The organism is Pseudomonas sp. YY-1 (assembly GCF_002843095.1).
GTDB lineage: Bacteria > Pseudomonadota > Gammaproteobacteria > Pseudomonadales > Pseudomonadaceae > Aquipseudomonas > Aquipseudomonas sediminis_A.
Map to the genome: position 1 here is coordinate 57672 of NZ_PJLX01000009.1, position 57671 is coordinate 115342.

49 protein-coding genes (2 of these 49 cut by a window edge) are annotated in these 57671 nt (G+C 60.5%); 41 read left to right on the top strand and 8 right to left on the bottom strand.

Going from position 1 to position 57671, the window contains the following annotated elements; translation table 11 throughout:
- Positions 1-420 carry the 3' end of a TonB-dependent siderophore receptor gene (locus CXP40_RS14095; RefSeq protein WP_106734261.1) on the top strand. Its footprint begins 1767 nt before the window's first position, so 420 of the gene's 2187 nt are visible here — the last part of the coding sequence; its start codon lies beyond the left edge, outside the window; it ends in the stop codon at positions 418-420.
- Between the two features lie 38 nt (positions 421-458).
- Here the strand turns inward: CXP40_RS14095 and CXP40_RS14100 are convergent, their stop codons facing one another.
- The 4 genes from CXP40_RS14100 to sstT all read right to left on the bottom strand — a co-directional run bounded on the left by CXP40_RS14100 (position 459) and on the right by sstT (position 5517).
- Positions 459-1325 (bottom strand): ABC transporter substrate-binding protein, encoded by an 867-nt coding sequence (locus CXP40_RS14100; RefSeq protein WP_256579446.1) that lies wholly within the window; start codon positions 1323-1325, stop codon positions 459-461.
- Positions 1322-3316, bottom strand: a complete 1995-nt coding sequence (gene fhuB, locus CXP40_RS14105; protein ID WP_074681329.1) for a Fe(3+)-hydroxamate ABC transporter permease FhuB — start codon at positions 3314-3316, stop codon at positions 1322-1324. Before fhuB ends, CXP40_RS14100 begins: the two co-directional genes overlap by 4 nt.
- 63 nt (positions 3317-3379) lie before the next feature.
- Positions 3380-4129, bottom strand: a complete 750-nt coding sequence (locus CXP40_RS14110; RefSeq protein ID WP_106734262.1) for a siderophore ferric iron reductase — start codon at positions 4127-4129, stop codon at positions 3380-3382.
- A 164-nt stretch (positions 4130-4293) separates the two neighbouring features.
- Positions 4294-5517 (bottom strand): serine/threonine transporter SstT, encoded by a 1224-nt coding sequence (sstT, locus tag CXP40_RS14115; protein WP_106734263.1) that lies wholly within the window; start codon positions 5515-5517, stop codon positions 4294-4296.
- Positions 5518-5898: 381 nt separating this feature from the next.
- Here sstT and CXP40_RS14125 point away from each other — a divergent pair, with 381 nt between their 5' ends.
- Entirely contained in the window at positions 5899-7140 is a 1242-nt protein-coding gene (locus tag CXP40_RS14125; RefSeq protein ID WP_177429676.1) for a glutamine synthetase family protein, read from the top strand.
- Between the two features lie 39 nt (positions 7141-7179).
- Positions 7180-8499 carry an MFS transporter gene (locus CXP40_RS14130; RefSeq protein WP_106734266.1) on the top strand — a complete coding sequence of 440 codons (1320 nt, stop codon included), beginning with the start codon at positions 7180-7182 and terminating at the stop codon, positions 8497-8499.
- A 13-nt stretch (positions 8500-8512) separates the two neighbouring features.
- On the opposite strand, the gene CXP40_RS14135 is transcribed toward CXP40_RS14130, so the two are convergent.
- The 4 genes from CXP40_RS14135 to flgA form a co-directional block, all read right to left on the bottom strand.
- The gene (locus tag CXP40_RS14135; RefSeq protein ID WP_106734267.1) at positions 8513-9262 is read right to left on the bottom strand and encodes a flagellar brake protein; all 750 of its coding nucleotides are present in this window, start codon (positions 9260-9262) and stop codon (positions 8513-8515) included.
- Positions 9263-9352: 90 nt separating this feature from the next.
- The gene (locus tag CXP40_RS14140; protein WP_106734268.1) at positions 9353-9820 is read right to left on the bottom strand and encodes a flagella synthesis protein FlgN; all 468 of its coding nucleotides are present in this window, start codon (positions 9818-9820) and stop codon (positions 9353-9355) included.
- Between the two features lie 50 nt (positions 9821-9870).
- Complete coding sequence (flgM, locus tag CXP40_RS14145) at positions 9871-10206, bottom strand: flagellar biosynthesis anti-sigma factor FlgM (RefSeq protein WP_003460690.1); 336 nt, start codon at positions 10204-10206, stop codon at positions 9871-9873.
- 135 nt (positions 10207-10341) lie between these two features.
- Positions 10342-11100 carry a flagellar basal body P-ring formation chaperone FlgA gene (flgA, locus tag CXP40_RS14150; protein ID WP_106734269.1) on the bottom strand — a complete coding sequence of 253 codons (759 nt, stop codon included), beginning with the start codon at positions 11098-11100 and terminating at the stop codon, positions 10342-10344.
- A 77-nt stretch (positions 11101-11177) separates the two neighbouring features.
- On the opposite strand from flgA, the gene CXP40_RS14155 reads away from it, so the two are divergent.
- The 38 genes from CXP40_RS14155 to fliG form a co-directional block, all read left to right on the top strand.
- Positions 11178-12110, top strand: coding sequence for a chemotaxis protein CheV (locus CXP40_RS14155; protein WP_106734270.1), 933 nt, complete (start codon positions 11178-11180; stop codon positions 12108-12110).
- Positions 12111-12153: 43 nt separating this feature from the next.
- The gene (cheR, locus tag CXP40_RS14160; RefSeq protein ID WP_106734271.1) at positions 12154-12981 is read left to right on the top strand and encodes a protein-glutamate O-methyltransferase CheR; all 828 of its coding nucleotides are present in this window, start codon (positions 12154-12156) and stop codon (positions 12979-12981) included.
- A 363-nt stretch (positions 12982-13344) separates the two neighbouring features.
- Positions 13345-13752 carry a flagellar basal body rod protein FlgB gene (gene flgB / locus CXP40_RS14165; protein WP_106734272.1) on the top strand — a complete coding sequence of 136 codons (408 nt, stop codon included), beginning with the start codon at positions 13345-13347 and terminating at the stop codon, positions 13750-13752.
- An 11-nt stretch (positions 13753-13763) separates the two neighbouring features.
- Positions 13764-14207, top strand: coding sequence for a flagellar basal body rod protein FlgC (gene flgC, locus CXP40_RS14170; RefSeq protein ID WP_074856816.1), 444 nt, complete (start codon positions 13764-13766; stop codon positions 14205-14207).
- 21 nt (positions 14208-14228) lie between these two features.
- Positions 14229-14894: a flagellar hook assembly protein FlgD gene (flgD, locus tag CXP40_RS14175; RefSeq protein WP_106734273.1), complete on the top strand. Its 666-nt coding sequence runs from the start codon at positions 14229-14231 to the stop codon at positions 14892-14894.
- A 36-nt stretch (positions 14895-14930) separates the two neighbouring features.
- Positions 14931-16301 carry a flagellar hook protein FlgE gene (gene flgE, locus CXP40_RS14180; RefSeq protein ID WP_106734274.1) on the top strand — a complete coding sequence of 457 codons (1371 nt, stop codon included), beginning with the start codon at positions 14931-14933 and terminating at the stop codon, positions 16299-16301.
- Positions 16302-16511: 210 nt separating this feature from the next.
- Positions 16512-17252: a flagellar basal body rod protein FlgF gene (locus tag CXP40_RS14185; protein WP_106734275.1), complete on the top strand. Its 741-nt coding sequence runs from the start codon at positions 16512-16514 to the stop codon at positions 17250-17252.
- A gap of 46 nt (positions 17253-17298) precedes the next feature.
- Positions 17299-18084: a flagellar basal-body rod protein FlgG gene (gene flgG, locus CXP40_RS14190; RefSeq protein ID WP_072425711.1), complete on the top strand. Its 786-nt coding sequence runs from the start codon at positions 17299-17301 to the stop codon at positions 18082-18084.
- Positions 18085-18122: 38 nt separating this feature from the next.
- Positions 18123-18845 carry a flagellar basal body L-ring protein FlgH gene (flgH, locus tag CXP40_RS14195; RefSeq protein ID WP_074916121.1) on the top strand — a complete coding sequence of 241 codons (723 nt, stop codon included), beginning with the start codon at positions 18123-18125 and terminating at the stop codon, positions 18843-18845.
- Positions 18846-19101: 256 nt separating this feature from the next.
- Positions 19102-20181 carry a flagellar basal body P-ring protein FlgI gene (locus CXP40_RS14200; protein WP_037002928.1) on the top strand — a complete coding sequence of 360 codons (1080 nt, stop codon included), beginning with the start codon at positions 19102-19104 and terminating at the stop codon, positions 20179-20181.
- 14 nt (positions 20182-20195) lie between these two features.
- On the top strand, positions 20196-21380 hold the full coding sequence (gene flgJ, locus CXP40_RS14205) for a flagellar assembly peptidoglycan hydrolase FlgJ (RefSeq protein WP_106734276.1): 1185 nt from the start codon (positions 20196-20198) through the stop codon (positions 21378-21380).
- Positions 21381-21389: 9 nt separating this feature from the next.
- Positions 21390-23435 (top strand): flagellar hook-associated protein FlgK, encoded by a 2046-nt coding sequence (flgK, locus tag CXP40_RS14210; RefSeq protein WP_106734277.1) that lies wholly within the window; start codon positions 21390-21392, stop codon positions 23433-23435.
- Positions 23436-23503: 68 nt separating this feature from the next.
- Positions 23504-25192, top strand: coding sequence for a flagellar hook-associated protein 3 (locus tag CXP40_RS14215; protein ID WP_106734278.1), 1689 nt, complete (start codon positions 23504-23506; stop codon positions 25190-25192).
- 194 nt (positions 25193-25386) lie between these two features.
- Complete coding sequence (rfbF, locus tag CXP40_RS14220; protein WP_106734279.1) at positions 25387-26157, top strand: glucose-1-phosphate cytidylyltransferase; 771 nt, start codon at positions 25387-25389, stop codon at positions 26155-26157.
- A complete protein-coding gene (gene rfbG / locus CXP40_RS14225) occupies positions 26148-27215 on the top strand; it encodes a CDP-glucose 4,6-dehydratase (protein WP_106734280.1) in 1068 nt (355 codons plus the stop codon). The genes rfbF and rfbG overlap by 10 nt, the downstream gene beginning before the upstream one ends.
- Positions 27208-28530 (top strand): lipopolysaccharide biosynthesis protein RfbH, encoded by a 1323-nt coding sequence (gene rfbH / locus CXP40_RS14230; protein ID WP_106734281.1) that lies wholly within the window; start codon positions 27208-27210, stop codon positions 28528-28530. Before rfbG ends, rfbH begins: the two co-directional genes overlap by 8 nt.
- The gene (locus tag CXP40_RS14235; RefSeq protein ID WP_106734282.1) at positions 28530-29222 is read left to right on the top strand and encodes a sugar phosphate nucleotidyltransferase; all 693 of its coding nucleotides are present in this window, start codon (positions 28530-28532) and stop codon (positions 29220-29222) included. The genes rfbH and CXP40_RS14235 overlap by 1 nt, the downstream gene beginning before the upstream one ends.
- Positions 29219-30583 carry a CBS domain-containing protein gene (locus CXP40_RS14240; protein WP_106734283.1) on the top strand — a complete coding sequence of 455 codons (1365 nt, stop codon included), beginning with the start codon at positions 29219-29221 and terminating at the stop codon, positions 30581-30583. Before CXP40_RS14235 ends, CXP40_RS14240 begins: the two co-directional genes overlap by 4 nt.
- Complete coding sequence (locus CXP40_RS14245; RefSeq protein ID WP_106734284.1) at positions 30580-32478, top strand: N-acetylneuraminate synthase family protein; 1899 nt, start codon at positions 30580-30582, stop codon at positions 32476-32478. The genes CXP40_RS14240 and CXP40_RS14245 overlap by 4 nt, the downstream gene beginning before the upstream one ends.
- A 25-nt stretch (positions 32479-32503) precedes the next feature.
- Entirely contained in the window at positions 32504-34309 is a 1806-nt protein-coding gene (locus CXP40_RS14250) for a thiamine pyrophosphate-binding protein (RefSeq protein WP_256579447.1), read from the top strand.
- Complete coding sequence (locus CXP40_RS14255; protein WP_106734285.1) at positions 34306-35613, top strand: FkbM family methyltransferase; 1308 nt, start codon at positions 34306-34308, stop codon at positions 35611-35613. The genes CXP40_RS14250 and CXP40_RS14255 overlap by 4 nt, the downstream gene beginning before the upstream one ends.
- Before the next feature lie 26 nt (positions 35614-35639).
- Positions 35640-36725 (top strand): FkbM family methyltransferase, encoded by a 1086-nt coding sequence (locus tag CXP40_RS14260; protein WP_256579448.1) that lies wholly within the window; start codon positions 35640-35642, stop codon positions 36723-36725.
- A 65-nt stretch (positions 36726-36790) separates the two neighbouring features.
- Positions 36791-38053 (top strand): polysaccharide pyruvyl transferase family protein, encoded by a 1263-nt coding sequence (locus tag CXP40_RS14265; RefSeq protein WP_157831689.1) that lies wholly within the window; start codon positions 36791-36793, stop codon positions 38051-38053.
- A 69-nt stretch (positions 38054-38122) separates the two neighbouring features.
- Positions 38123-39178, top strand: coding sequence for an NAD(P)-dependent oxidoreductase (locus CXP40_RS14270; protein ID WP_256579450.1), 1056 nt, complete (start codon positions 38123-38125; stop codon positions 39176-39178).
- Between the two features lie 49 nt (positions 39179-39227).
- Entirely contained in the window at positions 39228-44318 is a 5091-nt protein-coding gene (locus tag CXP40_RS14275) for a glycosyltransferase (RefSeq protein WP_106734287.1), read from the top strand.
- Between the two features lie 249 nt (positions 44319-44567).
- Positions 44568-46049 (top strand): flagellin, encoded by a 1482-nt coding sequence (locus tag CXP40_RS14280; protein ID WP_106734288.1) that lies wholly within the window; start codon positions 44568-44570, stop codon positions 46047-46049.
- A gap of 72 nt (positions 46050-46121) precedes the next feature.
- Entirely contained in the window at positions 46122-46514 is a 393-nt protein-coding gene (locus CXP40_RS14285) for a flagellar protein FlaG (protein WP_106734289.1), read from the top strand.
- Between the two features lie 79 nt (positions 46515-46593).
- Entirely contained in the window at positions 46594-48066 is a 1473-nt protein-coding gene (gene fliD, locus CXP40_RS14290) for a flagellar filament capping protein FliD (RefSeq protein ID WP_106734290.1), read from the top strand.
- Between the two features lie 3 nt (positions 48067-48069).
- Positions 48070-48462, top strand: a complete 393-nt coding sequence (fliS, locus tag CXP40_RS14295; RefSeq protein ID WP_106734291.1) for a flagellar export chaperone FliS — start codon at positions 48070-48072, stop codon at positions 48460-48462.
- A 102-nt stretch (positions 48463-48564) separates the two neighbouring features.
- A complete protein-coding gene (fliS, locus tag CXP40_RS14300) occupies positions 48565-48945 on the top strand; it encodes a flagellar export chaperone FliS (protein WP_017361938.1) in 381 nt (126 codons plus the stop codon).
- Positions 48946-48966: 21 nt separating this feature from the next.
- Positions 48967-49260 carry a flagellar protein FliT gene (gene fliT / locus CXP40_RS14305; protein ID WP_106734292.1) on the top strand — a complete coding sequence of 98 codons (294 nt, stop codon included), beginning with the start codon at positions 48967-48969 and terminating at the stop codon, positions 49258-49260.
- 259 nt (positions 49261-49519) lie between these two features.
- Positions 49520-50995 (top strand): sigma-54 dependent transcriptional regulator, encoded by a 1476-nt coding sequence (locus CXP40_RS14310; RefSeq protein WP_106734293.1) that lies wholly within the window; start codon positions 49520-49522, stop codon positions 50993-50995.
- 281 nt (positions 50996-51276) lie between these two features.
- Positions 51277-52491: a PAS domain-containing sensor histidine kinase gene (locus CXP40_RS14315; RefSeq protein ID WP_106734294.1), complete on the top strand. Its 1215-nt coding sequence runs from the start codon at positions 51277-51279 to the stop codon at positions 52489-52491.
- Positions 52492-52494: 3 nt separating this feature from the next.
- Positions 52495-53910 (top strand): sigma-54-dependent response regulator transcription factor FleR, encoded by a 1416-nt coding sequence (gene fleR / locus CXP40_RS14320; protein WP_106734295.1) that lies wholly within the window; start codon positions 52495-52497, stop codon positions 53908-53910.
- 232 nt (positions 53911-54142) lie between these two features.
- Complete coding sequence (locus tag CXP40_RS14325; RefSeq protein WP_106734296.1) at positions 54143-54472, top strand: GIY-YIG nuclease family protein; 330 nt, start codon at positions 54143-54145, stop codon at positions 54470-54472.
- A gap of 135 nt (positions 54473-54607) precedes the next feature.
- Entirely contained in the window at positions 54608-54937 is a 330-nt protein-coding gene (gene fliE / locus CXP40_RS14330; RefSeq protein WP_013714978.1) for a flagellar hook-basal body complex protein FliE, read from the top strand.
- A 10-nt stretch (positions 54938-54947) separates the two neighbouring features.
- Entirely contained in the window at positions 54948-56732 is a 1785-nt protein-coding gene (fliF, locus tag CXP40_RS14335; protein WP_106734297.1) for a flagellar basal-body MS-ring/collar protein FliF, read from the top strand.
- Positions 56725-57671, top strand: the 5' portion of a protein-coding gene (gene fliG, locus CXP40_RS14340) for a flagellar motor switch protein FliG (protein ID WP_106734298.1). 70 nt of this gene lie beyond the right edge of the window; only the first 947 of its 1017 coding nucleotides appear in the window; its start codon is at positions 56725-56727; its stop codon lies off the right edge, out of view. The genes fliF and fliG overlap by 8 nt, the downstream gene beginning before the upstream one ends.

Genomic DNA, 57671 nt, shown 5'->3' on the forward strand with positions numbered 1-57671 from the left:
ACCCTGGTCGGGCAACTGACGCCAGGCTGGGAAGCCAGTGCCGGCCTGACTCATCTGTTCTCGATTCGCGATGGTGACGGCAGCAGCACGCGCACCTTCATTCCGCAGAACACCCTTTACCTGGCCACCACCTATCAGGTGCCGCAGGTACAGGGCTTGAAGGTGGGCGGCAGCGTCAACTGGCAGAGCGAGATCTTCCGTGAGCAGGGCACTTCGACCACCGGCGAGATCATCGTCAGTCGTCAGGGCTCCTACGCCGTGGTCAATGCGCTGGCCAGCTACGACATCGACCCGCACTTCAATGTCTCGCTCAACGTCAACAACCTGTTCGACCGCAAGTACCTGACCAGCCTGTACTGGGCGCAGTCCTACTATGCGCCGTCGCGCAATGCGATGCTGAGTCTGAGCTGGAAGTACTGATCCCGCCCCCAGCCCCGCCTGATCACAGGTGGGGCTTTCTATTGCGCCGGCAGTTTCAGCAGCGCTTCGCTGATCGCTTCGGCCAGATACTCAACGCTGAACACGCCGCCATGAGTCCAGGTCGAACGCATGCTGGTCAGGCGCTGCTGGCGCACGAACGGCATGGCCTGCCACAGGCGGGTGGTGAACAGGCGCTCCTGCTGGGCGAAGGGCTCGATATAGATCACCACGCCATCCTCGATCGTGCCGAGCTGGGTGACCGGCGCCTGGATATTGCCCCAGCGGCTGACTGGCACTGCTTGTGCCGGCTGCAGGCCGAGCAAGGACATGGCGTGCTGCGGCAGTGAATTGGGGCCGAAGATGTACACCTGGGTGGCCGATGCGAAACGGATAAGAGTGACCTTGGGCAACTCACCGCCGAAGTGTTCCAGCAGGTGTTGGCGCAACTCGTCGATGCGCTGTTCCATCTGCTGCAGGCGCTCGTGCGCCAGATCACTGCGCTGCAGGCGTGCGGCCAGGTCCAGGTAGTTGTCGCGCTGCAGTTGCAGGTTGTCCTGCTGCTGGGTGAAGTCACCGTAGCTGAGCACCGGCGCAATGCGCTCCAGCGGTTGGCGCATGTCCTCCAGCAGGGGCGTGATCAGGATCAGCTCGGGGTGCAGCTGTGCCAGCCGCTCCAGGTTCGGTTCGGTACGACTGCCGGCGTTGAGCACCTCGGCGGGTAGCGTCGGATGCACCACCCACTCGCGGTAATCCGCGGCGTCGGCCACGGTGAGCGGGGTGATGCCCAGTTGCAGCAGGTGCTCGGCAGGCTCCCAGCTCAGCGCGGCAATACGTGGTTCGGCCGGCTCGGCCATTGGCAGCCAGCAGAACAGAGGCAGGCAAAGCAGCATCGTGCAGCGCTTCATGCCAGGCGCCTGCGCAGCAACAAGAAGATGAAGTAGCTGCCGCAGAGGATCGAGGCGACGATGCCCAGCGGGATCTGCAGGGGAAAGATCAGGTTGCGGCCGATGAGGTCGGCCAGCAGCATCAGCAGGCAGCCAAGTAGCGCCGCCAGCGGCAGTTGCTGCTGGATGCGCCGAGCACCGAGGGTGACGGCCATGTGCGGAGCGAGCAGACCGAGAAAGCTCACCGGGCCGACCAGGCTGGTCACCAGGGCGCAGAGCAGCGACACCAGCAACAGCAGGACCAAGCGCGTTGCCGGTACATCCAGGCCGCGTCCATGGGCGATGCCGTCGCCTGCCGAGAGCAGATCCAGCGCGCGTTGCCAGAACAGGCTGAGGCCGATCAGCAGGCTTACCCCCGAACCCAGCGCGATGGCTTGCAGGCCGCTGACCCTATAGGTTGAACCGGCTAGCCAGCCGAGCAAGGCCAGGGAATCCGAAGAGCCCTGACTGAGGGCCAATTGCAGAGCGGTATTGAGCAGAGCCGCCAGGGCCATGCCGACCAGTACCATGAGCGCTGGCGAGTACTTCTGTTTGCGCCCTAGCAGCAATAACGTCGCCAGCACCAGCAGGCAGCCGATGAAGGCGGCAATCGGTGCCAGCAGCCAGAACAGCGTTTGACCGAACAGCAGCAGACTGATCATCACCGCCAGTGCAGCACCGGCGCTGAGGCCGAGAATGTCGGGGCTGGCCAGCGGATTGTGCAGCAGGCGTTGCAGCAGCACACCGGCAACGGCCAGCCCAGTGCCAGCGGCTGCCGCACTGAGCAGTCGCGGCCAACGCAGCGACCACAGGACGTCCGCTGGCCAGGCCAGTTGCCAACCCTGTGGCGCGTATTGCAGGCACAGGCCAAACAGCGCGGTGAGCACCGTGGCCAACGTCAGCAACCACCATGTACGAACCTTGCAGCTGTCGCTGCCTCGGGGCAGGGCCAGCGCTTGCCGATCTTGCGCAGCACCCTGGCGACGGGCAAGCCAGAGCAGGGCTGGCGCGCCGATCAGGGCGGCGACGGCGCCCGTTGGTATCTGCTCACTCAACCAGTGGCTGAGTAGCAGCGCCACGGCATCGCTGGCCAACAGCACCAACATGCCCAGCAGTACGCTGTAGACCAGCTCGTCACGGGCCGTGCGGGCGCCACACAGACGCGCCAGGTTGGGCGCCACCAGGCCGATGAAGCCGATCAGACCCACGGCGGTAATGGCTGCAGCGGTCATCCACAACGAGGCAAGAAACAGCATCAGCAGCGCCGGCCACAGGTTCAGCCCGCGCCCTCGAGCGGCGGTGCCGCCCAGCTTGAGCAAGGTCAGCACGCGCGGGGCGAGCCACAGGAGCAGCAGCCCCGGCAACAACTTGGGCCAGAGCCAATGAACCCAGGACCAGTCGATCTGACCCATGTCGCCTGCGCCCCAGATGAACAGGCCGCGTGTCTGTTGCTGGTTGAGTATCAGCACAGCGATGGCCAGTGCGCCCAGTAGCAGGTTCATCGCCATGCCGGCGAGTATCACTGGCAAGCCGGCGATACCGTCGCGTCCGGCAATCAGCAACACCAGCCCGACGCTCAGCAGTGCGCCGGCCAGCGCCGCCCAATGTCCATATTCGGCAGCAAAAATAGGGAGGACCAGGCTGGCGGCCAGCAAGCCGAGCCAGGCGCCGGAGGCAGCGCCGAGGGTCATGGGTGATACCAGGCGGTTCTGCGTCAGTTGTTGCAACAGGCTGCCGGATAGCCCCAGTGCCGCGCCCACCAGTAGCGTCATCACCAGGCGCGGCAGGCTGGCCAGGTGAAATTGCAGAGCGGCGAAGCTGTCGCCTTCGGGGACAGTCAGCGTCCAGTGGTCCAGGCTGATATTGAGGTGCAGCAAGGCGATGATCAGCAGACCGAGCAACGCCAGTCCGTAGCGGCAAGCGCCTGCTTTCAGTGGGCGCCAACTGTCGACCAGGCTCGGTGCGCTATGCATCTCAGCCAAACCCGGGCGACCCGTTGATTCGAAGTGGATTGTGCGTTGCGTAGCACGCGCACATCAGCAGACCAGCTCCTCGCGAAAGCGCTGCAAGCGTTCGGCAGGCTTCAATCTCGGGCAGCCGGCACAGGGCTCGCCTTCGGCGCGGCGAAAATGCTGGCAGCAGGCGTTGCGTCCCAGCGCCAGGCACTGGCTGCCATCTTCGAGACTTACCTCGATCAGTGGACTCTTGCCAGGGAAGCCCAGCGCCTGCAGCCAGCGGTCTTCCAGCTCGCGCAGCTGGCCATTGCTCATGCCCTGGTGGCGTTGCAGCAAAAGCAATGCAGCACGGGCGCAGTCGGCAATCAGCAGGCGCGCCAGCTTGGGGTAGATGTTGGAGACACCGTTGAACTCCTCCAGCTGACGTTCCAGCAGGTTCATCAGTCGCTCAGCGGCGTTCTCGACAAGATTTCTGTCACCGCTACGCAGTGGGCAATCGGGCGGCAGGTTGAAGCCTCCGACGAAGCCCTGTCGGATCGATTGCCCCATGCGTTTCAGGCAGGGTACGCGGTGTTCCAGGTGAGCGGCCAACAGGCTGAGGTAAATGGGTTGCCAGATCAACAAGGTCCAGCAACGGGTGGACCAGTAGTGTCGCCCGGCCTCGGGGTGGGCTTGCTGCCAATACTCGTGCAGCGCGGCGATGCGCTCCTGATTGCCTTGGCCGCCACACAGCAACTGGTCGCTGCGTACTGGCGCCACGTTGCCATTCAGGCCTGGCAGGCAGAGGGAGACGGACTTGAGCAGGGCGTCGAGGTCGGTAGCAGGATGCATGGCGATTGAACCCGGAAGCTTCGCGAATAGAACGCGTCGGCAGAAGCGACCGGGGCAATCTAGCAATCAAACGCTAATAATACAAATTATCATTTGCGTGTCTGGGTGTTTCAGCCACAAAAAAGGCCCCCGCGAAGTGGGCCTTGCTATCAAAGCGCCGAGCTTCAGCTGTCCTGACGCTCTTGTGCCATGCATGCGGCGGCGGTGAACAGCACGTCGGTGGAGGAGTTCAGCGCGGTTTCTGCCGAGTCCTGAACGATGCCGATGATGAAACCGATGGCAACGATCTGCATGGCCACCTCGTTGGGGATGCCGAACAAGCTGCAGGCCAGCGGGATCAGCAGCAGCGAGCCGCCCGCCACGCCCGAGGCGCCGCAGGCACTGATCGAGGCCAGCACGCTGAGCAGCAGGGCGGTGGGCAGGTCGACGGGGATTTCCAGCGTGTGCACGGCGGCCAGGGTCAGTACGGTGATGGTGATGGCTGCACCGGCCATGTTGATGGTGGCACCGAGTGGAATGGAGACGGAGTAGGTTTCTTCGTGCAGGTTCAGGTCCTTGCACAGTTGCAGGTTGACCGGGATGTTGGCGGCCGAACTGCGGGTGAAGAAAGCGGTGATCGCACTGCCACGCAGGCAGGTCAGCACCAGCGGGTAGGGATTGCGGCGGATCTTCCAATACACCAGTACCGGGTTCATGACCAGAGCCACCAGCAGCATGCAGCCGACCAGCACTACCAGCAGATGCAGGTAGCCCAGCAGGGCGTCAAAGCCGGATTCGGCCAGGGTTGCGGCGACCAGGCCGAAGATGCCCAGCGGCGCCAGGCGGATCACCAGCTTGACGATGGCAGTAACGCCGTTGGACAGGTCGCCGAGTAGTTGCTTGCTGCTGGCACTGGCATGGCGGAAGGCAAAGCCGAGTCCGATGGCCCAGGCCAGAATGCCGATGAAGTTACCCTTCAACAGAGCATTGACGGGGTTGTCGACCACGTTCATCAGCAGGGTCTTGAGCACCTCGCCAATGCCGCCGGGGGGTGTCAATTCTGCGGCCTGGCTGCTCAGCACCAGCGAAGAGGGGAAGGCGAAGCTGGCCACCACCGCGACCAGTGCGGCGCTGAAGGTGCCGATCAGGTACATCATCAGGATCGGGCGAATATGGGTCTGCTGGCCTTGCTGATGGTTGGCGATGGACGACATCACCAGGATGAGTACCAGCACCGGAGCCACCGCTTTCAGCGCCGAGACGAACACGTTGCCGATGAAGCCAACCGACAGAGCGGTCTGCGGAGCGATGACGGCAAGGGCGATACCTGCGAGCAGGCCGATGATGATCTGCGTCACCAGGCTGGTGCGGTTGAGGAGCTGCAAGACAGGGTGGATGGCTTGGGACATCGCGTGATTCTCTGGTTGCTGAGCACGGTGCAGGTGGCGCCGAGCCTGGATCGAGAGGGCTTCCAGCACCACCTCGGGAGGTGGGCCGAAAAAATAGCGCGCGACTCTAGCACAGCCTCGCCGGGCTTCGGCTCAGGCGCCAGGCAACTGGGCGACAGGGTGCAAGCCGGTGTCGCATCTCGGTAAGCTTCGCGTGCTTGAAATATCGAACGACTGATGCGTATTTTGTACGCTGCGCCGCCATAGAGCGGTATTTGCGTCATTCAAGGACAACAGATAATGAGCACTGCCAGCCGCTGCGACCTGGAAACCCTGCTGCAAGGTATCGACGAGATCGATTGCGTAACCCCCGACCTCAATGGCGTCCCTCGTGGCAAGGTGATGACCGCGGCCGGTTTTCTCGAGGGGCGACGTTTGCAGCTTGCTCGCGGCGTACTGTTGCAATGCATCATGGGTGGCTATCCGCCGGCACGTTTCTACGGCGGTGACGATGGCGATCTGGCGCTCAATGCGGAACGGCGCCAGATCCACCGTCTGTCCTGGAGCGAGTCGCCGCGCGCACTGGCCATCTGCGACGCGGACGAACTGGACGGGCGCAGCTCTGGCCTGTCCACGCGTGGTCTGCTCAAAGGGGTACTCGCGCGTTACGCCGAGCATGGCTGGCAGCCGGTGGTGGCGACTGAACTGGAGTTCTTCGTGTTTGCCGCCAACCCTGATCTGCAGCAGCCATTCCTGCCGCCGGTGGGCTTGGATGGCCGTCGCGAGGACGGCGGCTCGGCGTTCAGTGTCAGTTCTGGCAATGGCCTGCGGCCGTTCTTTGCAGAGGTCTATCGCTGCATGGAGGCGCTGGGGCTACCGCGCGACACCTTCATGCACGAGATGGGTGTCAGCCAGTTCGAGATCAACCTGCTGCATGGTGACGCGTTGCAGTTGGCTGATCAGACCTTCCTGTTCAAGCACCTGCTCAAGGAAGTCGGTTTCAAGCATGGTCTGTCCGTGGTGTGCATGGCCAAGCCGCTGGCGCACACACCGGGCAGTTCCATGCATATTCATCAGAGCGTGGTGGAGCAGGGTAGCGGCCGTAATATCTTCAGTGCTGACAACGGCGAGGCCACGCCAGCTTTTTATCACTTCATTGGCGGTCAACAGGCGGCGATGGCCGATTTTACCCTGCTGTTCGCGCCGCACGTGAATTCCTACCAGCGCCTGTGCCACCCCTATGCATCGCCGAACAATGCCTGCTGGTCGGCCGACAACCGCGCGGCGGGACTGCGTATCCCTGCCAGTGCCCCCGTTGCACGACGCGTGGAAAATCGCCTGCCAGGGGCTGATGCCAACCCTTATCTGGCGCTGGCTGCCAGCCTGGCCGCTGGTCTGCATGGTCTTGAGCGTGAACTGCAACCGAGCGCGCCGATCCAAGGCGAGTTCGAGGTGCCAGAAGAATTGGCGCTACCCTGTACCATGCACGCCGCTATCGAGCGTCTGAAACGCAGCGAGCTGGCCGTAGAACTGTTCGGTGCTGAATTCATCGAAGGTTACATCGCCAGCAAGACCCTGGAGCTGACCAGCTTCTACGATGAAATCACGCCCTGGGAGCGCCGTGTTCTCGCCGCACAGGCCTGACGCCAATCCCGGTTACCGAACAAGGAGCTTTACCCGCCAATGCGACTGATCTGGAAGTCATTCCGCTCGCTGTACTTTGCCACTCTGCTGATGCTGCTCGGCTCAGGTTTGCTGAGTACTTATCTGGCGCTGCGTCTGGCCGATACCGTGGATGGTCTGTGGGTCGGTGCGTTGATGGCGGCCAACTATTTCGGCCTGGTGCTGGGCGGCAAGCTGGGCCATCGGCTGATCGGTCGGGTGGGACACATCCGTGCCTACGTGGCCTGTGCCGGGGTGGTCACCGCAGCCGTGCTTGGCCACGGCCTGGTGGAGTGGCTGCCGCTCTGGCTATTCCTGCGGATGCTGGTGGGTCTGGGCATGATGTGCCAGTACATGGTCATCGAGAGTTGGCTCAACGAGCAGGCTGAAGTCAAACAGCGTGGCCTGGTGTTCAGTGGCTACATGGCGGCCTCCTATCTGGGCCTGATTCTTGGCCAACTGGCTCTGGTCCTGCACCCGACGTTGGGGCTGGAGCTGTTGATGCTGGTGGCTCTGTGCTTCGCACTGTGTCTGGTGCCGGTGGCGCTGACCCGGCGTCTGCACCCGGCACCTTTGCATCCGGCGCCGTTGGAGCTGCGTTTCTTCCTCAAGCGTGTGCCGCTGTCGCTGACCACTATCTCGGTAGCCGGTCTGCTGATCGGCTCGTTCTACGGTCTGGCGCCGCTGTACGCCACGCGGATGGGCTTGTCGACCGAGCAGGTGGGTCTGTTCATGGGTAGCTGCATTCTTGCCGGCTTGTTGGTGCAATGGCCGCTGGGTTGGCTATCCGATCGGCATGATCGCGTGCGCCTGATTCGTGGCTGCTCGGTCTTGCTGCTGCTAGCTGCCTTGCCGCTGGCGGCAATGCCGGAGGTCTTCCTCGGCTTGCTGTTCGGCGTCGGCTTTCTGGTCAGCCTGATGCAATTCAGTCTTTACCCACTGGCAGTGGCCTTGGCCAATGACCATGTCGAGCCCGAGCGCCGCGTGTCCTTGACGGCCATGCTGCTGGTCACCTTCGGTGTGGGGGCGTGTATTGGCCCGCTGCTGGCTGGCGTGCTGATGCGTTTTTACGGCGCCAACATGCTCTATGTGTTCGTCAGCGTTTGCGCGTTGATTCTGGTCTGGCGCATTCGTCCTGAAGTGGTAACCCACTTGCATCAGGTCGACGATGCGCCGCTGCACCATATGGCCATGCCGGGTAACGTCACCAGTTCACCGCTGGTCGCTGCGCTCGACCCGAGGGTCGATGAGCAGACGGTGCAGGAGCAGATGCAGGAGCCTGCCGCCGCTGCGGCAGCGGCGGCTGAAGAGGATCAGCAGAAAACGCAGGCGGACCAGTAGCGGCTGTAGGGCGTCAGAAGGCCCCGTCGCTCTCGGTGCGGCGGGCCTCGCGTTGCAGTTGATAGACGAAGCGCTCGACCTGGCGTTGCTCCAGGCCGGTCATGCGATGAAAACGAGTGCCGACGAAGGTCATGTCGACCTTGTCCTCGTATTGCACGTGACGTAACTCCACAGCGCAGGTCATGTTGCCAAAGGGCAGGTAAGCGGTGAGTCGCTCGTGCACCTGGCCATTGCTCAGTTGCTGGCTGAGATTGCCGGCGAAACGCAGTTTGCAGCCGGTGGCCGAGATGTCCAGCAGATGGCCCGGCAGCGGCTCGCGTAGCTTGTCGCCATTGAGTACAACCTTGACCAGATCGCTTTGCTTCAGTTGTGCGCGAAAGGCGCTGCGGCGCTGGTGATAGATCACCTCAGTGGGCAGCGGCGCCCAGTAGCAGGGTGCTCCCTCGAGCTCGCCGAGCTGCACGTCATGATCACAGGTCCAGGCGACGCGTACTCCGTCGCGAAACGCTTCTATGTTGAAGGTTTCACCCTGCTTGAGAAAACGCTCGCCATCGTTGGGGATGATTTCGTCCAGTGCCACGCGAGCACGGTCTTTATCGATTTCAACAAGGTAGCTTTGGAAGCGCAGGCTGCGCCCCTTGAACTGAATGATCAGGGGATCATGGTTCTGTTGCAGTTGACGCAGGGTGGCAATGATCTCGACGGATGTCTTGAGCACCTTGGGCGGCTGAGGACCGCTCTCGTCGTTGAACGCGCTGGACACAGGACGGAACTCTCCGGTTCATGAGCTATAACGGCACTAGCATACTGGCAGAGTGCCTGCATGTCCCTGTGCTTTTTGTTGGGGGATGGCTCAGGCCTGGCTGAGCGGTCTTTGCTGCGCGATTCTAGCTGCACTACCACGGCTGTCATAGAGGCCGGGTGTCTCTGCGCCGCGCAGAATACCAAGGACGCTGCCGACCGAGGCCTGGTTGGCGCGAATCAAACGCCCATTGCGCAGATTGGCCTCCTGGCAGCGCTGCAGGAGAGCGGACAGTTCTTCACTGCGCCCCAGCAGCTGATTACCTACGGAGGACTTGCTCGCCAGCGCGGTGAGCCCTTCGCGATCTGCACTCAGACCGGCGTTTTGCAGCAGACGGCTGCGCTCGTTGCCGTGCTGTTGAAGCAGGGCAAGCAGAGGTTGTTTTTCGCTGAGCAGGCTGTCGAGGCGCGGTAGGTCGCGTTCGGTGAGGGCCTGGAATTCGCTATCGATCAGCTCAAGCAATTGCTCGGCGGTGCCGATATCGTGGGTGAAGAGGTCAAGCAAGGCTGTGTCGTTCATGGCGGGCTCTTGGGGGTCGGGCGTCCAACACCCCCAGCGCAGCCCTGAGACTAGCGCTGGGATTCGAAGTCGAGCAGTTTCTGGGCGACGCGTTTGCTGTCGACCTGATAGCTGCCATCAGCGATGGCCTGTTTCAACTGGGCCACACGCTCCTTGTTGACGATGGGCTGATCGCGCAGCTTCTCGCCGATTGTTTGCAACTGCTGTGCCTCACGGCTCAGTTGCACCGATTCACCGCTTTTGGTGTTGGTCTGTTCATCAGTACCGGTGACAGGCGCTTTGTTCGGCTGTGCCGACTCATTGCGATTGCCAGCCTGAGTCGCGCCGGTACGCCCCGCATTGGCGGGCGTATTGGCATTGTTCAGCCGGTTGAAGTCGATGACCATGATGCAGAACCTCAGACGATATGGTGGACGCTTGCCATGCTTCTCGGCTGCTGCCAGGAAAACTTTAGGATTAATTTCATCGCGTCGTTGAACAGTGTAGGGAATCGCCAGACCTTTGCGCTACAAGAAACATGCCTACATGGATACTTCTACCTGGCCTGGCCCGACTACACGAGCGCGAACCACTCGCTGCGAGCGTAGGTTACGCACGTTGATCTGCTCGCCCGGAGCCCCATCGGTCAGGGCTTCGCCGGGCATGCGTACGTTGACCGTGGCGCCACGAGCGCTGATCACCACCTGATCGCCTCGACGAATGACCTCGGCTACTTGAAGGTGGGTAGACAGAAGAACCTGGTCACTGCCGAGCTGGCGCGTCAATTTCTTGCCGATCGCCTGCGTCGGGTCGGTCAGGAAGTTCTGACCCAGTTGCCCGATATCGCGTTCCACCAGGCTCAAATCTGCGGCCTTGACTACGCTCATGCGCTTGAGCGGGCGGGTCAGTACGACGACTGGTCGATACAACCGCACTTCAGCCGGCACGAATACGGTCCAGGGGGCGCTGCCGTCGCAACGCACGCGCGTGGTGACGCGGCCCAGTGGTTGCGCCGGGCTTTCCAGCGTGGTGGTCAGCGGCTGATCGCACAGGGGCAGGCGTAACCGCGGGTCGAGACGGTTGACGCGAATCTCATGGCGACCCTGAATTTCGCTACGCTGTAGATATTCAGTGGTCGCCTGCTCAAGAAAGGCCTCCGTGGCGCCGATAAGTTGTTCAGTGCTGGTGAAGGTCGCCGCCGCTGTAGCGCTGTAGCCGAGGATCGGCAAAGCGAGTAAAACGGGCAAGGGCGCAAGGCACTTTGCCAGTAGCTGACGGAATGATGACGTTATTTGCTTCATAGGCAATGCAAAGCAAGCCCCGTGCCGCCTGCTAGGCTCAATGGGGTAGGCGTTACTAGACAAGAAGGAGTCCGGGCATGGCCGGGTTGATGGATTCGGTTAACCAGCGCACGCAGCTGGTGGGGCAGAACCGCTTGGAGTTGTTGTTGTTTCGCCTGGAGGGCCCACAGCTTTACGGTATCAACGTATTCAAGGTGAAGGAGGTGCTGCAGTGCCCGAATCTCACCATCATGCCCAAATCAAGCCCGGTGGTGCGGGGGGTAGCCAACATTCGTGGGGGCACCATCCCGATTCTTGATCTTTCCATCGCGACTGGCCGTGCCGCGCTGGAAGATCTGAAAACCAGCTTCGTGATCATCACCGAGTACAACACCAAGGTTCAGGGTTTTCTGGTGCGCTCGGTCGAGCGTATCGTCAACATGAACTGGGAGGAGATCCATCCGCCACCCAAGGGCACTGGACGCGATCACTACCTGACAGCAGTCACGCGGCTCGACCAGCAGTTGGTCGAGATCATCGATGTTGAGAAGATTCTTGCCGAAGTTGCGCCGACCTCGGAAGTGATATCCGCTGGCGTCATCGATGATGAGGTGCAGAGTCAGGCGGTGACCAAGCATGTGTTGATCGTCGATGACTCTTCGGTGGCGCGCAAACAGGTTTCGCGCTGCCTGCAGACAGTCGGCGTTGAGGTTACCGCGTTGAACGATGGTCGTGAGGCGCTCAATTACCTCAAGAAAATGGCGGACGAGGGCCACAATCCCGACAAGGAACTGTTGATGCTCATTTCCGACATCGAGATGCCGGAGATGGACGGATATACGCTGACTACGGAGATTCGTAGCGATCCGCGCATGCAGAAGCTGCATATCCTCCTGCATACTTCGCTTTCCGGTGTGTTCAACCAGGCGATGGTGAAGAAGGTCGGCGCTGACGACTTCCTCGCCAAGTTCAAGCCAGATGATCTGGCGGCGCGCGTGGTCGATCGCATTCGTGTATCGGATGGGGGCTGAAGGGTGACCTTCGGCGAACGTTATGGTTGCAGAGGCGGCACTAGTGTCTTCAGGTAATTTGGATTTCGAGCAGTTCCGGACCTTCCTGGAAAAGGCCTGCGGTATTCTGCTTGGCAGCAACAAGCAGTACCTGGTCTCCAGTCGTCTGAACAAGCTGATGGAACAGAACGGCATCAAGACCCTGGGCGAACTGGTGCAGCGTATGCAAAGCCAGCCGCGTGGAGGCCTGCGCGAGCAGGTCGTAGATGCCATGACCACCAACGAGACTCTGTGGTTTCGTGACACCTATCCCTTCGAGGTACTCAAGAATCGCGTGCTGCCGGAGTTGATCAAGGCTTACCCGGGCCAGCGTCTGCGTATCTGGTCGGCGGCTTGTTCGTCCGGCCAGGAGCCTTACTCGCTGTCGATGTCCATCGATGAGTTCGAGCGCACCAACCTCGGTCAGCTCAAGGCAGGTGTGCAGATCGTTGCCACCGACCTTTCGCCGTCGATGCTGACCAATTGCAAATCCGGCGAGTACGACAGCCTGGCCATGGGCCGTGGCCTTTCGCAGGAGCGTCTGCAGCGCTACTTCGACCCCAAAGGGCCGGGGCGTTGGCAGGTCAAGGCGCCGATCAAGAGCCGTGTCGAGTTCCGCCCGCTGAATCTGCTGGATAGCTACGCGGCATTGGGCAAGTTCGACATCGTGTTTTGCCGCAACGTGCTGATCTACTTCTCGGCAGAAGTGAAGAAGGACATCCTGACGCGTATTCATGCCACGTTGAAGCCGGGTGGTTATCTGTTCCTCGGCGCCTCCGAGGCGCTCAATGGCCTGCCGGAGAAGTACCAGATGGTGCAGTGCAGTCCGGGGATCATCTACAAGGCCAAATAAGCGCAAGGCATGTTTGGTATCAGCAACGGGAGGCCTTTGGCCTCCCGTTTGCGTTTCCAGAGCTGGAGATGACGGTTCGGCTGCACGTGAGCGGTTGGGTAGGGTGCGCTGTGCGCACCAGCGACCTGGCGGGGCTGAAGAGCCGGTGCGCATGGCGCACCATAGGGTTCGGTGGGCGGCAATCTGTCCGGTTGGCTTTGCCGCCCGCTTGCCAATAGGCGGTAAAGCCTTGCCGCTTTGCCGTTATTTCCCTGTTCGTCACGCATTAAGCTATTGATTTTATTGATTTAAATAAGTTGGCACAGCCTTTGCTGAATATCTCGCAACAGAGACCACATGGCCCAAGCGGCAAAGGTTCGGAACATGAGCATCAACTTCGGCAAGGCACTCGGCATCCACGAACAGGCCCTTGGCTTTCGCGCCCAGCGCGCTGAGGTGCTGGCCAACAACATCGCCAACGCCGATACGCCGAATTACAAGGCTCGTGATCTGGACTTCGCCAGTGTCCTGGCTGAGCAGAGCAATCGCATGCAGCGTGGTGGCGTTTCCCTGAATCGCACCGATAGCCGCCACATTCCGGCCGAGGGCATCAATAGCGGTGAAGCTGAATTGCCGTACCGCACGCCGTTCCACGCGTCGCTGGATCAGAACAGTGTCGACCTGCAGATCGAGCAATCGAACTACGCCGAAAACGCGGTGCAGTTCCAGGCCAGCTTCACCTTTCTCAATAGCAAATTCAAAGGGCTGACCACAGCCCTGCGCGGCGAATAAGGAGCGCGACCATGTCCCTTGCCAGTGTTTTCAACATCGCCGGAACCGGCATGAGCGCCCAGAGCACTCGCCTGAACACCATTTCCAGCAACATCGCCAACGCCGAAACCGTCTCCTCGAGTCTGGATCAGACCTACCGTGCTCGCCACCCGGTGTTCGCCACCGTATTTCAGAGTGCTCAAGGCGGCGACCGTGGTTCGCTGTTCGCCGAGCAGGATGAGGCCGGTCGTGGTGTCCAGGTGCTCGGCGTGATCGAGGACCAGAGCAGCCTGATGCCGCGTTACGAGCCGGATCATCCGATGGCCAATGCCGACGGTTATGTCTACTACCCGAACGTCAACGTGGTTGAGGAAATGGCCGACATGATTTCCGCCAGTCGCGCCTTCCAGACCAACGTTGAAATGATGAATACCGCCAAACAGATGCTGCAGCGCGTGCTGACCCTGGGTCAGTAAGCCAAGACGAGGAGACTAGGGATGAGCACAGTAAGCGGCACTGGCTCGGTACTGGATCAGTATCAGCACAAACCGGACGCACCGAAGAGCAACGACCTCGGCAAGAACGAGTTCCTCAACTTGCTGGTCGCGCAGCTCAACAACCAGAACCCACTGGAGCCGCAGGGCAACGGTGAGTTCATCGCCCAGTTGGCGCAATTCAGCCAGGTCGAAGGGATCGAGAAACTCAACACCAGCATGGGTTCGATGCTGTCCAGCTTCCAGTCTTCGCAGGCGTTGCAGGCGTCTTCTCTGGTCGGCCGCAAGGTGATCGTGCCGAGCGAGAAGGCTGTGGTCGACACCAGTGAGAGTTTCAAAGCCAGCACCATTTTGCCGGTCAGCAGCAGCAACGTGTATGTCAACGTCTACGACAATTCCGGCTCGCTGGTGACGCGCGTCAACTTGGGCGAGCAGGCTGCCGGCAACGTCAGTTTCATCTGGGATGGCAAGGATTCCGACGGCAACGTGGCGCCGCCGGGCACCTACAAGTTCGAGGCGCAAGCCACCTACGGCAGCGAAACCAAGGGGCTGTACACCTTGCTGCCGGCCAACGTCGACAGCGTCACCCTGGGCGGCAGCGAGCTGATGCTCAACCTCGCCGGCCTGGGCAGCGTTCCGCTTTCTCAAGTGCAGGTCATCGGCCAATAACTATTGCCGCCGGCAGTTCCGGCAAAGGAGTCTTCCATGTCGTTCAATATTGGTCTCAGTGGCCTGCGTGCCGCGACCAGTGACCTCAACGTCACCGGCAACAACATCGCCAACGCCGGTACTGCAGGTTTCAAGCAGTCGCGCGCCGAGTTCGCCGACGTCTATGCCGCTTCCGTTCTGGGTACCGGCAAGAATGCGCAGGGCAGCGGTGTACTGCTGGCAGACGTGTCGCAGTTGTTCAACCAGGGCAACGTCAACTACACGAACAACGCGCTGGATCTGGCCATCAACGGCAACGGCTTCTTCGTGACCAGCAACAACGGTGAGATTGGCTATACCCGCGCCGGTTACTTCGGCACCGATCGTGATGGCTATATCGTCAACAACTTCGGTTATCGCCTGCAGGGCTATACGGCCGATGACAGCGGCAATATCCTGCCGGTGCAGGCAGATCTGCGTATCAGCGCCGGTCAGCAGGAGCCCAAGGCGACCACCAGTGTTACCCAGCGTCTTAACCTGAACTCCAATGCTGTGCGGCCTGCCAACGCGGGAACCATGGCGGCACCGACCTTCGACCCAAGTGACTCGAAGTCTTTCAACTGGTCCACTTCGACCAATATTTATGACTCTCAGGGCAATGCCCACGTGATGACTCAGTACTTCGTCAAGAACGAAGCGCCGGCCAACAATGGTTGGGTCATGCATGTGCTGGTCGATGGGGTCAATCCGCGTGATCCGACCAGCACCCAGCCATACAGCTATGCGGTGAACTACGATGCCGCAGGTCAGCTGGCTACGCCGGCCATCACACCGCTGGCCAGCACGCCGGCCAATCCGGCGCTGGATGCGCCGGCCATTCCGGTAGGCACGCCCAATGGCATCTTTGCGTTGGCTGATACCGATTGGGTGCCGGCTGAGAAAGACCCGGTCAACCCTGGAACCATGGTGCCCAACGGCGCTGACAGTGAGGCCTTCACCTTCGACATGCGTGGTTCGACCCAGTACGCGGCATCCTTCGGAGTCAACGCTGTCAGCCAGGATGGCTACACCACAGGTCAGCTGGCGGGTATCGAGATCGACGACACCGGGGTGATCTTCGCTCGCTACACCAACGGCCAGTCCAAGGTGCAAGGGCAGGTGCTGTTGGCGAATTTTGCCAACGTTCAGGGGCTGACGCCAGTGGGCAAGACGGCCTGGGCGCAGTCGTTCGAATCCGGCGAGCCGGTGATTGGCACGCCGCGCAGCAGTACGCTGGGTGCTCTGCAGGCAGGTGCACTGGAAGATTCCAACGTCGAGCTGTCGGATCAATTGGTGAACCTGATCGTGGCCCAGCGCAACTACCAGGCCAACGCCAAGACCATCGAAACCGAAAGCGCCATCACCCAGACCATCATCAACCTGCGTTGATGATCGGAGGGGGGCAAAGCGGCAAGCCTGGCTTGCCGCTTTGCCGTTCAAGGGCCGGCAAAACCTCGCCGCCACGCTTCTATAGCGTTCATGCTAATCCTGTAAATTCCTTTTAAATCAGTGTCTTGTATTTATTTTTCGAGCCTGGCACGGCGCTTGCTGTAGTCAATGCAAAGAGCCAAGGGCACGTCGCCCACTCGGAGAATCACCATGGACAAGATGCTGTACGTCTCCATGACAGGAGCGCAGAACAATACGCTGGCTCTGCGCGCCCACGCCAACAACCTGGCGAACGTTTCCACGTCGGGTTTTCGTCGCGATTTTGAGCAGGCGCGTTCAATGCCGCTGTTCGGTGAAACCTATCCGGCGCGCGTGTTTGCCATGAGCGAGCGTCCCGGCACAGATTTCCGTCCAGGCTCGTTGCAGGAAACCGGACGCGACCTGGACGTGGCCATTGGCGGCAAGGGCTGGATCGCCGTGCAGGCACCCGATGGCAGCGAGGCCTACGTTCGTACGGCCAGTCTGAATATCGATGCCTTGGGCGTGCTGCGTACCGGCAACGGTTTGCCGGTCATGGGCAATGCCGGGCCGATTGCCGTACCGCCGGAGCAGAAGGTGGAAATCGGCCAGGACGGCACCATCAGCATTCGTGCGCTTGGTGAAAACCCCAACGTGTTGGCTGAAGTCGATCGCATCAAGCTGGTCAACCCTGATCCGAAAAGCATGGAGAAGGGCACCGATGGCCTGATCCATGTGAAGGGGCAGCCCGAGGTAGAGGCCGATGCAACCGTTCAGGTGACTTCGGGTTTCCTCGAGGCGAGCAACGTCAACGCCGTTGAAGAGATGACCGCCATCCTCTCCCTGTCCCGCCAGTTCGAGCTGTCGGTGAAGATGATGCGCACCGCCGAGGACAACTCGTCGGCCATGGCGCGGGTTTTGCAAATTAGCTAATTACCAGCACGCGGCGCCGTAAAACCGGCGCCCGAGGAGAATCGATATGCTTCCGGCACTGTGGGTCAGCAAGACCGGTTTGTCCGCTCAGGACATGAACCTGACCACCATTTCCAACAACCTGGCCAACGTGGCGACCACCGGCTTCAAGCGTGATCGCGCGGAATTCGAGGATCTGCTCTATCAGATCCGTCGTCAGCCAGGCGGCCAGTCCAGCCAGGACAGCGAGCTGCCTTCGGGTTTGCAGCTCGGCACTGGTGTGCGCGTGGTGGGTACGCAGAAGATCTTCACCGCCGGTAGCCTGCAAACAACCGAGCAACCGCTGGACATGGCGGTCAATGGCCGTGGTTTCTTCCAGATTCTGCAGCCCGATGGCACCGTTTCCTATACCCGTGATGGCAGCTTTCACCTCAACTCCGATGGGCAGATCGTCACCTCTCAGGGCTTTGCCCTGGAGCCTGCAATCGTGCTGCCCAACGAAGTGCGCACCTTCACTGTCGGCGAAGATGGCACTGTCTCGGTGACCACCACCGGCAATCCGCAGCCGCAGATCATCGGCAATATCCAGCTGGCGGACTTCGTCAACCCTGCTGGCCTGGAAGCCATCGGTAACAACCTGTTCCTGGAGACTGGTTCCAGTGGCGCTCCGCAGGTGGGCAATCCGGGCCTCAATGGCCTGGGCACCACGCTGCAGAACACCCTGGAAAACTCCAACGTCAGCGTGGTGGAGGAGTTGGTGAACATGATCACCACCCAGCGTGCTTACGAGATGAACTCCAAGGTGATTTCCACCGCTGATCAGATGCTGTCGTTCGTGACGCAGAACCTCTGATTTTTTGACACTGTTTTGAACGCCGCGAGGTAGTGGTTATGAACCGGCAAATTCTTTGTTTCCCCCTGTTGGCTGGCGTGCTGCTCTCCAGCGGCTGCATGGCGCCGACAGCCAAGCCGGATGACCCCTATTACGCGCCGGTGTTGCCGCGTACGCCACTTCCGGCTGCACAGAACAATGGTTCGATCTATCAGGCGGGTTTCGAAAATGGCCTGTATGACGATCGCAAGGCATTTCGCGTGGGTGACATCATCACCATCACGCTGAACGAGCGCACCCAGGCCAGCAAGAACGCCAACAGCAATCTGCAGAAAGACAGTAGCGGAACCCTCGGCGTGCCCAACCTGTTCGGCATGGCTGTCGCGCCGGACAACCCGCTGCGCAGCCTCAGCGCGCTGGGTATGACCAACAACAACCTGAGCCTGGATTCGAGCTGGAACTCCCAGCGTGACGCCACTGGCTCTGGTCAGGCAGGGCAGAGCAACAGCCTGTCCGGCTCGGTCACCGTGACCGTCGCTGAAGTGCTGCCCAACGGCATTCTGGCGGTGCGTGGCGAGAAGTGGATGACCCTCAATACCGGCGATGAGCTGATGCGTATTTCCGGGCTGGTGCGTGCCGACGACATCTCTACCGACAACACTGTGTCTTCCACTCGGGTTGCCGATGCGCGCATCACCTATTCCGGTACGGGCGCCTTCGCCGACGCCAGCCAGCCCGGCTGGATGAGTCGTTTCTTCATGAGCCCGCTGTGGCCGTTCTGATCGCGGGGAACTGTAGATGAAAACCTGGCTGACTCACTCTCCGTCCCTGTTACTCGAGCACCTGTCCAACTGGTACGCGCGAGTGACGGCCAGCGGCTCGGCGCGCAAGGCTTTCGCTGTGACCTCGGCTACCAAGCGAGGGGCGCGAGTTCATGGCAGTGAGTCGGCACAGGCTGGCGCATGCCGCCGGCAGTTCGCCGTCGCTCATCGTGGCTATCGTCACCGCGGCGCCAATGACTGGCTGCTGCTGGCGACCATGCTTGCCTGCATGCTGTTGAGCCTGCCGACCCAGGCCGAGCGCCTGAAGGATCTGGCGTCGATCCAGGGTGTGCGTAGCAACCAGTTGATCGGTTACGGCCTGGTGGTCGGCCTCAATGGCAGTGGCGACCAGACCACCCAGACGCCTTTCACCGTGCAGACCTTCAATAACATGCTGGCGCAGTTCGGCATCAAGGTGCCGCCAGGTGGCAACGTGCAGTTGAAGAACGTCGCTGCGGTGTCGGTGCATGCTGACCTGCCGGCGTTCGCGAAACCGGGGCAGACCATCGATATCACTATCTCGTCTATCGGTAACGCCAAGAGCCTGCGCGGCGGCAGCCTGTTGATGACGCCGCTCAAGGGCATCGATGGCAACGTCTACGCCATTGCCCAGGGCAACCTGGTGGTCGGCGGCTTCGATGCCAGTGGCGCCGATGGCTCGCGCATCACCGTCAACGTGCCGTCTGCTGGACGCATTCCTGGTGGTGCCACCGTGGAGCGTCCGGTGCCGAGCGGTTTCGATCAGGGCAATTACCTGACCCTGAACCTCAATCGACCCGATTTCACCACGGCGAAGAACATCGTCGACCAGATCAACGACCTGCTCGGCCCTGGCGTTGCCCAGGCCATCGATGGCGGTTCGATTCGCGTCAGCGCGCCGCTCGACCCGAATCAACGCGTCGACTATCTGTCGATCCTCGAGAACCTGCAGGTTGAGGCCGGCAAGGCAGTAGCCAAGGTCATCATCAATTCGCGTACCGGCACCATCGTCATCGGCCAGGACGTCAAGGTGCAGCCGGCTGCCGTGACGCACGGCAGCCTGACCGTGACCATCACCGAAGACCCGATTGTCAGTCAGCCAGAAGCCTTGTCCGGTGGGCAGACCGCAGTGGTGCCGCGTTCGCGCGTGGGCGCCGAGGAAGAGGCCAAGCCGATGTTCAAATTTGGCCCCGGTACCAGCCTGGACGAGATCGTCCGTGCCGTTAACCAGGTAGGCGCAGCACCTTCCGACCTGATGGCCATCCTGGAGGCGCTCAAGCAAGCCGGCGCCCTTCAGGCCGACCTGATCGTGATCTGAGGAGGATTGCCGCTATGGATTCTCGACTCTCAGCCGGTTTGCTCGGCAACGGCAAAAGCCCGGTCGACAGCGGTGCGTTCACCGATCTGAATCGCCTCAACCAGTTCAAGGTAGGCGGCGATACCGAGCAGAACATCCGCAAGGTCGCGCAGGAGTTCGAATCGCTGTTCATGAACGAAATGCTCAAGGCCATGCGTTCGGCCAACGCCGCGTTCGGCGAGGGCAATTTCATGAACAGCAACGAGAGCAAGACCTACCAGGACATGCACGACCAGCAGTTGGCCGTGACGCTCTCCAAGGAAGGGCGTGGTATTGGCCTGGCTGACGTGCTGGTGCGGCAGATGTCGAAGATCAAGCAGCCGTCGAGCCGTCCCAATCCCTTCGCGCAAATCGAGCAACCGGTTGCTACGTCGAGCGAAGCCAAAGCCGATAAGGTCGCCAGCAGCGAAGGCTTCCGTGATGACGTGGCGCTGCTCAATCGCCGTCGCCTCTCCGTGCCGGGCAAACTTGCAGATCGCCTGTTGGCCGGTATCGTGCCATCGGCCGCAGAAGGCGAGGGCAAGGCCCTGGCCGGCAGTGACTGGATTCCGGCGAAGACCGGCGCCGCGTCCAAGGATGCAGGCCTGAGCCTGGCCAACAGCGATGCCTTGACGGGACGCCGTATCGCCCAGCCGCCGCTGGCACCGGGCAAGGCCGCGTTCAGCTCACCGCAGGAATTCGTCGCCACCATGCTGCCGATGGCTGAAGCAGCTGCCGAGAAGATCGGCGTCGACCCGCGTTATCTGGTGGCCCAGGCCGCGCTGGAAACCGGTTGGGGCAAGTCGATTATCCGCACCCGTGATGGTGATAGCAGCCACAACCTGTTCGGCATCAAGTCCCACGGCAGCTGGGAGGGTGAGTCGGCCCGCGTGCTGACCACGGAATACAAAGGTGGCAAGGCGGTCAAGGAGGCGGCCAGCTTCCGTGCCTATGACTCCTATGCGCAGAGTTTCGACGATTACGTCAGCTTTTTGCAGAACAACGGTCGCTACGAGAAGGCGCTGAACGTCACCGAGAACCCGGAGCGTTTCGTCAAGGAGCTGCAGCAGGCCGGTTACGCCACCGACCCGAACTATGCGCGCAAGATCTCGCAGATCGCCCGCAAGATGCAGACCTATCAAGCAATCGCCGCTGCCGATAGCGCGACCACAAGGACTTGAGGTTGAATCATGGCTGACCTATTGAACATAGGCCTTTCGGGCCTGGCGGCGAACAAGACTTCGCTGGCTGTTACCGGCCATAACATCGTCAACGTCAATACGCCTGGCTTCTCCCGTCAGGAGACGATTCAGGCCACGCGTACGCCGCAGTTCAGTGGCGCGGGCTATATCGGCTCGGGTACGACCCTGACTGATGTTCGTCGCATCTACAACGAGTTCCTCAATACCCAGGTGCGCAGCAGCACGGCGCTGAACAGCGACACCAAGGCGTACCTGAGCCAGATCAACCAGCTCGACTCTCTGCTTGCAGGGAGTAACACCGGCATCACCCCAGGATTGCAGAAGCTGTTCTCGGCCCTGCAGACCGCGGCCGAAGATCCGGCCAACGTACCTGCGCGGCAACTGGCGCTGTCGGAAGCGGAAGGGCTGGCCAAGCGTTTCAATACTGTTTACGACCGTCTGAACGAGCAGAACGCGTTCATCAACAAGCAGCTGTCGGCAGTTACCGATCAGGTCAATCAGTTGGCCACCGCGATCGCCGGTTACAACGATGCGATCGCCGTGGCCGCCTCCAATGGGCAGGCGCCGAACGACCTGCTCGATGCGCGTGAAGAGGCGGTGCGCAAGCTTTCCGAGTTCGTTGGCGTGACCGTGGTGCCGCAGGACGACAGCAGCTACAACCTGTTCATCGGCTCCGGCCAGCCGCTGGTCGTCGGCAAGCAGGCCGCCCGGCTCGAAGTAGTGCCAGGGCAGGCCGATCCGCTGCGGCACGAGGTGCAGTTCGTCAGCGGCAATTCGCGGCAGAACGTCACCTCGCTGATCACCGGTGGTGAGATGGGCGGCCTGCTGCGCTACCGCGAGGACGTGCTCGACACTTCGCTCAATGCCGTGGGGCGCCTGGCACTGTCGGTCGCCGACCAGATCAACCGGCAATTGGGGCAGGGCCTGGATCTCAATGGCCAGTTCGGCAACGAGCTGTTCCGTTCGATCAATGACCCTGCGCTGCTCAGTCAGCGCAGCTTGGCGCGGGTCGGCAACAGCGATCCGAACGCCAACCTCAACGTCACGCTCACCGACACCTCGCGCTTGACCACCAGCGATTACGAGGTGCAGTTCACCAGTGCCACCGAGTACGTGATTCGGCGGACGTCCGATGGCACGCTGTTTCCGCCGACCCCGGCGACCTTCGACATCACCACGGTGCCTGCACCCGAAGTGGACGGCTTCTCCCTCGGCGTGGCCGGTGGCACCTTCGCGGCCGGTGATCGCTTCCTGGTGATGCCGACCCGTAACGCCGGTCGTGATGTTCGTGCGGACATGAAGAACCCCGAGGAGCTGGCCTTCGCTGCGCCGCTCAAGGCTGAAACCAGCCCGGCCAACATCGGTACCGGCAAGATCACCCAGCCGAAGCTGCTGACCGAAATCAACATCTACGATCCGGCCGCACAGGCGGATCTGGAGACCAGCCTGCGTAATGCGCCGCCGCTGCGCATCGTGATGGGCGCCGGCGGCGGTGCGACGCAGAGCTATGACGTGGTCGACATCAACGGCAACGTGATCGACACCGGCAGTATCGTGCCAGGCCAGGACAACGCGCTGACCATCAGCGTGCCGGCCAACCCGCCTGCGGTTCCCGCTGCATTCGACTACCAGGTGACCATCAGCGGCAGACCGTCGGGCGGCGACAACTTCTCGGTGTCGTTCAATACCAATGGTGTCTCGGACAACCGTAACGCGCTGAACCTGGTCAATCTGCAGAACAAGGCCGTGATCGGGGTCAATCCGGCGGCGCCCGATACCACGGGTTCGAGCTTTTCCGACTCGTATGGCGATTTGGTGGAGCGGGTCGGTACGCTCACCAGCCAGGCGCGTGTAGATGGCGAGGCGACCGGCGCGATTCTCAAGCAGGCCACCGATAACCGTGACTCGGTTTCCGGGGTCAACCTCGATGAAGAAGCGGCCAAACTGATCCAGTTCGAGCAGTACTACCAGGCATCCGCGCAGATCATTCAAGTTGCGCGTAACCTGTTCGATACTCTGATCAATACATTCTGATAGTCGCTTTCCCGAGTTCGGGAAGGCGCGGCCTGTACAGATGACAGGCGTTGCAAGAGGCAAGCCCCATGGTTATGCGCATCTCATCCATTCAGGCGTTCAATAACGGCGTTTCCGGTCTGGGACGCAATTATTCGAATCTGATTCGCACCCAGGAGCAGATCAGCAGCGGCAACCGCATCCTGACCCCGGCGGATGATCCGGTGGCATCGGTTCGCCTGCTGCAACTCGAGCAGCAACAGGCGGTGCTCAAGCAATACAGCGACAACCTGACAGCCGCAAAGAACAGTCTGACTCAGGAAGAGACCACACTGAACTCGGTCAATACTGTGTTGCAGCGTGTGCGTGAGCTGGCCGTGCGGGCCGGTGGCGGTTCGCTTTCATCGGAGGACCGCAACTCCATCGCCAAGGAGCTTGCCGAGCGCGAGGCCGAGCTACTCAATCTGATGAACAGCCGCAATGCTCGCGGCGAATACCTCTTCTCCGGTTTCCTGGGCAAGAACGAGCCTTTCGTGCGTAACCCGGATGGCACCTACTCGTACTTCGGCGACGAAGGGCAGCGGACGCTTCAGGTGGCCAGCTCGACCAACGTGGCGATCAACGACAACGGCAAGCGGCTGTTCGAGGATGTCACCAACGCCAATCGTGTGGCTAACGGCAATGGAGTCAATAACCCGGCACTGCCATCGCCGCCCTTGCCGGCGACCACTATTCCCGCAGTGCCCAGCGCTGATCAGCGGGTGTTCATCTCGCCAGGACTGGTCGAGGACAATCGCGCATTCAACTCCGATTTCCGCGGCGGCGAGCCCTATTCGCTGGCATTCGTTAGTGGCACCGAGTTCCGCATTTACGATGCCAGCGGTGCTGATGTTACCTCCGAAATCCCCGGCGGCGGCAAGATCGATCCGCTGGTCAATGGCGGCAATGTCATCAACTTCCGTGGTATGCGTTTTCAACTCGATGTCGTCTTGAAAGAGGGCGACAACGCGCTGGATCTCGACAACCTGCTGGCCGACATCCAGCCGCCTGCCACCGCCGGTTCGCCCGGTATCGGCACCCATAGTTTCACGCTGCAGTCCGCGCCGACCGAGTTCGCCGTGACCCGTGCCTCTACCAACGGTTCGGCCGCCGTGGTGGCTGGGGGCAACATCGTCAACCAGGCCGTTTTCGACAGCCAGTTCCCCACCTCTGGCGTAGTGCTGCGTTTCACGGATGACACCAACTACGAGGTTTACGCCCAGCCGGTCGGCCCCAACAGTCCGGTGCTTGCCACCGGAACCGTGACGGCTCCGTACCCTGCCACCTTCACGGTCTATGGCGCGGAGTTCACGATGTCCGGCCCGGCAGCCGCGGCAGGCGGAGACGAGTTTGGCGTGCAGCCACAGTTTCAAGAACAGCGCAGCATCCTCAACACCATCTCTCGCCTGCGCCAGGCGTTGGAGTCTTCGCCCACCTCGCCAGCAGGCAACCTGGGCGTGCGCGATGAAGTGGCCATCGCCCTGAAGAACCTCGACAACGGTATGGGCAACGTGCTGGAAGTGCAGACCGAGATCGGCGCGCGCCTCAATATGATCGACACCACCAGCGTCGACAACGAGGACGTGACCCTGGTGAACAAGTCGGTGCAGGCCGAGTTGCGCGAGCTGGATTACGCCGAGGCATTGTCGCGCCTGTCGTTCCAGACCATCATTCTCGAGGCGGCGCAGCAGAGCTACGTGAAGATCGCCGGGTTGAATCTTTTCAATCAGTTACGTTAGTTTCCTGCCTAGCCGCCTTCCGCTCGGGGCTGTTACGCTCGCGCCCCCGGGCGGGCATTCATCGCGTGACCTTTCGCCGCGCCGTAAGTGCGCCCGTCCTATCGAATGGTGCGGCATGTATTTTGCTCGGTGGGTAATACGAGTAGGGTAAGGTCAATGAATTGTCGGCCAGTACGGACGACCTGGGCGAATCTATGAAAACAGTCATTCTGGCCGGTGGGTTGGGCACGCGTATCAGCGAAGAGTCCCACTTGCGGCCCAAGCCGATGATCGAGATAGGTGGCAAGCCGATCATCTGGCACATCATGAAGATATACTCCCATTACGGCATCAACGACTTCGTGATCTGCCTGGGCTACAAGGGCTACGTGATCAAGGAGTATTTCGCCAACTACTTCCTGCACATGTCTGATGTGACCTTCGACATGGCAGAAAACCAGATGCATATCCACAACCGTCACGCCGAGCCGTGGCGCGTGACTCTGGTCGATACGGGCGAGAGCACTGCTACGGGCGGGCGCCTCAAGCGCGTACGCGAGTACCTCGGCGACGAGACCTTCTGCCTGACCTACGGTGACGGCGTCGCTGATATCGATATTGCGCAACTGATCGATTTCCACCGCAGTCACGGCAAGCTGGCCACGGTAACAGCCGTGCAGCCACCGGGCCGCTACGGCGCGTTGGATATCCAGGGCCAGCAGGTATTGGGCTTTCAGGAAAAACCTCAGGGCGATGGCGGCTGGATCAATGGCGGCTTCTTCGTGCTTGAGCCGGACGTACTCGATTACATCGACGGCGACGGCTCCACCTGGGAGTTCGAACCGATGCGTCAGTTGTCCGAGCACGGGCAGTTGATGAGCCATCTGCATCGCGGTTTCTGGCAGCCGATGGACACCCTGCGTGATCGCGTGCTGCTTGAAGATCGCTGGAAGAGCGGTCAGGCGGAGTGGCGTGTATGGCCGTGAGTGCGGCGTTCTGGGCTGGTCGTCGAGTCCTGCTGACCGGGCAGACGGGCTTCAAGGGCGGCTGGCTGGCACTGTGGTTGCGGGAGCTGGGCGCCGAGGTCTATGGCTATGCCTTGCCGGCGCCTGCTGAACCGTCGCTCTGGCAGGTCGCGCGCCTGGCCGAGCGTGTGCCAGGCACCCTGGCTGACATCCGAGACGCGCAGCGCGTTGCCGAGGCTGTCGCAGCTTTTCGCCCGGAGGTCGTCCTGCACCTGGCTGCCCAGCCACTGGTGCGTGAGTCCTACCGTGCGCCTGCCGAAACCTATGCCATCAACGTCATGGGCACGATCAATCTGCTGGAAGCGCTGCGCCACTGCGACAGCGTGCGCGCGGTGCTGGTCGTCACCAGCGACAAATGCTACGAAAACCGCGAATGGATCTGGCCCTACCGCGAAAATGACACCCTCGGTGGACATGACCCTTACAGCAGCAGCAAGGCCTGCGTAGAGCTGTTGTGTGCGTCCTGGCGTGAGTCGTTCCTGCGTGAGTCCGGCATCGCGCTGGCCACGGCGCGGGCCGGCAACGTGATTGGTGGCGGGGACTGGTCGGTTGACCGTCTGCTGCCCGATATTCTGCGTGCCTGGCAGGCTGGGCAATCATTGACGCTGCGTTACCCGCAAGCCGTGCGTCCCTGGCAGCACGTACTCGAACCGCTGCACGGCTATCTTCGCCTGGCTCAGGCGCTGGTCGAGCAGGGCGAGGCTATGGCCTCGGCCTGGAATTTCGGCCCGGACAACGAGGGGCTGGTCAGCGTCGGCGAGCTGGTCGAGCGGCTCGCCCAGCGCTGGCCTGGTGAGGCGCGCTGGACGGTCGAGGCGAGTGGACAACCGCACGAAGCGGGCCTGCTCGCGCTGGACTCCAGCCAGGCACGTGTTCGTCTGAACTGGCGTCCCCGCTGGAGCTTGCAGCAGGCCATCGAACGAACCCTCGACTGGCACCAGGCCTGGCAAGCCGGCGAGGACATGCAGACATTCAGCCGCGCGCAGATCGCGGCCTATCAAGGCGAAACCCATGAGTGAACAGACGGCGCAAGCGCTGCGTCGGCAGATTGCCGAGCTGGTGGAGCGTTATGCCGCGCTGCAACTGGCACCTGCCGCCTTCGAGGCGGGCCGTGATGCCGTGCCGCCCTCAGGCAAGGTGATCGGAGCCGGTGAGCTACAGAACATGACCGAGGCGGTGCTTGACGGCTGGTTGACCACCGGCCGCTTCAACCAGGCCTTCGAGAAGCGCCTGGCGCGCTATCTGGGGCGCCGCTGCGTGCTGACCACCAACTCCGGCTCCTCGGCCAATTTGCTGGCCTTTTCTGCCTTGACCTCCCCGCGTCTGGGCGACCGTGCGATTCGCAAGGGTGACGAAGTAATCGGCGTAGCCGCCGGTTTTCCGACCACGGTCAACCCCATTCTGCAGTTCGGCGCGGTGCCGGTATTCGTCGATATCGAGCTGGGCACCTACAACATCGATCCGGCATTGGTCGAGGCGGCCATCGGGCCACGCACCAAGGCGATCATGCTGGCCCACACGTTGGGTAATCCGTTCAACCTCAAGATCATTCGTGAGCTCTGTGATCGCCACGGCCTGTGGCTGATCGAGGATTGCTGCGACGCCCTCGGCTCGACCTACGAAGGCCGACAGGTGGGCAGCTTTGGCGATCTCGGCACGTTGAGTTTCTACCCCGCGCACCACATCACCATGGGCGAGGGCGGGGCGGTGTTCACCGACTCTCCGCTGCTCAAACGTATCGTCGAGTCGTTCCGCGACTGGGGCCGTGACTGCTATTGCGCACCTGGCGAGGACAATACCTGCGGCAAGCGCTTCTGCTGGCAGCTGGGTGACCTGCCGGAAGGCTACGACCACAAGTACACCTACTCGCATCTGGGCTACAACCTGAAGATCACTGATATGCAGGCCGCCTGCGCGTTGGCGCAGATGGATCGTCTCGAGGGCTTCATCGCTGCGCGCAAGCGTAATTTTGCCTGGCTCAGCGAGCGCCTGGCCGGCTGCGTTGAGCAGTTGATCCTGCCGCAGGCGACGCCCGGCAGTGATCCGTCGTGGTTCGGCTTCCCGCTGACCCTGCGCGATGGTTGTGGCATCGAGCGTGTCGGGCTGCTGCGTTATCTGGATGAGCAGCGCGTGGGTACGCGTCTGCTGTTTGCCGGCAACCTGACGCGCCAGCCTTACATGCAGGGCCAGGAGTACCGCGTGTGCGGTGAGCTGACGATGACCGACAAGGCGATGCGTGACACCTTCTGGATCGGGCTTTGGCCGGGGCTGTCCGAGGATCACCTGGAGCACGCCGCGCGCCACCTGGAAACCTATGTACGGAGGCTGCGCTGATGCGCGCCTACGTGCTCTGCGGTGGCTTCGGCACGCGTCTGCGCAGCGTGACGGACACGCAGAAAGCGCTGGTGCCGGTGCATGGCGAGCCTTTCCTGGCACGCGTGCTGCGTCAATTGGCGAGGGCAGGCATCAGTGAAGCCGTACTTTGCGCGCACTACCGCGCCGAGCAGGTCGCTGAACAACTGGCGGCTCTGGCGCAGGATGCCGGACTGCAACTTATGCTGGTGGTCGAACACAGCCCGATGGGCACGGGCGGTGCCCTGCTCAATGCGCTGCGTGAGCAACCGCCACAGGGGCGGTATCTGGTGCTCAATGCAGACACCTTTGTCGATGCCGAAGGCTACGCGCTGATGGCGCAAGGACAGGGCAACGCGCTGTTGGGAGTACAGGTGGATGACCGCAGCCGTTACGGCAGTCTTGAGGTCGATGCCGGTGGTCAGTTGCGTGCGCTGCTGGAGAAAGGGCGAGAAGGGCCAGGTCTGATCAACGCGGGCGTCTACGCTTTCACCAGCGGCACCTTCGCAGGCAGCCCCGTGCGTGCGTGCTCGATGGAGCAGGAGTTGCTGCCCGAGTTGCTGGCCCGTGAGCCTGTGAGCGCCCTCGAGTACAGCGGGCGCTTTATCGATATCGGCACGCCGGAGTCGCTTGACCGATATGCCAATGACTTTCGGATGGAACCATCACAATGAGCCTGCTCGTGCAAACCCTCAGCATCGGACAGCAGCAGAGCATCCTTGATGCCGTCGAGTGCATCGAGGCTGGCGCTCTGCAGATCGCTTTCGTGGTTGACGAGAGCATGCGCCTTCTGGGCGTGGTGACCAACGGCGACGTGCGCCGCCACTTGCTGCAGGGTGGCAAGACGGACGAGCCGGTGACCGCCTGCATGAATGAGGAATTTCGTTCTGTGCTTATTGGCGCGCCGCGTGAGGATCTGCTCAAGACCTTCGACCTGGGGTACATCGCTTTACCAGGCCTGGATGAGCAGGGCCGCCTGGTGGAGGTGTACACCCGGCAGATGGCTGCCAGCGCCGAGGTGCCCGTGCTGGCCCGTGCCCGTGCCCCCGTGCGCATGAGTTTCTGTGGTGGTGGCGCAGACCTCACCTATTTCTTCATCGATCACTCGGCGGCCGTACTCAGTTGCACCGTCGGTCTGTATGCCCATGCCACGCTTATCCCGCGTGATGATGGGCGCATCAGCATCTACGCCGAGGATCTTGGTCGCGAAGAGCACTACAGCTCCCTGGCCGAGTTGCTGATCGCGCCGGAGAAGAGCCTGCTGGCCACCATCGTTGCAGTGATCAAGCCCAAGTATGGCTTTGACCTCTACCTGCGTTCGGACTTTCCCGTTGGCTCTGGCCTGGGGGGCTCATCGGCGGCCACCACCGCGACCATCGCGGTGTTCAACGAGCTGCGCCAGGATCGCTGGAATACTTACGAGATTGCTGAGTTGGCGTTCCAGGCCGAGCGCCTGTGCTTCGGTATCGCCGGTGGCTGGCAGGATCAGTATGCCTCGGCCTTCGGCGGCTTCAACCTGATCGAGTTCGAGAATCAGCGCAACCTCGTCCACCCCATTCGGTTGGAGGACGGTATCCGCAACGAGCTGGAGTCCTGCCTGGTGCTGTGCGACACCGGCATCTCCCATGACTCCGGGCGTCTGCACGAACTGCAGCGTGAGGAGATCGAGGCCGAGCTGTCGCAAACCGAACTACTCAGCGCCAGCGTCACGCTGTGTCGGCGCATGCACCACTTCCTCATCCGTGGTGAGCTGAAGGCTTTCGGCACCTGCCTGGACGAAGCCTGGCAGTTGAAGAAGCGTTTCTCCTCAGCCATCAGCGATGGCCGACTCGACGACATCTATTCAGCCGCCCTGGCTGCCGGCGCCTGCGGCGGCAAGCTGCTGGGCGCTGGCGGCGGCGGCTTCTTCCTGTTTTACGTCCAGCCCCAGCATCGCCAACGCGTGGCCAACGCCGTAGGCGCACTGGGCTGTCAGACCCAGAACTTCCGCTTTGAATCGAGCGGCGTGACCTCATGGCGAACGAAAATCCAATGACCTCATTTCATATCGACGGCTTCCCGGTTGGCGGCGAGCGTGTCTACGTCATCGCCGAAGTCGGCAATAACCACAACGGTTCGCTGGCGCTGGCTCGGCAACTGGTCGATGCCGCCATCGAAGCCGGTGCCGATTGCGTCAAGTTCCAGTTGCGCAATCGCGAGGCGCTTTACCGGCGCAAAGCCGATGGCTCGCGCGCCGAGGATCTGGGCGTCGAGTACATTCAGGACCTGCTGGATAAGATGGAACTCAGCCTCGAAGAACATCGTGAGTTGCGGGCCTATTGCGCGCAGAAAGGCATCACCTACCTCTGCACCCCCTGGGACGAACCCAGCGTTGACGCGCTGGACAGCTTCGATGTGGCGGCGCTGAAGATCGCCTCGGCGGATCTGTGCAACCCTTACCTGATCGCCAAGGCGGCCAGCTTGGGCAAGCCGCTTATCCTGTCCACCGGCATGTCTTTCGAACATGAGATCGTGCGTGCCATCGAGCAGCTCAAGACGCTTGGCACGCCGTTCGCGCTGCTGCATTGCAACAGCGCCTATCCGGCGCCCGAGACTGATATCCAGCTCGGTTATTTGCGTCGCCTGCAGGGGCTGCATGGCCTGATCGGCTATTCCGGTCACGAGCGTGGCATCGCCATTACCCTCGGTGCTGTGGCGCTGGGCGCCAAGCTGGTGGAACGGCACATCACCCTGGATCGGGGCATGGAGGGGCCGGATCATCTGGCCAGTCTGGAGCCGGGCGAGTTCCGCCAGCTTGTTGACGGCATCCGCCAACTGGAGCGGGCCTTGCCCTGGCAAGGCCCGGGTCGCCATGCCAGCCAGGGCGAACTGCTCAACCGCGAGAACCTCGGCAAGAGCGTGATCGCCGCATGCGATATCGCTCGTGGCACCGTCATGGATGCGTCGATGCTGCGTATCGCCAGCCCTGGCCAGGGTTTGCCGCCGTACCGTTTGCCGGAACTGCTGGGTAAACCGGCCGGGCGAGATATTGCGCTGGGCGATTTCCTCTTCGACAGTGACCTGAGCGAGCAGGCCCAAGAGCAGCGTCTGGCGTTCGACCTGCCGATTCGCTGGGGCGTGCCGGTGCGCTATCACGACTTCCTCGACTACCGCCGACGGATCAGCCCGGACCTGTTCGAGTTCCATCTGTCCTACCGTGATCTCAGCCTCAAGCCGCAGCCGTTTCTCGCCGAGGTCGACTGTTCGCGGCTGGTGGTGCACGCGCCGGAGCTGTTCGAGAACAGCGAACTGCTGGATCTGGCCTCGGACGACCCGACCTATCGCCAGCGCTCCATCGACAATCTGCAGCGCGTGGTGGATGCCACCCTGCAAATCGGCGAGTTTTTCCCCAGTGCCGATGCGCGGCTGATCGTCGCCAATATCGGTGGTTTCTCCGCCGATGAGCCGCGCCCGCTGGCGATGCGCCCGGAACTCTACGAGCGCTTCCACGAGGCCTGCCGCCAGGTGGACTTCGCCGGCACCGAACTGATTCCGCAGAACATGGCGCCGTTCCCCTGGCACTTCGGTGGTCAGCGTCACCAGAACATCTTCATGATGCCCGAGGAGCTGGCCGCCCAGGCACGCGAGCATGATCTGCGCCTGTGCCTGGATCTGTCGCACCTGCAGATGACCTGCTTCCACTTCGGCCTCGATTTCCAACAGGCACTGGCGCTGTTGCTGCCGCATTCGGCGCACCTGCACGTCGCCGATGCCAAGGGCATCAACGGTGAAGGCGTGTTGATGGGCACCGGCGACATCGACTGGCCAGCCACCTGGGCGCAGATTCGCCAGCACCCGCAGGTCAGCTTCATTCCCGAGGTCTGGCAGGGGCACAAGGATCATGGCGCAGGGTTTTGGTCTGCGCTGCAATTTCTTACCCGGCTCACTTGAGCGCCGGTTTCGAGAGGTATTGAACGTGACTCAGACTATCCGTGTAGCGGATTACATCATGGAACGCCTGGCGCAGTTGGGCGTTGGGCAGGTCTATTTCTTGCCGGGCGGAGGTGCCATGCATCTCAATGACGCTTTGGGGCGTCATCCTGATTTGGAACCTGTGTTATGCCTGCATGAGCAGGCGGCTGCCATTGCCGCAGAGGCTGCGGGCAAACTTACCGGTGGCCCCGCCGCCTGCATGACCACCTGTGGTCCCGGTGCGACTAATACAGTGACCGCGGTGCTTGGTGCCTGGCTGGACTCCACGCCGGTGTTCTTCGTTTCCGGCCAGGTCAAGAGCGCCGATCTCAAAGTCGGCACCGGGCTGCGCATGTTGGGAGTGCAAGAGGCCGATATTGTTTCGATCGTCGAGCCGATCACCAAGGCAGCCATTACCCTGACCGATCCTCAAGCGGTTGCAGAGGTCTTCGACCAGCTCGAGCACGCTGCGCTCAGCGGGCGCCGTGGTCCTGTATGGCTGGACGTGCCGCTGGATGTGCAGGCTGCGCAGGTTGATCCTTCCACATTGCGCCGGGCGCAAGCACCTGTGGCGACCGAGCAACCCGACATCAGCAGTGCTGTGGAGCAGACTGTGGCACTGCTGCGCGAGGCCAAGCGTCCGGGCATCATTGCCGGTAGCGGGATTCGCATGGCCGGGGCGGTCGAGGCGTTCAACCAGTTGATCGACGTCGCTGGCGTAGCGGTCATGCCGACTTGGCTGGCCATGGATATCATCGAGGACGAACATCCGCTGTACGGTGGTCGTCCTGGCTCGATCGCCCCGCGCTGGGCCAACTTCGCTCTGCAGAACTGTGACCTGCTCATCGTCCTCGGCTCGCGTCTGGACATGGCGCTGACCGCATACAACCATGCACACTTCGCCCCGTACGCGAAAAAGATCGTGGTGGATATCGACCCGGCGGAAATCGCCAAGTTGCAGATGCCTATCGAGGTGTCGGTGGTCTCCGACGTCAAACCTTTCATCGAAGCACTGGCTGCGCAGATATCCCGTGATCGGCTGCCGTCTTACGCCGACTGGCTGGTGCGTATCGCTGGGTGGCGCAAGCAATACCCGCTGCTGCAAGCCGAGCATGCCGACGACAGTCAGGGTGTGAGCATGTACTACTTCACCGATCAGCTGTCCTCACTGCTCAATGAAGGTGATGTGATCGCGCCAGGTAGCTCGGGTTTCGCCTCTGAGTTGTTCCTGCTCAACCTGCGGCTGAAAAAGGGCCAGCGTTGCTTCCACAATCGCGGCACTGGTTCGATGGGGTTCGGAATTCCATCGGCGATTGGTGCGTGCCTGGCATCCGGGCGTCGGCCGACCGTGTGTGTCGAGGGTGACGGTGGTCTGCAGTTGAACGTTCAGGAGTTGGCGACGCTTGCTGCGCAGCGGCTGCCGGTCAAATGCTTCGTCATCAATAACCAGGGCTATGCTTCGATTCGTACGTCGCAAAACACGCACTTCAAGCTGCTGGTCGGGGCCGATGCCTCTAGCGGCCTGCAGTTGCCGGATCTGGCGCAGCTGGCCGGTGCCTATGGCGTGGGATATGCGCGCATCGATTCGCACGCCGATCTGCAGGCACATCTACAGGCGGTGCTGGAACGCGATGGTCCGGTGATCTGCGAGGTGCTGGTGCAGGTCGAAGAGCCGCGGGTGCCACGGGTGATGACTCGCATTGATGAGAATGGCAAGCCGGTAACGGGCGCTCTTGAGGATTTGTATCCCTTCCTGCCTCGCGAAGAGTTGGCCGAGCAGATGACTGCCTCCAGAATTTTGCAAGTATGAGTCTGGACTGGGTATCGGCGACTGCCGAATTACGGCTTAGTGGCAACTGCACCCTGGATCTGGGGCGTGGTTGTGTGCTGCCTGTGCGCTGGTCGGATGCACCGCTTGAGGAGGCTCGGGACTTCGTTCTGATTGATCGGCCGGAGCGCTTGGAAGTGCTTGCCCGTTTAGAGGAGTATTCCCATCTGCGGGCTCTGCTGGGCGAGGAGTGTTTGAATTATGCCTTTCAGCGGCGGTTGCAGATCCGTAGTTGGCTGAGTCAGGGGGTTTATGTGTTCGGTGCCTACAAGGTAGGCACGCGCATCGCTCGTCAGGCTCGGGCCGCGGGGATTACCGTACTCGGGTTCCTGGACAATGACCGTGCCAAGGATGGTCAGGTCATCGATGGTCTCCAAGTTCGTCATCCTTCCACTGTGGCGCTCAATGGCGCGGGGGTCATAGTCGCGAGTGGCCGTCACGGCAATGCCATCCAGAAGCAGCTACGGGAAATGTCTACTGCGTGTTGCATCAACATGCATGAATTCCGTTATGCACTAGGGCTGCCCCATTGCGCCGAAGAGGACTTCGGTCAGTTCGTTCTGGCTCCTCGGCAAGACGTCTACCGTTTTATTTCTGCGTTCTTGCGACTGGACGACGAGCGTTCACGCCAAGTGTTCGATGGCCTGGTCGGTATGCGTACGCGACTATCCATCGAACTGGCTGAGGGAATTCGTTCCCCCCATGATGAGGAGTATTTCGATCGTGACTTCGTGAGCCCGCAGCAAGCCAGACGCTTTGTCGATGCAGGCTCTTTCGACGGAGATACGTTGCGGCGCTTGGAGCGTCATTTTGGATCTGTGGAGCAGGCCTGGCTGTTTGAGCCGGAATTGCCAGCCTATTACCAGGCCCTGAGTCATTTCGCTGAGCGAGAAAACGTCTGGCTGTTCAATATGGGGCTGGATGAAGTGGCCTCGCGGGCACGCTATCAGGCAGAGCTGTCCTTCGATGCGATCGGAGAATTAGATGGGCCTATCTCGGCTGGGGTGCCCTCCTATGTCCAGGGCGTACCCTTGGATAGGTTGTTGCCTTCAGATGCTAAGGTTGGGTTGTTCAAGTTGGATATCGAAGGTATGGAAGCCCGCGCATTGCGCGGGGCGCGTGCCACCATCCGACGTGATCGGCCGACACTAGCGGTTTGTGCCTATCATCGCGCCGACGATTACTGGCGACTGATCGATGAAGTGCTGGCCATCCGTCCTGACTACCGAATCGCCATCAGGCAGTACGCGGACTTTCTTGCGGACGCCACTTTGTATTTCTACTGATGGGGCCTGGAGCCACGGGGAACAACATGACTGAATCCGTCGATATGCTGCGTTCGGCGCCACTGCTTATCTATGGCGCACGCCTGGCGGGTTGTTCCGTTCAGCGCTATTTGGAAGCTCAGAACATTGAGGTGACGGCCTTTCTTGATCGTGATGCAGCCAAGTTGCCGTCGGTTAATGGCATCTCGGTATTCACTGCTGAGCACTGGGCCCAACACCATGACCCGCAGAGTGTTCGGGTGATCATTGGCCTGTTCAATTCCTATGTGGATCAGGCCGCTTTGGTGGAGCATCTGCGAGATCTGGGTTACAGCCAGATTCTCAGCCTGGTTGATTTTGTCCGGCTTTTTCCCGAAGGCCAGCCGTTTCGTTATTGGCTGGTGGATCCACGTTTCTATGAAGTCAATGCCGAGCGTCTGGCTGCTGTCAGGGCCGATCTGGCTGACGAGGGCAGCCGGGAACTGCTGGATCATATCGTTTCCTTCCGCACTGGTGCGGGGCACTGGTACCTGCCAGAACCGACTCCTCAACAATACTTTCCCGCGGATATTCCATCCTGGCCGGCTCCTCTACGGCTGATCGACTGTGGCGCTTATACGGGCGATACGGTGCAGACGTTGCATGCCGCCGGCTACCTCTTTGAGGCCTTGGCTACGTTTGAGCCGGGCTTGGACAGCTACGGGCAACTGGTGGGCAACCTGAGAAATATGGTTGGGATCCACTTTCCCTGCGGCGTTTCCGACAGTAATCGCCTGAGCGGTTTCGACCCTGTTTCGGGCACCGATGGGCACCTGCTGGATAGCGGCGGCGAGCCGGTGTTCTGCGTGCGTCTGGATGATGCTTTGCCGGGGTTTGCCCCCAACTTGATCAAGATGGACATTGAGGGCGAGGAGCTGGCGGCCCTGCGAGGTGCGGAAAAACTACTGCGGCGCTACCGGCCTTGCCTGGCGATCAGTGTTTACCACCGGGCAGAAGACCTATGGAGCATTCATGAGTATCTGCAGGGGTTGGAGCTGGGCTATCGCTTCTATCTGCGGAGCCATGCGCGCAGCACTTTCGAGACAGTGCTCTATGCCATCGCAGGGGAGCGGAGCGGGGGTGGTGTATCGTGAAGTATGGAATTATCGACTACTCATACGGTAGTGCCGCTACCTATGGGACTGTGAACAAGTACTACGTGAATATCGGCAACGATATGCAGTCGCTGGCGATCGAGCAACTGTACCTGAGGCTTGGGATAGAAGAGGGTGACATTGTTCGAGTTGGCTACCATGAGCTTCGTACCTACGATAGTCACTATGTGATCCTGCCGATGAACATGTTCGGCAGCAAGGACGAGATATTTCCGCTGTCACCCTATATCATTCCGTTGTACATCGGGTTCAATTATGTCAGCGGCAAGATCGCTGCCAACCATCCTCATCTCAAACCCTATGAACCCATCGGCTGCCGGGATGAGTATACCCTGAGGGTTATGCGCGGCGCCGGCATCGAGGCCTATCTCAGCGGCTGTCTTACCCTTACATTGCCGCGTCGAAGGCCCCCTGCCAATGCCCGTCGGGTCTTTCTCGTGGATGTGCCGGAAGGGCTGGAAACTCATATTCCTGAAGCTCTTATGGGGGATGTGGAATACCTCGCTCATGAGGTTGAGTTGGATCAGCAGTTCTCCGGTCGTGATGTGTTCAAGGCCACCCGTGAATATGCGCGCTTCATCCTCAATAGGTATGCCGAAGAGGCGGCACTGGTGGTTACCAGTCGCCTGCATTGCGCGGCGCCCTGTATGGCTTTGGGTATCCCGGTCATTCTGGTCAAAGATAATGTCGATATTAATCTGAGCTGGCTCGATAAGTTTGCCAAAATCCATACTCGGGAAACTTTCGCCGATATTAACTGGCAGCCTCAATCATTGGACTTGGAGGCGCTCAAGGAGCAGATGTTTGGCATATTCGCCGAGCAGCTTCAGGCTCTGGTTCGCTCCCGGGAGGCGCTCTATGAGCTCAGTTCCTTCTTTGAAGAGCGGGAGAGGGCTCCCTACAACAATCGACTCGCAGGTCAACTGGCCGTGGGTATGGCTTCCCTGCAACGCAAGAGCTTGCGTTATGCGATTTGGGGAGCAGGGGCTGGCGGAACCTTGGCGCACCTTCTGATTCAGGAGACATACCCGGACTACCGGATGGTGGCGATAGTCGACGGCTTTGAAACGGGTGGGTTCTTTGGTCTGGATATCCGCCACCCTGACAGCCTTGCAGAGCTGGATTACGACTTCCTTTTCATTTGTACCTATTCTGGGCGTGAAGAGGCTCGTCGCAAGCTCCTCGAGCTTGGGCGGGAGGAGGGGAAAGACTATATGTTCCTAGTCTCCCATGTGGTCAACACTCGCCATGGGGCGAGTGAAGATTTCAAGAGTCAACTTGCTCGTTTCATTGGCCAACGGCAATGAATACTCCCGCAGGGCAGAGTGTGCCGCGCAGAATGGCTTCTTTTCACTGCCCTAATGCGGAGCTGCTTGATGGGCGCTTATAGCGTTTCCCCCGAGTCGTCGCTGATCCGCACCGACCTGCGACGTATTCCTGCCGCTCTCGGCTTGGCGGAGAGCCTGGCAGGACGTCACCTGCTAATGACCGGTGGAACCGGTTTTTTCGGCAAGTGGCTGCTGGCCTTGCTGTACGAACTCAATCGTCAGGGGGCGGCAATCGAAGTCACTCTGGTTTCTCGCGATCCGACGCGATTCCTCGCCTTGCAGCCGGAGTACCGGAGTTGCACCTGGCTGCATTGGCTGGTCGGTGATGTCCGTGATCTGCGAAGACTTCCTGGGCGCCCGGTGGAGCTTATCCTGCATGCCGCAGCGGATACTTCGGCGGCAGCTCATGCTGACCCTTTGACTCTGTTCGACTGCATTGTAGGCGGGGCCAGAAGGGTGCTCGACCTAGCGATAGCCGATGGCGCTCAACGGGTGCTGCTCACCGGCTCCGGCGCTCAGTACGGTGTTTTGTCTGGGCCGGGGGTAACGGAGACGAGTCCTGGGGCATGTGCCAGCAATAGCGTTGACAGTACCTATGGCGAGGCCAAGCGCGCTCAGGAGGTCTTGGGTGCGATTTATGCAAAACATTATGGCGTCGACGTAATCATGACGCGTTGTTTCGCGTTCTCAGGGGCGGGACTGCCGTTGGATGCGCACTTTGCGATTGGGAACTTCGTCCGTGATGCTCTGTGGAAAGAGGCGGTGGTGCTGAATTCCAGCGGCGAGGCATTACGTAGCTATCTACACGGCGCCGACCTGGCCGGGTGGTTACTAACCTTGCTGTTACGAGGTGAGTCTGGGCAAGCCTACAACGTAGGCTCCGATCAGGCCATCAGCATCGCCGAGTTGGCGCGTCGGGTATTAGGGCGCGTGGCACCGGGTAAGTCATTGCAGATACTGGGGCAAGCCAACGGGGGCGGACGTTCGTTCTATGTGCCGGATATATCCAGAGCGCGTCAGCTCGGGCTGGATATCTGGACTTCGTTGGATGCCTCGATCGACAGCATGGCCGATTGGGCCAGAAACAGTGGCGACAGCCGCTGAAGATTGAATCACTTAGGCTCCGCCAAATGTGAGCTATCAGGGGAAAAGTATGACGGATTGGGCCTTGATTGCAGGTGGCCGGTGCCAGGGAGAGCCCTGGCGCATAGGGGTTGCAGGCATTGCTTCGAACGGGGTGGGAAAGGTGTTCATTTTGGGCGACAGCGATTGGGCCCTACTCCGAGAGCAGCTTCCCCTAGATCCCCTGCAAGAGTATGGCGCGGCCAATGGCCTGTGCTTCGAGCGTGCGATGGCGCCGCTTGATGGATGTCACGACGGTCTGTTGCTCGTAGCGCTCGATCATACCGGGCAGATGGAAATCAGTTTGAGCGATGAGGTTCGCCGTTATCTGCTGCTGCGCGAGTCTGTAGATATGGTGCCGGAAGGCTTTGACTGTGTTTTCCTGCCTGCGCCGGATCCTTTCAATGATGAGTCGCGGATCTATCTCAACCAGCCTCTGGATCTGCCCTTGGTACGGGTAGCTCCGCGTCGTAGCGATAGCGAGTCGATCAAGGTCTGGATGGAAGGAGCGGAGTTTCCTTTGGAGACGGCGCATTTTGCCTTCTGCGAGGCTGTTCCAGAAATTCCGGGTTGGCTGCCGAAACAGTGGCAAAGCTGTTTACGAGCAGGGGTCGTGCCGGTACACCTTGGGGCATGGTCTGTGCCAGATTGGTTGCCAGAGGATTGCTATGTGGACGGGCGAGGGCTGGCTCGGGACGCGTTGCTGCCGGCGCTGGATGAGCCGCGTTACCTGGAACTGTGTCGCCGTCTGCAGGACTTTCTTGCTGGCCCTTGGAGCTATCCCTACTCTGTCGACTTCTGGATCAATGGCTTGACGGCCGCCATTGCTGCCGATGGGCAAAGGGTGCGGCAGGCCGCACCACTGCTCAGTGTAGTAATCCCAACCTACAACTACGGGTGTTTCCTTGAGCAGGCAGTGCGCTCGGTGCTTGAGCAAGGTATCGACTCGCTGGAGGTATTGGTGCTGGACAATGACTCCAGCGACGACACCCCTCAGGTGATGGCGAGCTTTGCAGGGGAGTCGCAGGTTCGCTATATGCGTAACCGCCGCAATATCGGCGCGAGCTACAACGTTCACAATGGTATTTGGGTAGCTACCGGAGAGTTTCTCTATATCCTTCACGCGGATGACTTTCTCCTGCCTGGTCACCTGCGACGTTTGCTATCGCTGATGCGCAGCAAGCCTCAGGTGGCTGTCGGCTACAGTCCCATCGTCTGGGTTGATAAGCAGGGACGAGAGCTGAAGGGGCCAAAGCACCCTGGGCATCGGCAGATGGACTATGTAGGAGGGCGTAATGAAGTTGCTGACCTGCTGATCTATGACAACTACATTACTCCGTCCGCCACCTTGTACAGGCGTGCGGCGCTCAGGCGTGTCTGGCGGCGTGACCGGCGTATTGGTGGCGCCGGGGACTGGTCGACGGTTATTCAGATGGCTGAGCAATATCCGGATTTTGCTTTCGCCAGCACCCCAGGTATTTGTTACCGCACCCATACTGGCCAGCACTCCAACGAGTTCTATGCATCTAGTTCACCATTGGCTGACCATATCCGTATCGTCGAGAGTGTCTTCGAACGCGCTACTGAGAAGAGGTTAAAAAATCGTGAGCAGGAGGTGGCAGCGCATCTCGAACGGCGCCTGAAGTTGTATCCGCAAGAGCGAGATACGGAGCTAGGCAAGCGCGCGCGGCAGCTCTGCGAACGCCTGGAGGCTATGGTGCAGCAGGGAGAGAGAGTGTTGTTCTCCATCATTCTAACTACCTATAACCGCCCTGACCTCCTTCAGGACGCGCTGGCCAGCGTCGGCAGTCAGACCCTTTGCGATTTTGAAGTTATTCTGATTAATGACAACGGTGAACCGGCGGAGCACCTGTTAGCCGCCTACGACTTCCCTATCACCTATATGCGTCAGGGGCGCAATAGAGGGCCAGCCGCTGCCCGTAATGCAGCAATGCGCCTAGCTCGCGGTCAATATGTTGTCTTTCTGGACGATGATGATCGTTACCTGCCTGAGCATTTGCAGGTACTGGCTGAGGCGTTGGAGGCATATCCGGCTCATGTCGTGTATACGGATGCGCTCTTCATTCTGGAGAAAATCGAAGACGGCGAGCGTATCGAGTTGGGGCGTGAGCAGCGATACCCCCACGATGAGTATTCACAGGAACGCTTGCTAGTAAACAACTATATCCCGATCAATACCTTTGCCTGTTCACGAACCCTGGCTCTTGCTGTGGGCGATTTCGATGAGTCATTGGCGGGATTGGAGGATTGGGACTTTCTCATGCGTCTGTGCGGTCATACCGATTTTCACCATATTCGGCGAGAGACGGCTGAAGTCCGTATGCGGCAGGACAATGGCGCTACGGATCGGCGATCTCAACAGGCGCTCAAGGACTATCCAGCACTTTACCGCGAGTTGTACTCACGCCACCCAGATCTAGGCCGTGAGGCGTTGCGGCGAAATAGGCGAGAACTGTTGCAGGCTCTGGGCATAGAGTCTGGTAAAGCGCACGACCTTAGCTTAGCAAGTTGGCTGGCCGAGCGCCTGCCGACGGTCAGTGAGAACCGCCAGATCGGCGAGTACCTGCAACATCACCAGGGCGGGCCGCTGATAGGTGTAGTGGTGGTCGATGCGGAGGGGCAGTCCGAAGCGCTGATGGTGACGCTCAAGAGTCTGATCGGCGAGCGCTGCCTGTATGCGACGTTGCGCATTCTGGTGATCACCCCTGCGGACGTACCGGCCACCTCGGCGGCAGACAAGCTGCATTTCCTGCGCATGACCGACGAGCCCCTTGCCGCGCAGGTCAATCGCGCGGTTGAGGCGAGTGACTGCCAGTGGTTCATGCTGGCGAGTGCGGGCGACGAATTCACCCAGAGTGGGTTGATGATGGCGGGGCTGGAACTGGCGCGTCATCCAGAATGCCGTGCGGTCTACGGTGATCAGTTACAGCGTCTACCGGACGGCGATTTGGGCGGGGCCTTCCTGCCGGGCTTCAACCTGGATCTGCTGCTCAGCTTCCCGATGGTGATGGCGCGTCATTGGTTGTATCGCCGCGATCTGTTCCTCGCTGTCGGTGGCTTCGACTCGGCGTTCCCCGATGCTTTTGAGTTCGAACTGCTGACCCGCTTCATCGAACAGGAAGGTCTGGCTGGCCTGGGTCATATCGATGAGCCGCTGTTGATCACCGAAGCGCCTACGCTGCGTGACAATCCTGACGAGCGCCGGGTGATCGAGCGTCACCTGGGTAATCGAGGCTATCAGGCTCAAGTGCTGCCCGGCTTGCCGGGACGTTATCGGGTGCGCTACGGCCATGGCGCTGCTCCCCTGGTGTCGATCATTCTCGCCACGGATGTGCCGTTGGCCGCTTTGCAGCGCTGTACCGACAGCTTGCTGGAAAAGACGGCCTACGGTCATTACGAGCTGTTGCTGGCCGATAGCGGCACGCGGGCTGACGTCAGCGCTTGGTTGCGTGAGGTGGCGTTACTCGGTGACGACAAGGTTCGCGTGTTTCCCTCAGAAGCTGGGCTCGCGCAGAATCGCGCTGCCGAGCAGGCACGTGGCGAATACCTGCTGCTGCTTTCTGGCGAAGCGGCCATCGTCAATGCTGACTGGCTGGATGAGTTGCTCAACCACGCTCAGAGGCCGGAGGTCGGTGTGGTCGGCGGCAAGCTGCTGACGCCGGACGGACGTATCGCCCAGGCTGGGCTGCTGCTGGGTGTCAACGGCCCGGCGACGGCCGCCTTCGCAGGTGAGGCGTTGGATGCGGCGGGCTATATGCAACGTCTGCAGGTGGATCAGAACTACAGCGCCGTCGGTGAGCAATGCCTGATGGTGCGTGCCGAAGTGTTCCGCCAGGTTGGTGGGATGGATGCCGGGCTGAATGCCTTCCGCGATGTGGATCTCTGCTTGCGCGTGCGCGATGCCGGGTATCTGACGGTCTGGGCGGCAAACGCGATCATCCTGCATGAGGCGGAGCAGGTACGGGCCAGTACCGCGGCAGAAGATCAGCTCTACGAGCGTTACCTGCCGCAGCTGGCAAACGATCGTGCATACAACCGTAATCTGGCATTGAGCGGGCGGGGCTTCGATCTGGAAAGCGATGTGTCCCTGACCTGGCGTCCTCTGAGTTGGCGTCCTTTACCGGTGGTATTGGCCCACCCGGCCGACCCCTGGGGATGTGGTCATTACCGCGTCATCCAACCGCTAACGGCGCTGAAGTCTCAGGGGTTGGCCGATGGCACTCTGTCCATGGGGTTGTTGCAGGTAACAGACCTGGAGCGCTACGACCCGGACGTGGTCGTGTTGCAGCGCCAGATTGGCGATGATCGCCTGGAGGCCATGCGCCGTATCAAGCGTTTCTCGCGGGCGTTCAAGGTCTACGAGCTGGACGACTATCTACCCAATCTGCCGCTGAAAAGCGTGCATCGGGATCAGATGCCCCGCGATATCCTCAAGTCTCTGCGTCGTGGTCTGGAGTTTGTCGACCGTTTCGTAGTCTCCACTCAGCCGTTGGCAGAGGCGTTCGCCGGTTTGCATGATGATATCCGGGTAATCGAGAACCGCCTGCCGGTGACATGGTGGAAGGGGCTGCAAAGCCAGCGTCGGCGAGGGCGTAAGCCTCGGGTCGGTTGGGCCGGTGGGGTCAGCCATACCGGCGACCTCGATCTGATCGTCGATGTCGTCCGCGAGTTGGCGGGAGAGGTCGAGTGGGTATTCATGGGCATGTGCCCTGATGCGATCCGGCCCTTCATTAATGAATTTCACCCAGGTGTCGATATCGAGTCTTACCCGGTAGCGCTCGCGAATCTGGATCTCGATCTGGCGCTAGCGCCGGTGGAGGCCAATCTGTTCAACGAGTGCAAGAGCAACTTACGCCTGCTGGAGTATGGCGCCTGTGGCTTTCCGGTGATCTGCAGTGACTTGGTGTGCTATCGCGGAGACCTTCCTGTGACGCGGGTGAAAAACCGCTTCCGTGATTGGGTCGACGCCATCCGCATGCATGTCAGCGATCTGGATGCCACTGCAGAGGCGGGTGATCGGCTACGCGAGGCGGTTTATCGCGGCTGGATGCTGGACGATGAGAACCTGGAGCGCTGGCGCAAGGCCTGGATGCCTGACTGAATGTGCCGCAGAAAACCGTCGAGCGCTGCAATAGTGCTCGACGGTTTTCAGGCAAAGGCGTACATGAAACGTGAGTGACTGGTTAAGTGCTTGACTGTAAAGAATAAAAAAAAGCTGAAAATTGTCTCTAAAGCTCCTTAGGCAAGCGCCGATAAAGAGATCGAATGCGAACTCTCTGGGCGTCTGAGCATGCAGGCCCGAGCTCGCAAGCTCAGACAAACGGTTCTAAGGTCATCTGGAGGCAATACCATGGCCCTTACAGTCAACACCAACGTTGCGTCCCTCAACACTCAGCGTAACCTGAACAGCTCGTCCAAAGGCCTGGATACTTCCCTCCAGCGCCTGTCCACCGGCTTCCGCATCAACAGCGCCAAAGATGATGCTGCTGGCCTGCAGATCGCCAACCGCCTGACCAGTCAAATTACCGGCCTGGGCGTCGCCACCCGTAACGCCAACGATGGTATCTCTCTGGCGCAGACCGCTGAAGGTGCTCTGCAGCAGTCCACTGGCATCCTGCAGCGCATGCGTGACCTGGCTCTGCAATCGGCCAACGGTTCCAACGGTGCTACCGAGCGTGCAGCTCTCCAAGGTGAGGTTGCTCAGCTGCAACAAGAGCTGAACCGTATCTCTGACACCACCAGCTTCGGTGGTCGTAAGATTCTCGACGGCAGCTTCGGTTCGCAGAGCTTCCAGGTGGGTGCCAACGCCTACGAAACCATCAGTGTTTCGATCGGTTCTGCCGCTACTGATCGTATCGGTATCAATCGTTTTACAACTGACGGTGCTGCGGCTGCTGTCACCTCTGGCGCGTTCAGTGCTACATCCGGCAGTGCGTATGCTAGCTCCTCGTTCACTATCAACTCGAAGCTGTCTGATGGCGACGTTGCTATCTCGGGCGCTACCAGCGGTTCTGCCAGCGAAGTTGCTCGTGCGATTAACGCTAAGAGTGATGAAACTGGCGTGACAGCCAATGCTCGCACTGTGGCAGAACTGAGTGGTATCACAGTTTCTGGTACGGTTTCTTTCAATCTTTCCGGTCTGACCAGCAAGTCTCTTGAAACCGATGCAGCTACAGTTTCGGCTGTTGTGACCGATTTGAGCGATTTGTCTTCTCTGGCCGATGCTATCAACCGCGAAACAGGCAAAACTGGCATCTCAGCTGTGTCTAAAGGCGACACAATCGAGTTGGTGAGTTCCCGTGGCGATGCCATTAGTATCACCAACTTCGCCGGCTCTGGTGGCGCAACCTTGCAAGCCAAGAGCTTCGATGGTGAGGACGACGTGGGTGGCCCGGCTACCATTGATGAGGCTGGCGGCGGTGCTCGTGCTGATGGCCAGGTGCAGCTGGAAGCAGCCGATGCCTTCCAGGTTACTGGCATGAGCGGCGGTCTGGGTGCCGATGGCTTCAGTGAGCTGGATGCGGTGAACACCATCGATATCAGTACGGCAACCGGCGCTCAGGACGCACTGGGTATCATCAACGGTGCGATCTCCAACATCGACAGCCAGCGTGCTCAGCTCGGTGCCGTGCAGAACCGCTTCGAGAACACCATCTCGAACCTGCAGAACATCGCTGAGAACTCCTCCGCTGCTCGTAGCCGGATCCGTGACACCGACTTCGCTGCCGAAACTTCGGAACTGACCAAGAATCAGATCCTGCAGCAAGCCGGTACCGCGATCCTGGCTCAGGCCAACCAGTTGCCGCAGGCCGTACTCAGCCTGCTGGGCTAAGGTCAAAGGCGCTAGACTACGGGGGGAAGGGCTTTGCTCTTCTCCCCGTTACCTCATTGTGAGGAGTAATTTATGGACGTCAGCTCAGTTAAGCCCCAGGTCAATTCCACGGTTGTCCGCGATGGTGGCGTCTCCAATGCTGCCGAGACTCGGCAGAAGCAAGGTCTCTCGACTATCGCAACAGTTTCGAATACTGACGAACAGGCTTCTACCCGAATAGTCACACCTGCTCAGGATGTCAGTCGTGAGCAGGTCGAAGATGCGGTAGCGACCATTCAGGAATTCGTGCAGTCGGTTCGTCGCAGCATCAACTTTGCAGTCGATGACGGCTCTGGGCGTGTGGTTGTCAAGGTGACGGATGCTGGGTCGGGCGATGTGATTCGCCAGATTCCGTCTGAGGAAGCGTTGAAGTTGGCAGAAAATCTGTCAGAAGTGCGCAGCCTTTTGTTCAAGGCCGAGGCATAACGACACGTCTTGGCATGAGTTTTGACTGATATCCTTCAATCGACAGGGTGCAGTCGGATTTTTGACGAGGTGCAAGATCATGGCAGGTATTACGGGAATCGGTTCGGGTCTCAACATCAACGAGATTGTTACGGCGTTGGTTAATGCCGAGAAAGCGCCGAAAACCAACCAGCTCGATAATCTCGAGAAGAAGACCACTACCCGTATCTCTGCGATCGGCACCCTCACGGGGGCGATGAACTCCTTCAAGACGGCCCTCGACGCGCTAAACAAACCTTCCCTGTTTGAGTCGCGCACTGCCAGTACCTCCAATAGCAGTGTGCTCAAGGCTACTGCTGCCACAACTGCGCCTGCAGGCACATACAGCGTCCAGGTTCAGCAACTGGCTGCCAGCAGCAAGGTTGCCCTGCAGTCTGTCTCGGGTGTGGGTAACGCCCCGGCTACTTTCAACAGCGGTACGCTGGAAATTTCCGCTGGCAGTACCAGTATCAGTGTCGATGTCACCGCAGCTAACAACACGCTTGCTGGCATGCGTGACGCGATAAACGAAGCCGGGAAAAACAGCGGTATAAGTGCCACCATCATTACCGATGATTCCGGTTCCCGCCTGGTGCTGAGCTCGACCAAGACTGGCGAAGGCAATGACATTCAGGTAGCGGTTACCGAAGATGGTGAAACGACCGGCGGCAATGCCCTGACGACTCAGGCGTTCACGCCACAGGCTGATCCTGACAATGCTGATGCTTTCCTCAAGCCAAGCTCGGACAGTGGCGCGGGCGGTGTAATCACTCAAGCCAAGTCCGCCAAGTTGACCATCGATGGCCTGCAGTTGGTCCGCAACAGCAACAAGATCGAGGATGCCCTTGAGGGCGTTACGCTTGATCTGGTTGCGGCGCAGAGCGCTACCGATCTGGCCGATGGCAAGACCATCAATCTAACCGTTGGTGTCGACAAGTCCAGCGTCAAGAGCAACCTGCAGAAGTTCGTCGACGCCTACAACGCTCTGATCACCTCGTCTGCGCAGCTTACAGCTGTCGTTGAGGTGGAAGGTTCCAAGCCTGTAGCAGGCCCTCTGGTTGGCGACTCCACGGTGCGCAGCGTGCTCGCCGGTTTGCGTAACGAAATCGTCAAGATGACCGGCGGTGGAGAGAGTGGCGTTCGGGCGCTGGCGGATCTGGGCATTACAACGGGCAAGGATGGCAAGTTGTCTCTCGACGATGCCACGCTTACCAAAGCGCTCGAGACCAATTTCGATCAAGTGGGTAGCTATCTCACAGGCAGTGACGGCTTGATGGGGCGTCTTTCTGGCTTTGTATCCGGCTATGTGGCAACCGATGGTGTATTGAAGCAGCGTGACAGTGCCCTGCGCGATACCTTGAAGAGCGTTGACTCTCAGCGCGAAAGCCTGAACAAGCGTGTCGAAAGCCTGCAAACCCGACTTTATGCCCAGTACAACGCAATGGATTCTCTGGTAGGACAGCTTTCTCGCACCAGTGAAAGCTTGAGCGGCATGCTCGCCAATCTGCCTGGCTTCGTCAGAAAGGATAAGTAATTCATGAGCAAGAACCCCATCGATGCCTACAAGCAGGTCAAGACCAGCCAAGAGGTATCGCCTTATCGCACGGTGCAGCTGTTACTCGAAGGTGCATTGCAGCGCGTGATGCTGGCCAAACAGGCGCAGGCCGAGGGTGATACCGAGATTCGTGGCATGGCCGTGGGTAGCACCATCACCATTCTGGGTGTGTTGCAGGCGGCTCTGGACAAGGAGCTGGGCGGTGAAATCGCCGAGAACCTGGATGCGCTTTACGACTATATGACGCGTCGTTTGGCGGGTGTCGCTTTGGACGATACGCCACGTACCCTCGAAGAGGTTCAGGCGCTGCTGGGCGATATCAAAAGCGCCTGGGACGCCATTGGGCCTGAGGTTGAGCCGGCGCCCGCTGGCTGATTGAACGCTTCTGGCTTAGCTGTTTCGGCGACAAAATCGTTAAAGCTTTGAGCCTAAGGGCCGATACCGAAGTATCATCCCATCGGTAGAGCGAGAGCGACTATGAACGCAATGGCGGCCCTCAAGCAGTATCAGACCGTCAACAACCAAGCGCAGGCCGCAGAGGCCAGCCCTCATCGACTGATCCAGATGTTGATGGAGGGTGGTCTGTCTCGCATCGCTCAGGCACGTGGTGCCATGGAGCGTGGGCAGACTGCACTGAAAGGCGAGTTGATCGGCAAGAGTATTGCCATCGTCGCGGGACTGCGCGAGAGTCTCGACCACCAGCAAGGTGGCGAGCTGGCCGGTAACCTCGATAGCCTGTACGAATACATGATCGCCCGTTTGACCGAAGCCAATGTGAGCAACGAGCCGGAGCTTCTCGAAGAGGTTTCAGTGCTGCTTCGTAACGTCAAACAGGGTTGGGATGCCATCGCTCAGTAGCGAGCATCGGAGGAGAAGCGAATGAGTTCATCCGTCCAGCGTTTGCAAGCGACCGGTTCTGCCCTGCGCGATGCTCTGGCCAAACAGGACTGGGCCGCGATCGGCGAGCTCGATCTGCAGTGCCGCATGGTAGTCGATGCGGCTATGGTCGATAGCGATGACGAAGAAGAGCTGCGCAGTGGCCTGGAAAATCTGCTGTCACTGTACCGTGAGTTGGTGACCGTTTGTCAGGCCGAGCAGCAGCGTCTGGCTGGTGAATTGGTGCAGCTCAATCAATCCCGCCAGGGCGCCAAGGTTTATCAGCTTTTCGGCTGATAACCTGATGTTTACCGAGTTTAACCAGTAGGTTCGGCTCGGTTGTCCCTCTCTGCGCTTGCGCTTCTCCTGCTTTTTTATCGGTTACCACTACCCGGCTCTGCAAACAGCTGCTTAGCTAATTCCGTTGGCGGGCGAAAAAGTTACGCCATAAAATTGACTGACTTCAATTTTTTGACTTTACTAGTGGCTAATTGCCGGTGCGTGTCGAAGATCTGGCGCGCAATTTCCCTCACTTCTCGGGTCAGACAAGCACAAGATGTGGCGTGAAACCAAAATCCTGTTGATCGATGACAATGCTGCGCGCCGCCACGAGTTGGCGATCATTCTGAGTTTTCTCGGGGAAGAGCATCTGGCCTGTACCAGCCAGGATTGGCGCAATGCTGTGGCCGAGCTCGCTTCCAGTCGCGAAGTGCTCAGTGTCTTGCTGGGCGATGTCGAGGCCAAGGGTGGGGCGCTCGAGCTGACCAAGCAGATTGCTGGCTGGGATGAGTTCCTGCCGCTATTGACGGTTGGCGACTCCAGCATCGTCGAGTGGCCGGAAGATTTGCGCAGGCGTGTGCTAGCCAGCCTGGAAACCCCACTCAGCTATAACAAGCTGCTCGATTCGCTGCACCGTGCCCAGGTCTATCGCGAGATGTACGACCAGGCCCGTGATCGTGGTCGGCAGCGCGAGCCCAATCTGTTCCGCAGCCTGGTCGGCACCAGTCGCGCCATTCAGCAGGTGCGGCAGATGATGCAGCAGGTCGCCGATACCGAGGCCAGCGTGTTGATCCTCGGTGAGTCCGGAACTGGCAAGGAAGTGGTGGCGCGCAATCTGCACTACCACTCCAAGCGTCGCGAGGCACCGTTCGTGCCGGTCAACTGTGGCGCCATTCCGGCCGAGTTGCTGGAAAGCGAGTTGTTCGGTCACGAGAAGGGTGCCTTTACTGGGGCCATTACCAGTCGGGCAGGGCGCTTCGAGCTCGCCAACGGCGGTACGCTGTTTCTCGATGAGATCGGCGACATGCCGCTGCCGATGCAGGTCAAGTTGCTGTGCGTGCTGCAGGAGCGAACCTTCGAGCGTGTCGGCAGCAACAAGACGCAGACCGCCGATGTGCGCATCATCGCCGCCACGCACAAGAACCTGGAGAAGATGATCGAGGACGGCAGTTTCCGTGAGGACCTGTATTACCGCCTCAACGTCTTCCCTATCGAGATGGCGCCGCTGCGCGAGCGTATCGAAGATATCCCGCTACTGATGAACGAGCTGATTTCGCGCATGGAGCACGAGAAGCGTGGCTCCATTCGCTTCAACTCGGCCGCCATCATGTCGCTGTGCCGTCATGACTGGGCGGGCAACGTACGTGAGTTGGCCAACCTGGTAGAGCGCATGGCGATCATGCATCCCTACGGGGTGATCGGGGTGGGCGAATTGCCGAAGAAGTTCCGCCATGTCGATGACGAGGATGAGCAGCTTGCAGCCAGCCTGCGTGATGAAATGGAAGAGCGCGCTGCGATCATGGCCGGTTTACCGGGCCTCGATACGCCAGCCATGCTGCCGCCGGAGGGGCTGGATCTGAAGGACTACCTCGGTAACCTTGAGCAGGGTCTGATCCAGCAAGCGCTGGATGATGCAGGTGGTGTGGTGGCGCGCGCAGCTGAGCGCCTGCGAATTCGCCGTACCACGCTGGTCGAGAAGATGCGCAAGTACGGTATGAGTCGCCGCGAAGAGGATGGTCAGGAAGAGGATTGATTCCTCAGCCTCAGGCTAAGGAAACTCTGGAAAACTCGTCATTCCCGCGCAGGCGGGAATCCAGAACCTGCGAAACTCCTGGGCTCCCGCCTTCGCGGGAGTGACGGTAAGTAACTTTTTCAGAACATCCCTAACGCCGCAAAGAAAGCCGGAGCTTTGACGCAAGCTTCGGCTTCTCTTTTTCAACCTATTGAAAAATAAGAACAAAAAAGTAGGCACGGGGATTGCTAAGGCTCTTGTATCTGACCGTCTTCTGACGGTACGTCGTACGAGAGAAGCAGATGGAAGCCAACCTTCGTCCTACCGAGTCAGCCGAGCCAAGCGGCTCCGCACCGCTCGAACAAGCCAGCCGCGCGGGACTGGAGCAGGCCTTTGCCCTGTTCAATCAGATGTCCAATCAGCTAAGCGAGTCCTACAGCCTGCTTGAGGCGCGGGTCAATGAGCTGAAGGGGCAGCTGGCGCTGGTCAGTGCACAGCGCATGCAGGAACTGGCGGAGAAGGAGCGCCTGGCCCATCGCCTGCAAAGCCTGCTGGATCTGTTGCCTGGCGGTGTGATCGTCATCGACGGTCAGGGTGTCGTGCGCGAGGCCAACCCCGTGGCGCGTGCGCTGCTCGGCCAGCCCCTGGTGGGCATGCTCTGGCGTCAGGTGATCGCACGCAACTTCGCCCCGCGTGAAGACGATGGTCATGAAATCTCCATGCGCGACGGCCGCCGTCTATCTATCGCCACGCGTTCCCTGCACGGGGAGCCGGGGCAGCTTGTGCTACTGACCGACCTGACGGAAACCCGTCGCCTGCAGGATCAGCTCTCTCGCCATGAGCGCCTATCGGCGCTGGGGCGCATGGTCGCTTCCCTGGCCCATCAGATCCGTACGCCACTTTCCGCTGCGTTGCTCTACGCAAGCCATCTGAATGAACAGGTGCTGCCAGCCGAACAGCAGCAGCGCTTCGCCGGGCGTTTGAAGGAGCGGTTGCACGAGCTGGAAAACCAGGTGCGCGACATGCTGATCTTTGCCCGCGGTGAGTTGCCGCTGCCGGATCGCCTGTCGCCGTCAGTCCTGTTCGACGCGCTACGTGCAGCTGCCGATGCGCATGTGGGCGATATGGCCGTGCGCTGGCAGTGCGATGTGCGCGACGGCGAACTACTGTGCAATCGCGACACGCTCGTTGGCACCGTGCTCAACCTGATCGACAACGCCATACAAGCGGCTGGGCGCGATGCGCGTCTGAAGGTTCATCTGTACCGCCGCGACAACCAGTTGCGCCTGTGCGTCAGTGACAACGGGCCCGGCATGAGTCGGGAAACCCTGGCGCGCCTTGGTGAGCCGTTCTTTACCACCAAGACTACCGGAACCGGCCTCGGCCTGGCCGTGGTCAAGGCTGTGGCACGCGCCCACCAGGGCCAGTTGCTGCTGCAATCGCGTGCGGGTCGTGGTACCTGCGCCATCGTTTCTCTGCCGCTGCTTGATGCGGCGTCTCACTCGAATCAGGAGTAACCCATGGCTGCCAAAGTCCTGCTGGTTGAAGACGATCGCGCGCTGCGCGAAGCCCTGGCCGATACCCTGTGCCTAGGCGGACATGATTATCGAGCCGTCGATTGCGCCGAGGCGGCCTTGGTAGCGTTGACCGAAGAGCCGTTCGGGCTGGTGGTCAGCGACGTCAACATGCCGGGTATGGATGGTCATCAACTGCTGGCGCAGATCCGTAGTCGTTATCCGCAACTGCCGGTATTGCTGATGACGGCTTTCGGCGCGGTAGAGCGGGCAGTGGATGCCATCCGTCAGGGCGCCGCTGATTATCTGGTCAAGCCGTTCGAGCCGCGCACGCTGCTGGAGCTGGTGGCCAAGCACGCTCTCGGTAAATTGACGGCGGGGGATCGCGATGGCCCGGTAGCGCTCGAGCCGGCCAGCGTGCAACTGCTGGAGTTGGCGTCACGCGTGGCGCAGAGTGATTCGACGGTGATGATCACGGGCGAGTCGGGGACCGGTAAGGAGGTCCTGGCGCGTTATATCCATCAGCAGTCGCCGCGCGCCTCCGGGCCTTTCATTGCCATCAACTGTGCGGCGATTCCCGACAACATGCTTGAGGCTACTTTGTTCGGGCATGAGAAGGGCGCGTTCACTGGTGCGGTCACCGCTCAGCCGGGCAAGTTCGAGCTGGCCGATGGCGGGACCATCCTGCTCGACGAGATTTCCGAAATGCCGCTGGGGCTGCAGGCCAAGTTGCTGCGTGTGCTGCAGGAGCGTGAGGTGGAACGGGTCGGGGCGCGTAAGCCAACCAACCTGGATATTCGCGTGCTGGCCACCAGCAACCGTGACTTGGCTAGCGAGGTTGCCGCAGGACGCTTCCGCGAGGACCTCTATTATCGGCTGTCGGTCTTCCCCTTGGCCTGGCTGCCGTTGCGTGAGCGGCCTGCCGACATTCTGCCGCTTGCCGAGCGGCTGCTGGCCAAGCACGTCAAAAAAATGAATCAGGCGCCGGTGCGTCTGTCCGAGTCGGCTGCGCAGAGCCTGGTGCAGCATCAGTGGCCGGGCAACGTGCGTGAGCTGGACAACGCCATTCAGCGAGCCTTGATCCTGCAGCAGGGTGGGGTGATACAGGCGCAGGATCTCTGCCTGCACGCACCCATAGGTCAGACGGTGCAGAGCGCTGTGCCGCGCCTGGCAGTCGTACCAAGCGTTGCGCCGCCAGTGTTGCAGCCGGCCGAGCCGCCGGCTGCGGTGGATTCCGGCGCACTGGGCGAGGACCTTCGTCGTCGTGAGTTTCAGGTCATCATCGACACCCTGCGTGCCGAGCGCGGCCGCCGCAAGGAGGCCGCCGAACGCCTGGGGATCAGCCCGCGCACCCTGCGATACAAGCTGGCGCAGATGCGAGATGCCGGGATGGATGTCGAGGCTTATCTGTACGCCAGTTAGTTTTGCTGAGCTGTGCGGTGGTAGGAGATACGGCTGATAGGATTTCCTGGGGCCCCGCCTTCGCGGGGATGACGATGATAAAATAACCGAGGTCATCCCCGCGAAGGCGGGGATCCAGCCGCGGTGCTAAGGTTGTCCTGGCTTGTAGGAGCGATTTTTTCGTTCGGGCTCAAATCGATCGCTGAATAGGCCTTCCTACCTATGGCGGGCCCAATCTGCAAAGGACTGCAGCATGAAACAACCCGCCGTTTACATTATGGCCAGTCAGCGTAATGGCACGCTCTATACCGGAGTTACAGCGGATCTGCTGCAGCGTGTCTGGCAGCATAGAGAGGGAGCCGTTGAGGGCTTTACACTCCGCTATGGAGTGAAGTTGCTGGTGTGGTACGAGCAGCATGAAAGTATGAGTGGCGCGATAGCCAGGGAGAAGGCGATCAAGAAATGGAATCGTGCTTGGAAGCTGCGCCTGATCGAAGAGCGAAATCCGCAATGGCAGGATCTCTGGTCGGAGATTGTTGGTGATTCTTCTCTTGCTGCTGGGTCCCCGCGTTCGCGGGGATGACGGTAGCTACCCCATCTATCTGCGTGTCCCCGATCTGATTCCCATAAGCAGCCTGTAGCTGCTCTGTTGGCACCCTTGTTGCAAATACCCCTGCATAGCGCCGCTAGTGTCAAAAAGCGGGCAGTGGAGGAAGTCATGAGCCAAGGTGTCGAATTCAATCGCTTGATGCTGGAAATGCGTTCCATGCAGGCTGAGGCCATGGCGCGTCAGAAGCCTGCTGCGAGCGAGCCAGTGCAAGGGGCGCCGAGTTTCTCGGAAATGCTCGGCCAAGCGGTGAACAAGGTCAACGAGACCCAGCAGGCTTCCAATAAACTGGCGACCGCTTTCGAGATGGGGCAGAGCGGGGTCGATCTGACCGATGTGATGATCGCCTCGCAGAAAGCCAGCGTATCCTTCCAGGCCATGACCCAGGTGCGTAACAAGCTGGTCCAGGCTTATCAAGACATCATGCAGATGCCGGTCTGAGGGTTGATTCATGGCTGAAGCAGTAGTAGCAAACGTACCGGCCAAGGCCGAGTCAGGCGAGCCGAAGAAGCCCCTGTTGGGCCTTAGCTTCCTGGAAAATCTCGCCGAGATGTCGGTGCTGCGGCAGCTCGGTCTGTTGGTCGGTCTGGCTGCCAGCGTGGCGATCGGTTTTGCCGTGGTGCTCTGGTCGCAGCAGCCGGACTATCGCCCGCTCTATGGCAGCCTCAATGGAATGGACGCCACTCAGGTGGTGGAAACCCTCAACGCTGCGGGTATCAACTACACCGTCGAGCCCAACTCCGGCGCGTTGCTGGTCAAGGCCGACGATCTGAGCCGTGCGCGTATGCGCCTGGCTGCCGCTGGCGTGGCACCGACCGATAACAGCGTCGGTTTTGAAATTCTCGACCGTGAGCAGGGTCTGGGTACCAGTCAGTTCATGGAGGCAACCCGTTATCGCCGCGGCCTTGAAGGCGAGTTGGCGCGCACGGTGGCCAGCCTCAATAACGTCAAAGCAGCGCGCGTGCATCTGGCGATGCCGAAGGCTTCCGTTTTTGTACGTGACGAGCGTAAGCCGTCTGCCTCGGTGCTGGTCGAGCTTTACCCGGGACGTGGGTTGGAGCCCAGTCAGGTCATGGCGATCGTCAATTTGGTGGCGACCAGTGTGCCTGAGCTGGACAAAGGGCAAGTCACGGTGGTCGACCAGAAGGGCAATCTGCTCTCCGATCAGCAGGAGCTGTCCGAGCTGACCATGGCTGGCAAGCAGTTCGACTACACCCGCCGTATGGAAACGCTGTTCACCCAGCGCGTACACAACATTTTGCAGCCGGTGCTGGGCACCGGTCGCTACAAGGCCGAAGTGTCGGCTGATGTGGATTTCAGCTCGGTTGAATCCACTTCCGAAATGTTCAATCCGGATCAACCCGCGCTGCGCAGTGAGCAACAGGTCAACGAGCAGCGCCAGAGCAGTCTGCCGCCGCAAGGCGTGCCGGGCGCCCTGTCCAATCAACCACCGGGCCCGGCTGCCGCTCCGCAGCAGGCTGCAGGCGCTGCCGCTCCCGCCGGTCCTATAGCGGCTGGTCAGCCGCTGGTCGATGCTAACGGTCAGCAGATCATGGATCCTGCCACCGGCCAGCCGATGCTCGCCCCGTATCCGGCGGACAAGCGTGAGCAGTCCACCCGCAATTTCGAGCTGGACCGCTCCATCAGTTACACCCGTCAGCAGCAGGGGCGCCTGCGTCGTCTGTCGGTGGCGGTGGTGGTGGACGACCAGGTACGTGTCGACCCGGCCACCGGCGAAAGCAGCCGGGTGCCTTGGACCGCTGATGACCTGGCGCGCTTCACTCGTCTGGTTCAGGATTCGGTGGGCTTCGATGCCAGTCGCGGCGACAGCGTCAGCGTCATCAACACGGCGTTCACCGCGTCGATGGGCGAAGAAATTCCGGATATTCCGTTCTACACCCAGCCCTGGTTCTGGGACATCGTCAAGCAGGTGCTCGGTGTTCTGTTCATCCTGGTGCTGGTGTTCGGTGTGCTGCGTCCGGTGCTCAACAACATCACCGGCGGCGGCAGGGGCAAGGAGCTGGCAGGTTCCGGCGATGTGGAACTGGGCGAAATGGGAGGTCTGGACGGCGAGCTGTCCGACGATCGCGTCAGCCTCGGCGGGCCGCAGAGCATCATGTTGCCGAGCCCCAGCGAGGGGTATGATGCACAGCTGAACGCTATCAAGAGTCTGGTAGCGGAAGATCCTGGCCGCGTCGCCCAGGTCGTCAAAGAGTGGATCAACGCCGATGAGTGACAATCGTACCGCTACCAAGCTGAACAAGGTCGACAAGGCTGCGATTCTGCTGCTTTCGCTGGGTGAGACCGATGCCGCACAGGTGTTGCGTCACCTCGGGCCGAAGGAAGTGCAGCGCGTCGGTGTGGCCATGGCTGGCATGCGCAATATCCACCGCGAGCAGGTCGAGCAGGTGATGGCCGAGTTCGTCGACATCGTCGGCGACCAGACCAGCCTCGGTGTGGGTTCCGATGCCTACATCCGCAAGATGCTCACCTCTGCGTTGGGTGAGGACAAGGCCGGTAATCTGATCGACCGCATCCTGCTGGGCGGCAGCACCAGTGGCCTGGACAGCCTGAAATGGATGGAGCCGCGTGCCGTTGCCGATGTGATCCGCTACGAGCACCCGCAGATCCAGGCCATCGTCGTCGCCTATCTCGATCCGGACCAGGCCGGCGAAGTGCTCAGCCATTTCGACCACAAGGTGCGCCTGGACATCATCCTGCGTGTGTCCTCGCTCAATACCGTGCAACCGTCCGCACTCAAGGAACTCAACCAGATCCTGGAGAAGCAGTTCTCCGGCAGCGCCAACACCACGCGCGCCACCATGGGCGGCGTCAAGCGTGCGGCGGACATCATGAACTTCCTCGACAGCTCGGTGGAAGGTCAGCTGATGGACTCCATCCGCGAAGTGGACGAAGACCTGTCGACACAGATCGAAGACCTCATGTTCGTCTTCGACAACCTGGCCGATGTCGACGACCGTGGCATCCAGGCGCTGATGCGCGAGGTCTCGTCCGAGGTGCTGGTACTGGCGCTCAAGGGGGCCGACGAGGCGATCAAGGACAAGGTCTTCAAGAACATGTCCAAACGTGCGGCCGAGCTGCTACGCGACGACCTGGAGGCCAAGGGCCCGGTACGCGTCAGCGACGTCGAGGCCGCGCAGAAGGAAATTCTCAC

Coding starts and splice junctions, on each gene's coding strand:
- CXP40_RS14100 (WP_256579446.1), bottom strand. CDS start 1,325: ATGAAGCGCTGCACGATGCTGCTTTGCCTGCCTCTGTTCTGCTGGCTG.
- fhuB (WP_074681329.1), bottom strand. CDS start 3,316: ATGCATAGCGCACCGAGCCTGGTCGACAGTTGGCGCCCACTGAAAGCA.
- CXP40_RS14110 (WP_106734262.1), bottom strand. CDS start 4,129: ATGCATCCTGCTACCGACCTCGACGCCCTGCTCAAGTCCGTCTCCCTC.
- sstT (WP_106734263.1), bottom strand. CDS start 5,517: ATGTCCCAAGCCATCCACCCTGTCTTGCAGCTCCTCAACCGCACCAGC.
- CXP40_RS14125 (WP_177429676.1), top strand. CDS start 5,899: ATGACCGCGGCCGGTTTTCTCGAGGGGCGACGTTTGCAGCTTGCTCGC.
- CXP40_RS14130 (WP_106734266.1), top strand. CDS start 7,180: ATGCGACTGATCTGGAAGTCATTCCGCTCGCTGTACTTTGCCACTCTG.
- CXP40_RS14140 (WP_106734268.1), bottom strand. CDS start 9,820: ATGAACGACACAGCCTTGCTTGACCTCTTCACCCACGATATCGGCACC.
- flgM (WP_003460690.1), bottom strand. CDS start 10,206: ATGGTCATCGACTTCAACCGGCTGAACAATGCCAATACGCCCGCCAAT.
- flgA (WP_106734269.1), bottom strand. CDS start 11,100: ATGAAGCAAATAACGTCATCATTCCGTCAGCTACTGGCAAAGTGCCTT.
- CXP40_RS14155 (WP_106734270.1), top strand. CDS start 11,178: ATGGCCGGGTTGATGGATTCGGTTAACCAGCGCACGCAGCTGGTGGGG.
- flgB (WP_106734272.1), top strand. CDS start 13,345: ATGAGCATCAACTTCGGCAAGGCACTCGGCATCCACGAACAGGCCCTT.
- flgC (WP_074856816.1), top strand. CDS start 13,764: ATGTCCCTTGCCAGTGTTTTCAACATCGCCGGAACCGGCATGAGCGCC.
- flgD (WP_106734273.1), top strand. CDS start 14,229: ATGAGCACAGTAAGCGGCACTGGCTCGGTACTGGATCAGTATCAGCAC.
- flgE (WP_106734274.1), top strand. CDS start 14,931: ATGTCGTTCAATATTGGTCTCAGTGGCCTGCGTGCCGCGACCAGTGAC.
- CXP40_RS14185 (WP_106734275.1), top strand. CDS start 16,512: ATGGACAAGATGCTGTACGTCTCCATGACAGGAGCGCAGAACAATACG.
- flgG (WP_072425711.1), top strand. CDS start 17,299: ATGCTTCCGGCACTGTGGGTCAGCAAGACCGGTTTGTCCGCTCAGGAC.
- flgH (WP_074916121.1), top strand. CDS start 18,123: ATGAACCGGCAAATTCTTTGTTTCCCCCTGTTGGCTGGCGTGCTGCTC.
- CXP40_RS14200 (WP_037002928.1), top strand. CDS start 19,102: ATGCTTGCCTGCATGCTGTTGAGCCTGCCGACCCAGGCCGAGCGCCTG.
- flgJ (WP_106734276.1), top strand. CDS start 20,196: ATGGATTCTCGACTCTCAGCCGGTTTGCTCGGCAACGGCAAAAGCCCG.
- flgK (WP_106734277.1), top strand. CDS start 21,390: ATGGCTGACCTATTGAACATAGGCCTTTCGGGCCTGGCGGCGAACAAG.
- CXP40_RS14215 (WP_106734278.1), top strand. CDS start 23,504: ATGGTTATGCGCATCTCATCCATTCAGGCGTTCAATAACGGCGTTTCC.
- rfbF (WP_106734279.1), top strand. CDS start 25,387: ATGAAAACAGTCATTCTGGCCGGTGGGTTGGGCACGCGTATCAGCGAA.
- rfbG (WP_106734280.1), top strand. CDS start 26,148: ATGGCCGTGAGTGCGGCGTTCTGGGCTGGTCGTCGAGTCCTGCTGACC.
- rfbH (WP_106734281.1), top strand. CDS start 27,208: ATGAGTGAACAGACGGCGCAAGCGCTGCGTCGGCAGATTGCCGAGCTG.
- CXP40_RS14235 (WP_106734282.1), top strand. CDS start 28,530: ATGCGCGCCTACGTGCTCTGCGGTGGCTTCGGCACGCGTCTGCGCAGC.
- CXP40_RS14240 (WP_106734283.1), top strand. CDS start 29,219: ATGAGCCTGCTCGTGCAAACCCTCAGCATCGGACAGCAGCAGAGCATC.
- CXP40_RS14245 (WP_106734284.1), top strand. CDS start 30,580: ATGACCTCATTTCATATCGACGGCTTCCCGGTTGGCGGCGAGCGTGTC.
- CXP40_RS14255 (WP_106734285.1), top strand. CDS start 34,306: ATGAGTCTGGACTGGGTATCGGCGACTGCCGAATTACGGCTTAGTGGC.
- CXP40_RS14260 (WP_256579448.1), top strand. CDS start 35,640: ATGACTGAATCCGTCGATATGCTGCGTTCGGCGCCACTGCTTATCTAT.
- CXP40_RS14270 (WP_256579450.1), top strand. CDS start 38,123: ATGGGCGCTTATAGCGTTTCCCCCGAGTCGTCGCTGATCCGCACCGAC.
- CXP40_RS14275 (WP_106734287.1), top strand. CDS start 39,228: ATGACGGATTGGGCCTTGATTGCAGGTGGCCGGTGCCAGGGAGAGCCC.
- CXP40_RS14280 (WP_106734288.1), top strand. CDS start 44,568: ATGGCCCTTACAGTCAACACCAACGTTGCGTCCCTCAACACTCAGCGT.
- CXP40_RS14285 (WP_106734289.1), top strand. CDS start 46,122: ATGGACGTCAGCTCAGTTAAGCCCCAGGTCAATTCCACGGTTGTCCGC.
- fliD (WP_106734290.1), top strand. CDS start 46,594: ATGGCAGGTATTACGGGAATCGGTTCGGGTCTCAACATCAACGAGATT.
- fliS (WP_106734291.1), top strand. CDS start 48,070: ATGAGCAAGAACCCCATCGATGCCTACAAGCAGGTCAAGACCAGCCAA.
- fliS (WP_017361938.1), top strand. CDS start 48,565: ATGAACGCAATGGCGGCCCTCAAGCAGTATCAGACCGTCAACAACCAA.
- fliT (WP_106734292.1), top strand. CDS start 48,967: ATGAGTTCATCCGTCCAGCGTTTGCAAGCGACCGGTTCTGCCCTGCGC.
- CXP40_RS14310 (WP_106734293.1), top strand. CDS start 49,520: ATGTGGCGTGAAACCAAAATCCTGTTGATCGATGACAATGCTGCGCGC.
- CXP40_RS14315 (WP_106734294.1), top strand. CDS start 51,277: ATGGAAGCCAACCTTCGTCCTACCGAGTCAGCCGAGCCAAGCGGCTCC.
- fleR (WP_106734295.1), top strand. CDS start 52,495: ATGGCTGCCAAAGTCCTGCTGGTTGAAGACGATCGCGCGCTGCGCGAA.
- CXP40_RS14325 (WP_106734296.1), top strand. CDS start 54,143: ATGAAACAACCCGCCGTTTACATTATGGCCAGTCAGCGTAATGGCACG.
- fliE (WP_013714978.1), top strand. CDS start 54,608: ATGAGCCAAGGTGTCGAATTCAATCGCTTGATGCTGGAAATGCGTTCC.
- fliF (WP_106734297.1), top strand. CDS start 54,948: ATGGCTGAAGCAGTAGTAGCAAACGTACCGGCCAAGGCCGAGTCAGGC.